51 protein-coding genes (2 of these 51 only partly in view) are annotated in these 57,671 nt (G+C 39.0%); 23 read left to right on the top strand and 28 right to left on the bottom strand.

Features of this window, described 5'->3' with window-relative positions; all coding sequences use genetic code 11:
- From yegD to H5087_RS01010, 6 genes are all read right to left on the bottom strand, one after another.
- On the bottom strand, positions 1-194 hold the 5' portion of the coding sequence (yegD, locus tag H5087_RS01035; protein WP_182670870.1) for a molecular chaperone. Its footprint begins 1,171 nt before the window's first position; the window shows 194 of its 1,365 coding nt (coding positions 1-194); its start codon is at positions 192-194; the stop codon falls past the left edge of the window.
- Positions 195-256: 62 nt separating this feature from the next.
- The gene (locus H5087_RS01030; RefSeq protein ID WP_182670869.1) at positions 257-1,099 is read right to left on the bottom strand and encodes a DNA ligase; all 843 of its coding nucleotides are present in this window, start codon (positions 1,097-1,099) and stop codon (positions 257-259) included.
- A gap of 33 nt (positions 1,100-1,132) precedes the next feature.
- Complete coding sequence (locus tag H5087_RS01025) at positions 1,133-1,789, bottom strand: HAD family phosphatase (protein ID WP_182670868.1); 657 nt, start codon at positions 1,787-1,789, stop codon at positions 1,133-1,135.
- A 75-nt stretch (positions 1,790-1,864) separates the two neighbouring features.
- A complete protein-coding gene (locus tag H5087_RS01020) occupies positions 1,865-2,164 on the bottom strand; it encodes a hypothetical protein (RefSeq protein ID WP_002958185.1) in 300 nt (99 codons plus the stop codon).
- A 105-nt stretch (positions 2,165-2,269) separates the two neighbouring features.
- Positions 2,270-4,555, bottom strand: a complete 2,286-nt coding sequence (locus H5087_RS01015) for a TonB-dependent receptor (protein ID WP_182670867.1) — start codon at positions 4,553-4,555, stop codon at positions 2,270-2,272.
- 414 nt (positions 4,556-4,969) lie between these two features.
- Positions 4,970-5,830, bottom strand: a complete 861-nt coding sequence (locus H5087_RS01010) for a mechanosensitive ion channel family protein (protein ID WP_002958183.1) — start codon at positions 5,828-5,830, stop codon at positions 4,970-4,972.
- A 198-nt stretch (positions 5,831-6,028) separates the two neighbouring features.
- On the opposite strand from H5087_RS01010, the gene H5087_RS01005 reads away from it, so the two are divergent.
- The 5 genes from H5087_RS01005 to H5087_RS00985 all read left to right on the top strand — a co-directional run bounded on the left by H5087_RS01005 (position 6,029) and on the right by H5087_RS00985 (position 11,761).
- The gene (locus H5087_RS01005; protein WP_002958182.1) at positions 6,029-6,235 is read left to right on the top strand and encodes a hypothetical protein; all 207 of its coding nucleotides are present in this window, start codon (positions 6,029-6,031) and stop codon (positions 6,233-6,235) included.
- A 213-nt stretch (positions 6,236-6,448) separates the two neighbouring features.
- On the top strand, positions 6,449-8,584 hold the full coding sequence (locus tag H5087_RS01000; RefSeq protein WP_024598247.1) for a M3 family metallopeptidase: 2,136 nt from the start codon (positions 6,449-6,451) through the stop codon (positions 8,582-8,584).
- Positions 8,585-8,698: 114 nt separating this feature from the next.
- On the top strand, positions 8,699-9,550 hold the full coding sequence (locus H5087_RS00995; RefSeq protein ID WP_182670866.1) for a carboxylate/amino acid/amine transporter: 852 nt from the start codon (positions 8,699-8,701) through the stop codon (positions 9,548-9,550).
- Between the two features lie 68 nt (positions 9,551-9,618).
- A complete protein-coding gene (locus H5087_RS00990; RefSeq protein WP_182670865.1) occupies positions 9,619-10,944 on the top strand; it encodes a glycerophosphodiester phosphodiesterase family protein in 1,326 nt (441 codons plus the stop codon).
- 82 nt (positions 10,945-11,026) lie between these two features.
- Entirely contained in the window at positions 11,027-11,761 is a 735-nt protein-coding gene (locus H5087_RS00985) for a dienelactone hydrolase family protein (protein ID WP_182670864.1), read from the top strand.
- Between the two features lie 19 nt (positions 11,762-11,780).
- On the opposite strand, the gene H5087_RS00980 is transcribed toward H5087_RS00985, so the two are convergent.
- A complete protein-coding gene (locus H5087_RS00980; RefSeq protein ID WP_182670863.1) occupies positions 11,781-12,704 on the bottom strand; it encodes a LysR family transcriptional regulator in 924 nt (307 codons plus the stop codon).
- 157 nt (positions 12,705-12,861) lie between these two features.
- Between H5087_RS00980 and H5087_RS00975 the strand changes: the two genes are divergently transcribed.
- The 5 genes from H5087_RS00975 (at position 12,862) to H5087_RS00955 (ending at position 19,126) form a co-directional block, all read left to right on the top strand.
- Complete coding sequence (locus tag H5087_RS00975; RefSeq protein WP_024597040.1) at positions 12,862-13,545, top strand: type 1 glutamine amidotransferase domain-containing protein; 684 nt, start codon at positions 12,862-12,864, stop codon at positions 13,543-13,545.
- A gap of 116 nt (positions 13,546-13,661) precedes the next feature.
- Positions 13,662-14,243, top strand: a complete 582-nt coding sequence (locus tag H5087_RS00970; protein WP_182670862.1) for a rhomboid family intramembrane serine protease — start codon at positions 13,662-13,664, stop codon at positions 14,241-14,243.
- An 87-nt stretch (positions 14,244-14,330) separates the two neighbouring features.
- Entirely contained in the window at positions 14,331-15,176 is an 846-nt protein-coding gene (yghU, locus tag H5087_RS00965) for a glutathione-dependent disulfide-bond oxidoreductase (protein WP_138489477.1), read from the top strand.
- A 259-nt stretch (positions 15,177-15,435) separates the two neighbouring features.
- Positions 15,436-17,376, top strand: coding sequence for an EAL domain-containing protein (locus H5087_RS00960; RefSeq protein ID WP_182670861.1), 1,941 nt, complete (start codon positions 15,436-15,438; stop codon positions 17,374-17,376).
- A gap of 370 nt (positions 17,377-17,746) precedes the next feature.
- Positions 17,747-19,126, top strand: a complete 1,380-nt coding sequence (locus H5087_RS00955) for a VCBS repeat-containing protein (protein ID WP_182670860.1) — start codon at positions 17,747-17,749, stop codon at positions 19,124-19,126.
- An 89-nt stretch (positions 19,127-19,215) separates the two neighbouring features.
- Here the strand turns inward: H5087_RS00955 and H5087_RS00950 are convergent, their stop codons facing one another.
- Together H5087_RS00950 and H5087_RS00945 are read right to left on the bottom strand one after the other, a co-directional pair.
- Positions 19,216-19,671 (bottom strand): hypothetical protein, encoded by a 456-nt coding sequence (locus H5087_RS00950; RefSeq protein WP_182670859.1) that lies wholly within the window; start codon positions 19,669-19,671, stop codon positions 19,216-19,218.
- Between the two features lie 12 nt (positions 19,672-19,683).
- Positions 19,684-19,959 (bottom strand): EF-hand domain-containing protein, encoded by a 276-nt coding sequence (locus H5087_RS00945; RefSeq protein ID WP_007581281.1) that lies wholly within the window; start codon positions 19,957-19,959, stop codon positions 19,684-19,686.
- A gap of 301 nt (positions 19,960-20,260) precedes the next feature.
- Here H5087_RS00945 and H5087_RS00940 point away from each other — a divergent pair, with 301 nt between their 5' ends.
- Entirely contained in the window at positions 20,261-21,118 is an 858-nt protein-coding gene (locus tag H5087_RS00940; RefSeq protein ID WP_002958167.1) for a PA4780 family RIO1-like protein kinase, read from the top strand.
- Between the two features lie 24 nt (positions 21,119-21,142).
- Here the strand turns inward: H5087_RS00940 and H5087_RS00935 are convergent, their stop codons facing one another.
- From H5087_RS00935 to fucP, 6 genes are all read right to left on the bottom strand, one after another.
- Complete coding sequence (locus H5087_RS00935) at positions 21,143-21,817, bottom strand: response regulator (protein ID WP_024597035.1); 675 nt, start codon at positions 21,815-21,817, stop codon at positions 21,143-21,145.
- 38 nt (positions 21,818-21,855) lie between these two features.
- Positions 21,856-23,301 carry an ATP-binding protein gene (locus H5087_RS00930; protein WP_182670858.1) on the bottom strand — a complete coding sequence of 482 codons (1,446 nt, stop codon included), beginning with the start codon at positions 23,299-23,301 and terminating at the stop codon, positions 21,856-21,858.
- Complete coding sequence (locus tag H5087_RS00925) at positions 23,301-23,831, bottom strand: hypothetical protein (protein ID WP_182670857.1); 531 nt, start codon at positions 23,829-23,831, stop codon at positions 23,301-23,303. Before H5087_RS00925 ends, H5087_RS00930 begins: the two co-directional genes overlap by 1 nt.
- Positions 23,832-23,839: 8 nt before the next feature.
- The gene (locus H5087_RS00920) at positions 23,840-25,495 is read right to left on the bottom strand and encodes a YHYH protein (protein WP_182670856.1); all 1,656 of its coding nucleotides are present in this window, start codon (positions 25,493-25,495) and stop codon (positions 23,840-23,842) included.
- A 33-nt stretch (positions 25,496-25,528) separates the two neighbouring features.
- Positions 25,529-26,137 (bottom strand): flavin reductase family protein, encoded by a 609-nt coding sequence (locus H5087_RS00915; RefSeq protein ID WP_182670855.1) that lies wholly within the window; start codon positions 26,135-26,137, stop codon positions 25,529-25,531.
- Positions 26,138-26,268: 131 nt separating this feature from the next.
- Positions 26,269-27,576 carry an L-fucose:H+ symporter permease gene (gene fucP, locus H5087_RS00910; RefSeq protein ID WP_029753314.1) on the bottom strand — a complete coding sequence of 436 codons (1,308 nt, stop codon included), beginning with the start codon at positions 27,574-27,576 and terminating at the stop codon, positions 26,269-26,271.
- A 226-nt stretch (positions 27,577-27,802) separates the two neighbouring features.
- On the opposite strand from fucP, the gene H5087_RS00905 reads away from it, so the two are divergent.
- From H5087_RS00905 to H5087_RS00880, 6 genes are all read left to right on the top strand, one after another.
- Positions 27,803-29,020 (top strand): ROK family transcriptional regulator, encoded by a 1,218-nt coding sequence (locus tag H5087_RS00905; protein ID WP_310736076.1) that lies wholly within the window; start codon positions 27,803-27,805, stop codon positions 29,018-29,020.
- A 234-nt stretch (positions 29,021-29,254) separates the two neighbouring features.
- Complete coding sequence (locus tag H5087_RS00900) at positions 29,255-31,843, top strand: TonB-dependent receptor (protein ID WP_182670854.1); 2,589 nt, start codon at positions 29,255-29,257, stop codon at positions 31,841-31,843.
- Positions 31,844-31,906: 63 nt separating this feature from the next.
- Positions 31,907-32,899 (top strand): carbohydrate kinase, encoded by a 993-nt coding sequence (locus H5087_RS00895; protein WP_182670853.1) that lies wholly within the window; start codon positions 31,907-31,909, stop codon positions 32,897-32,899.
- A 445-nt stretch (positions 32,900-33,344) separates the two neighbouring features.
- The gene (locus H5087_RS00890; protein ID WP_182670852.1) at positions 33,345-34,874 is read left to right on the top strand and encodes a cryptochrome/deoxyribodipyrimidine photo-lyase family protein; all 1,530 of its coding nucleotides are present in this window, start codon (positions 33,345-33,347) and stop codon (positions 34,872-34,874) included.
- Positions 34,875-34,876: 2 nt separating this feature from the next.
- The gene (locus H5087_RS00885) at positions 34,877-35,017 is read left to right on the top strand and encodes a DUF2256 domain-containing protein (protein WP_007376862.1); all 141 of its coding nucleotides are present in this window, start codon (positions 34,877-34,879) and stop codon (positions 35,015-35,017) included.
- Positions 35,018-35,141: 124 nt separating this feature from the next.
- Positions 35,142-35,579, top strand: coding sequence for an OsmC family protein (locus H5087_RS00880; RefSeq protein WP_182670907.1), 438 nt, complete (start codon positions 35,142-35,144; stop codon positions 35,577-35,579).
- A gap of 76 nt (positions 35,580-35,655) precedes the next feature.
- On the opposite strand, the gene H5087_RS00875 is transcribed toward H5087_RS00880, so the two are convergent.
- Positions 35,656-35,838, bottom strand: a complete 183-nt coding sequence (locus tag H5087_RS00875) for a 2TM domain-containing protein (protein ID WP_002958152.1) — start codon at positions 35,836-35,838, stop codon at positions 35,656-35,658.
- Positions 35,839-36,055: 217 nt separating this feature from the next.
- On the opposite strand from H5087_RS00875, the gene H5087_RS00870 reads away from it, so the two are divergent.
- Positions 36,056-36,832, top strand: coding sequence for an EAL domain-containing protein (locus H5087_RS00870; RefSeq protein WP_002958151.1), 777 nt, complete (start codon positions 36,056-36,058; stop codon positions 36,830-36,832).
- Between the two features lie 41 nt (positions 36,833-36,873).
- On the opposite strand, the gene H5087_RS00865 is transcribed toward H5087_RS00870, so the two are convergent.
- A complete protein-coding gene (locus H5087_RS00865) occupies positions 36,874-38,361 on the bottom strand; it encodes a dipeptidase (protein WP_182670851.1) in 1,488 nt (495 codons plus the stop codon).
- Positions 38,362-38,610: 249 nt separating this feature from the next.
- Here H5087_RS00865 and H5087_RS00860 point away from each other — a divergent pair, with 249 nt between their 5' ends.
- Entirely contained in the window at positions 38,611-38,802 is a 192-nt protein-coding gene (locus tag H5087_RS00860) for a DUF2986 domain-containing protein (protein WP_039487197.1), read from the top strand.
- Positions 38,803-38,804: 2 nt separating this feature from the next.
- Here H5087_RS00860 and H5087_RS00855 read toward each other — a convergent pair whose 3' ends face one another.
- The 3 genes from H5087_RS00855 to H5087_RS00845 form a co-directional block, all read right to left on the bottom strand.
- Positions 38,805-39,722 (bottom strand): TDT family transporter, encoded by a 918-nt coding sequence (locus H5087_RS00855; protein ID WP_259397715.1) that lies wholly within the window; start codon positions 39,720-39,722, stop codon positions 38,805-38,807.
- A 256-nt stretch (positions 39,723-39,978) separates the two neighbouring features.
- Positions 39,979-42,144: a TonB-dependent receptor gene (locus H5087_RS00850; protein ID WP_182670849.1), complete on the bottom strand. Its 2,166-nt coding sequence runs from the start codon at positions 42,142-42,144 to the stop codon at positions 39,979-39,981.
- A 133-nt stretch (positions 42,145-42,277) separates the two neighbouring features.
- Positions 42,278-43,576 carry a PAS domain-containing methyl-accepting chemotaxis protein gene (locus tag H5087_RS00845; RefSeq protein WP_182670848.1) on the bottom strand — a complete coding sequence of 433 codons (1,299 nt, stop codon included), beginning with the start codon at positions 43,574-43,576 and terminating at the stop codon, positions 42,278-42,280.
- A 360-nt stretch (positions 43,577-43,936) separates the two neighbouring features.
- On the opposite strand from H5087_RS00845, the gene H5087_RS00840 reads away from it, so the two are divergent.
- Positions 43,937-45,142, top strand: a complete 1,206-nt coding sequence (locus H5087_RS00840) for an MFS transporter (protein ID WP_024598262.1) — start codon at positions 43,937-43,939, stop codon at positions 45,140-45,142.
- A 75-nt stretch (positions 45,143-45,217) separates the two neighbouring features.
- Here H5087_RS00840 and H5087_RS00835 read toward each other — a convergent pair whose 3' ends face one another.
- From H5087_RS00835 to H5087_RS00820, 4 genes are all read right to left on the bottom strand, one after another.
- On the bottom strand, positions 45,218-46,264 hold the full coding sequence (locus H5087_RS00835; RefSeq protein WP_182670847.1) for an NAD(P)-dependent alcohol dehydrogenase: 1,047 nt from the start codon (positions 46,262-46,264) through the stop codon (positions 45,218-45,220).
- A gap of 143 nt (positions 46,265-46,407) precedes the next feature.
- Positions 46,408-47,121, bottom strand: coding sequence for a DUF1499 domain-containing protein (locus tag H5087_RS00830; RefSeq protein ID WP_182670846.1), 714 nt, complete (start codon positions 47,119-47,121; stop codon positions 46,408-46,410).
- A gap of 106 nt (positions 47,122-47,227) precedes the next feature.
- Positions 47,228-48,568 (bottom strand): DUF1501 domain-containing protein, encoded by a 1,341-nt coding sequence (locus tag H5087_RS00825; RefSeq protein WP_182670845.1) that lies wholly within the window; start codon positions 48,566-48,568, stop codon positions 47,228-47,230.
- 9 nt (positions 48,569-48,577) lie between these two features.
- Positions 48,578-50,485 (bottom strand): DUF1800 family protein, encoded by a 1,908-nt coding sequence (locus H5087_RS00820; RefSeq protein ID WP_182670844.1) that lies wholly within the window; start codon positions 50,483-50,485, stop codon positions 48,578-48,580.
- A gap of 170 nt (positions 50,486-50,655) precedes the next feature.
- Between H5087_RS00820 and H5087_RS00815 the strand changes: the two genes are divergently transcribed.
- The gene (locus H5087_RS00815; protein WP_002958138.1) at positions 50,656-50,871 is read left to right on the top strand and encodes a hypothetical protein; all 216 of its coding nucleotides are present in this window, start codon (positions 50,656-50,658) and stop codon (positions 50,869-50,871) included.
- Positions 50,872-50,920: 49 nt separating this feature from the next.
- Here H5087_RS00815 and H5087_RS00810 read toward each other — a convergent pair whose 3' ends face one another.
- The 4 genes from H5087_RS00810 to hrpB all read right to left on the bottom strand — a co-directional run bounded on the left by H5087_RS00810 (position 50,921) and on the right by hrpB (position 56,223).
- A complete protein-coding gene (locus H5087_RS00810) occupies positions 50,921-52,315 on the bottom strand; it encodes a diguanylate cyclase domain-containing protein (protein WP_310736458.1) in 1,395 nt (464 codons plus the stop codon).
- A gap of 565 nt (positions 52,316-52,880) precedes the next feature.
- Entirely contained in the window at positions 52,881-53,225 is a 345-nt protein-coding gene (locus tag H5087_RS00805; RefSeq protein ID WP_165744382.1) for a hypothetical protein, read from the bottom strand.
- Between the two features lie 15 nt (positions 53,226-53,240).
- On the bottom strand, positions 53,241-53,705 hold the full coding sequence (locus tag H5087_RS00800) for a nuclear transport factor 2 family protein (RefSeq protein WP_182670843.1): 465 nt from the start codon (positions 53,703-53,705) through the stop codon (positions 53,241-53,243).
- A gap of 91 nt (positions 53,706-53,796) precedes the next feature.
- Positions 53,797-56,223 (bottom strand): ATP-dependent helicase HrpB, encoded by a 2,427-nt coding sequence (hrpB, locus tag H5087_RS00795; protein ID WP_182670842.1) that lies wholly within the window; start codon positions 56,221-56,223, stop codon positions 53,797-53,799.
- Between the two features lie 272 nt (positions 56,224-56,495).
- Here hrpB and H5087_RS00790 point away from each other — a divergent pair, with 272 nt between their 5' ends.
- On the top strand, positions 56,496-56,693 hold the full coding sequence (locus H5087_RS00790; RefSeq protein ID WP_002958133.1) for a CsbD family protein: 198 nt from the start codon (positions 56,496-56,498) through the stop codon (positions 56,691-56,693).
- 270 nt (positions 56,694-56,963) lie between these two features.
- Positions 56,964-57,671, top strand: the 5' portion of a protein-coding gene (locus H5087_RS00785; protein WP_182670841.1) for a M15 family metallopeptidase. Its footprint extends 192 nt past the window's final position; only the first 708 of its 900 coding nucleotides appear in the window; the start codon lies at positions 56,964-56,966; the stop codon falls past the right edge of the window.

The following is a 57,671-nucleotide window of genomic DNA, read 5'->3' as shown; positions in this document are numbered from 1 at the left end:
GTTAAAAAGTCATGCTCATGGGCTGTGCCATGTAAATGCTTAGCAACAAAATCAACAACTAACGCGCTGTGATGAGTGTAAAGTGTAGACGGTAAGTAATGTTTTCCTTGCTCTAGCGGTACTAATTGAACATTACCCTCGCTCATTACACCCATAGCACAATTAGAACTACCGTAATCAAAACCTACAAACATACTTCACCACACATTACCAAAAAGGCCGCGCAATTTAGCACACTTTGTAAAATTTATAAATGTTATAAACTATCTCTGACCCTTAAAAAACTGGCAAAACGCGGTAACCCATTTTTTGTTAAGCCATGAAATCGGTACGTTACAGTACTACCAATCTCCGGTGGGATGGAGCGCTGTGCATCATTAAACCCAGTACCAATAGAAAATACCTGCCCCTGCGCTGTTTTTACCCTTAATGCCCCTAACATACCTTGATATTTACCTTTGCCTGGTAAGTGCGCAATTACAACCGCTTCTGCATCTAAATAAGGTTTTAATTTTAGTAATGCATTACTTCTTCCATTGCTGTGCTTCGCGCTGGCCAAATGAAGCATTACTCCCTCGCCGCCCTGCTTAGTTATGTTCTCAAAATACTCTGTAAGCTGCTCATTATTTGTAAAGCTATATTGAACTACAGCACTAATGTGCGGCGAGTTTAGGCTAGTAATAAGCTCATTATAGTTTTTATAGCGAGTGCTAAAAGGCAGATTTTTATCTGGCATATCAAATACTTTATAAGTAATAGTTTGCCAATCGTGATTATTAGGTTTTTTAGTTCTGACTATGCCACTAAGCGCTGAAAAGTGCTCACGTTTAGTCCACAGCTCACCATCAAGCCATACATTTGGCAGTGGCGATATAAACCAACTTGGCGCATTGATAATATTACCCTTACGAGTAACAAACTGCGTGCCGGTCCAAATAGCTCTTACGCCATCATATTTTTCACTGACTAAATATTTACTTACATCATAATGCTTCGTTTCGTCATATACTTTAGCTAGTAAAACAGACGGTTGTGCTGCACTTATGCATTGCGTAAAAAGTACAATAACAATTAAAAGCAGGTGTTTAATAGTAAACATTGGCGCATCCAAGCATGTAAAAGTTGGCTTAAACTATAGTTGAGATTGCGCCCATTGCCAAAACTCATCTAAGTTGCTCATTTGATAGGTAGCTTGGCTAAAGTCGTGATCTTTAGTATGGCTATTGGCAATGGCTACAACACGTAACAAAGCATTGTTGGCCGCCGTAACGCCGGTAAATGTATCCTCAACAGCAATTGCATTGCCTGCCTGTATATTTATCTGCTCAAGTGCCAGTAAATATGGATCTCCTGCAGGTTTAGGATTAGTTACGTCGTCTTTTGTAACAACTGTGTCAAACAACTCATAAAATCCTAAACCTTTAAGTATTGGCATGGCTTCACTTTTAGCACTGCCCGTTACTAGCGCCATTTTTAAGCCACTCGCTTTTACAGCTTTCAACGTTTGCTCAGTAAACGGCATTAGTGGTGGTAAATGTGTTATTACATATTCGCCAAATAAACGGTATTTTTCATCCGCTAAAAACTGTGCGCTTACTGATAAGTTATGCTCTTGCTTAATTTCGATTGCAGCTTCTAAAGTGGGTCGTCCCGAAAAACGCTGACAAAAATCATTTTCTAAATAACTAACACCGTAGGGTTTAAGTAATTTACTCCAGCATACAAAGTGCATGCTTTCTGAATCAACTAATGTGCCATCCATATCAAATAATATTGCTTTTAAAGTCATCCTCATTCCTTATTTAACTTGTGCTAAATTTAGACAATAAAAAAGGCGCCTTAAGCACCTTTTATATAAATACAGTTATTGCGTTAAGCCTGCTGGCGGCTCACCCGTTGCTTCCTCACCCGTTTCAACATCAACAAGCTCGTAGCCACGCGTTTTACGTACAACTTTAAGTACTGGCTTATCAAATGCTGTTTTTAAGCGCTCCGAGTCATCTTTTAACTCATCTAAGGTTGTTCCAAAAGGGGCTGCGCCAGTTTCTGACCAGTTAGTTACTTTACCATTTAGGTTATACTCTACTTCATGTATTTGATATTGCGCTGCTTCGTCTTTCGTTGCTTCACAAAAAATTACACGGTAATTCCAAAATCCAGCCATTTTTTTATCTCTTTAAATTAATTAACGCTACTTTACCAGCTTTATAAAAACATAAAAGCCTGCACAAGGCAGGCTTTTAAAAATTAATATAATTTAAGGTTATCTCTAGAAGAAGTTAACTTTAAATTCAGCACCTACATAACGCTCTTCGTTAACAATACCTGTATTGTTATTGAAATCTACAGCGCCAATAACTTGTTGCTCGTCAAATAAGTTACGAACAAATGCAGCAACTTCGTATTCGTAATCGCCTTCAGACCATGTGTAACCTGTACGAAGACCTGTTTCAATAAGCTCTTTACCTTCAAACTCTACTGATTCGTAAAGGAACATGTTGATTTTACTGCGATAAGAAATATCACCGCTTGCGAAGAAGTTACCATCGGCAAGTTCTTTAGTGTAGCGAAGCGTAAAGTTAGAGATCCACTCAGGAGCATGCGGTAAGCTATTACCATCAAGTATTGCACGATCTTCAGGACCAAACGCACCTGCTACTTGGAAAGTCGGGTCTGTTACCGTACATTGTGCACAAACAGCCACAGCTAAATCGTTATCTTTAATTTCTGTTTTATTGTAGCTTAAGTTAAACGTTGCATTAAACTCATCGCTTAATACCCACTGCGTATCTAACTCAAAACCATAGCCAGTTGTTTTATCAGCATTAACTAAACGGTTAAAGTTAGCACCACCGCCTACAGCAGTAAGCTGTTGGTCGTCCATCGTATAATAAAACACAGTTGCATTTACACGACCTTGGCCGTCTAGCACGTCTGATTTAATACCCGTTTCGTACGATGTTACCGTTTCTGATTCAGCTGTTGTTACGTCATCACCAAATAAAATACGACCTTGTAAACTAGGTGCGCGGAAGCTATTTGCTACACGGCCGTACCAGTTAACATCATCGTTTACTTTATAATTAGCAGATAAATCCCAGCTAACATGGTCGTCACTAACATCACGCTCTACAAGTAATGCACCGCCGCCAATTGGGCTAAGTGTACGATCAGCTACAAAATCCTTATCATCATCAGAGTAACGAAGGCCCGCTGTTACTTTTAAATCATCTGAAAAAGTATAATCTACAGAACCAAATACAGCCCATGCAGTTGTGTCTTGTTGTTGGCGAACATAACCATTTAAAACACCATTATTTGAAGTGTCATAACTAAAGTTTTCAATCGTTAGTTCTTCATCAAAGTAAAATACACCTACTTGATAATTTAAGTCACCATCAAAGTTACTAGATAAACGTAGTTCTTGCGTCAACTGGTTGTGATCTGGAATGCCATCAGCACTTTCTGAAGAGAAAGGAATAAAACCAGGTCCCATAGCAACTGGAACGTCATCGATTGAGAAGCCGCCGTAACCGCCGTCAATATCAGCGCGCGAATATATTTCAGCACTTTCCCATGCAGAAATAGAAGTGATTGTGTGGTTTTTAAGTTCCCACTCAAGCTTTAAGCTTGCACCTTCCGATTCTACTTGTTGAGTAGAGCGAGATGCCGCATCTTGATAAACAACATCATTTTCGTAGTTATCTACTAGCTCATTAGTACCCGCTTTAATTACATTTGCACGAAATGCAATTGGTGAGCCATCTAAGTCACGTGTGTGATAGTTTAATAAAGCAGTAAAATCATCGCCTTCATATAAAAACTGAACGCGTGCCGCTTTTTCAGTGTAACCACCTTGCTCATCTTTAGCTTCAAAGCCTGGAGCTTGGTTATCAATGTAATCGTCTTTGTCTTGCCATAATAATGAAACACGAGCAGATAAACGGTCAGTTAAAGCACCACCTACAGCACCACTTGTATCTACAGCACCACGGCTACCGTATGAAACAGAGCCATAACCATCAAATTCTTGGCTTGGTTTAACAGTATCAAACTTAACAAGGCCAGCTGGCGTGTTACGGCCAAATAGCGTTCCTTGAGGACCACGTAATACTTCTACGCGTTCAACATCAAATACTGGGAAACCTTTTAAAATTGCATTTTCTTGAACTACTTCATCAACAACAAGTGATACTGGCTGTGATGCATTCAAATCGAAATCGGTATTACCTAAACCACGAACGTAAAAGCGTGGGAATGAACGACCAAATGAAGACTCAATAGATAAACTTGGAATTTTCGCATTTAAAAAGCGAATATCCATACCTGCAGAGCTATATGCATCAAGGTTATCACCTTGTAATGCAGATACAGCTACAGGTACTTCTTGTGCATTTTCTACGCGTTTACGGGCGGTAACTTGAATAACTTCTAGTTGATTGCTTTTTTTAGCCGTTTCTTCTTCAGCGGCGAATGCTGAAATAGATGTGCCAGCAGCAGATAGTAGTGCAGCGTTAATAATTGTCGCTATTGCAGATTTCTTTAATGATTTCATGTCGGGTATTAACCTTTAGTATGCACTCTTGTTCAACGGTTTTTTGTGTTGCGCAATGTATTCATTGCGGGCTCGTACAATTTTTCGCGACTTGCTATATGGCGCGCGGACCTCATCACCGAGAGTACAAAACGGAGTAACAAGGCTGAACGAACGATTAAGATTATACCATTGTGTAATAATTTTACTGCATAAATATGAACATAAATGGAAACTTTTTTGCAACATTTAACTACAAGATTACGTGTTTTTATCAATATTTAGATGCAAAAACCTAATAATGAGGACATATGTCCTTTATTGAAGATCGCGAAGTAAAGTAAGAAAAATGGATTACCTTCCATATTAACCCAAAATAGAAACGTTGTGATTACTCATAAAAAAAGTCACCCGCAAGCGACTTTTTTATTAAAACTACGACCTTTTAAAAGCAATTTCACCATCTATATGAATATCGCGCTGTGGAAACGCAATCACGACATCATGCTCTTCAAATACAGCATAAATACTAAAACGAATATCACTGCGCACTTTTCTAAGCATGGTTTCAGACTCGGCGCATACCCAAAAAATAGCATTAAATACAAGCGAGCTATCTGCAAAGTCATCAAATAACACTGATGACTTTGGATTAACCAATATTGCATCATGATCATCAAGCACTTGCTGGATAAGCTTTTTAACCAGTATAACGTCTGAACCATACGCAACGCCGACACTGACCGATGAGCGTGCATTACCATCTATCAGCGTCCAGTTTGTTACTGTATTTTCGAGCAATTGAGAATTAGGTATAAGCATATGTACGCCGTCATTTCGGCGAATACGTGTAGAACGCGTATTAATAGTTTCAACTACGCCCTTTGCGTTACCTACCTCTAAAAAGTCACCAATGCGAATTGGGCGCTCCCACATCAATATCCAACCGCTGATAAAGTTATTAATAATATTTTGTGCACCAAAACCTACACCAATGGCTATTGCACCGGATACAAAAGCAAATGCCGTAAGCGGGATGCTGAGCACTTCAAGCGATGTAAAAATTAAAATTGCGATACTTAAAATAAAGTAAATTCGAGTAAACAAATGCACTGCATCTTGGCTTATTTTTTTAGCGAGTAATGTTTTTTTAATAAGCTTGCCAATACGTGTGACTACAAACCACATAGCAAACAATATAAGTGGCACTTGAATTACTTTTGCTACCGTAATATTCACATCGTTATAAGTGAATATTACAAAGGCTAAGTATTGATTTATTTGTTCGAGGGTCATAAGTGTTCCCAATATCTTTTTTTTGATTATTATTTGTTCACTAAAAATAAGTGTGGTTCAGTTTTCGCTAAGCTTAGCACGTCATAATATAACTAAAACGCCAAGTTAATAAGTTCAATATGAATTTTATAAACAATTTATTAACTCTTTATTGCACCGAGTGCTATATAAATAGTGTACAAGCACTGGAGATCACATATGACACAACTTACTCTAAATCAAAGACTCGCTACTTTGCAGCCGCAGGTAGATTTAAAATTGTTTGAAAGCAGCCTAGATTACCGAAATAAAGTTTTGTGCTTGCTGGCCGAACAAGAGCAAACTCTAGCAACTATTAATAAAGAGTTTGGGCAGCAATCTAATAGCTTTGGCTCAGAGAAAAAATTTGTTTTAGGTTATAACTAACCCCCTCTCAAGCACACAATCGTATAATTAAGTAGCTTTAACGTTTAATTTTAGAGCTACTTTTACCCACCTTAATACTAATTATTAGCTAATTTGCGTTCAAATCCCCCTTAATACCGATAAACTTTATTGTATAAACCCACAAATTTGATAAGTTAACTAGGTTTTTCGACTCGCAAAGCCTATTTCGGCTAATCTTTTTATGGAGTTATTATGCGTAAAACCCTGATCGCCACTACTATTGCTAGTGCCCTAATTCTATCGGCTTGTTCTTCTAACGAACCTCAAGACATGGCAAAAGAGAGCGCAGCACAAGTGCAAGACATGAACGCAAACAATGTTTTATTCAAACCAAGTCCATTACAATACATGGCACCTGAGTTTGATAAGTTTGGTACAAAAGACTACGAAGCCGGCTTTGATGCTGGTATTGCTCAGCATACTGCGCAAATACAAGCTATTGCTAACAACCCAGCTCCTGCAACTTTTAAAAATACATTAGTTGAAATGGAAATGTCTGGCGAGCTACTAAATCGTGTATCAGCTGCTTTTTATAACCTTTCAGGTTTGATTTCTGATGACGAATACCAACGTATAAGTAAAAAAATGGCGCCGGTATTATCTGCTCACTCTGACGACATTTACTTAAATGGTGCATTATTCAAGCGCGTACAAACTATTTACGACAACAAAGACTCGCTTAATGCTGAAGATCAACGCCTTGTGGATTTTTACTATAAGCAATTTGTAAAAGCAGGCGCTAAATTAAATGACGCTGAAAAAGCAAAAATGCGTGAAATCAACTCACAACTTGCAGAGCTTTCTACTGCGTTTTCTCAAAACATTTTAAAATCGTTTAAAGAAGATGTCATTGTAGTTACCGATAAATCTAAACTTGCTGGCCTTTCTGAAGGTGAAATTGCAGGCCTTGCGGCCGCTGCTAAAAAAGCAGGTAAAGACGGCTACATGATCACGCTAGTAAATACGACTCAACAGCCAATTTTATCAAGCCTTGAAAACCGCGACCTACGTGAGCAAATTTTTAAAGCCTCTGCTAACCGTGCAGCAAAAACTAACGGCCCAATTATTATTGAAGAAACAAACCTACGCGCTCAAAAAGCAGAGCTACTAGGGTTTAAAGATTGGGCATCGTATGTAATGACTTCGCGTATGGCACAAACAACTGACAACGTGTACGGCATTTTGGACGACTTAGCACCAAAAGCAGTTGAAAAAGCTAAAATTGAAGCAGCTGCTATTCAAAAAGTAATTAACGATTCAGGTGAAAGCTTTGAGCTTAAACCATGGGATTGGGCTTTTTACGCAGAAAAAGTACGTGCTGAAAAGTACGACTTAGATCCTGCCCTTGTTAAGCCTTACTTTGAAATGGATTCTGTAATTCACGATGGTTTATTCTTTGCAATGAACAAGCTATACGGTATTACATTTAAAGAGCGTAAAGATTTACCGGTTTATCATGAAGATGTTACAGCCTACGAAGTATTCAACGCTGACGGCAGCGCCATCGGTTTATTTTACCTAGACCCATACGCACGTGAAGGTAAGCGTGGCGGTGCATGGATGAGCGCTTACGTAAGTCAAAGCGGCTTAAAAGGCACTAAACCTGTAATTTACAATGCCCAAAACATTCCAAAACCTGCTGCAGGCGAGCCAACGTTAATGACGTTTGACGAAGTGTCAACTATGTTCCATGAGTTTGGTCATGCGGCGCACGGTTTATTCTCTGACGTTAAATACCCAAGCTTAGCAGGTACTGCTACAGCGCGTGACTTTGTTGAGTTTCCGTCGCAAGCGAATGAAGATTGGATGATTGAACCTACGGTACTTGCTAACTACGCTAAGCATTACAAAACAGGTGAGCCAATTCCACAAGCTTTACTTGATAAAGTACTTGCATCGCAAAAATTCAACCAAGGTTTTGGTACCACTGAATATTTAGCAGCTGCTTTACTTGATATGGAATGGCACTCGTTTGGCTCAGATAAAAAAATTACTGATGTTCAAAAGTTTGAAAGCGATGCGCTAAAAGCACACGGTATTGATTACTACCCTGTACCACCGCGTTATAAATCAAACTACTTTAGCCATACATTTGCCGGTGGTTACTCTGCGGGTTACTACGCATACCTTTGGACTGAAGTATTTGCAGCCGATGCCTTTGCACACATGGAAAACAACGGCGGCTTAACACGTAAAAATGGTGATAAATTCCGTAAAGAAATCCTATCTAAAGGTAACAGCCGCGACTTAATGCAAAGCTACATTGAGTTTAGAGGTCAAAAACCAACTACAGACGCATTACTTAAGCGCCGTGGTTTAGTTGAGTAAATAACTTAATTTATTAAGCTCACTTTTATAAAAGCCCGCTTGCGGGCTTTTATTGTTTATACCCTCACATATAACAGATAAACTTAGCTCAATATTTATTAAAAGATGATGGTTATGCAGTACTTATTTGCAGTCACTTTGCTTTGGGCGTTTTCGTTTAGTTTAATTGGTGTGTATTTAGCAGGCCAAGTTGACGCTTGGTTTAGCGTATTAATACGCATAGCACTGGCAACACTGATTTTTTTACCTTTTTTAAAGCACAAACAAACGCCTAAACCTTTAGCCTTAAAGCTTATGCTGATTGGCGCTATACAACTTGGTGTTATGTATAGCTTTTACTACCACTCATTTTTATTTTTAACCGTTCCCGAAGTGCTACTATTTACTGTAATGACTCCTTTGTACATTACCCTGCTAAATGATGTATTGAACAGACGCTTTAACCCACGCTTTTTTATAGTCGCACTAATTGCTGTAATCGGTGCAATTACTATTCGTTACGAAAACCTAAATAGCGATTTCATAATCGGCTTATTAATCGTTCAAGGGGCGAATATAAGTTTTGCTGTAGGCCAAGTTACCTACAAACGCTTAATGAATAACAATCAGCTTGATGACAAAGCCGTATTTGGATGGTTTTTTATAGGCGCACTTATTATTGCCACAATTTGCTATGCATTATTTGGTAACTCAAACAAATTACCAACCACTTTCACACAGTGGGGCATACTAATTTATTTAGGGTTGGTTGCATCAGGACTTGGTTACTTTATGTGGAATAAAGGCGCAACCCTTGTCAACGTAGGTGCTTTGGCAGTTATGAATAACTTGCTTATTCCAGCTGGAATTATAATTAACGTGCTGATCTGGAACCGAGATGCCGATATAGTTCGGTTAAGTATTGGGGCTGCTATAATGTTAGGTGCATTATTGGTCAATCAAATGCTTAATAAAAAAGTAAATTAATAAGCTTGTAGCAAAATTGTCACTAATAATCATTAAGGTAGTACAAATTTTACTTTTAAGGATAAACAATGAAACGTATTACCCTACTGACAAGCTGTATATTGTTAGGCACACTTGCTGGCTGCGATGACGATGTAGAAATAGTAGAAAAAGAAGTGGTTGTTACCAACACCGAAGTGGAAATTGTTGAAGTACCTACGCCCATTGTTGTAGAGGTTGCTGAAGGAGTAAATATTCAGCTAGGGACTCGCCCTGACTATTTAATTAACGATATGGCGCAAAGCACACTAAAAACAAAATTAGAGTCATGCAGCGAAGGTCCTTTTTACCGCACCGATTTTTCTATTGGTCATCGCGGTGCATCAATGCAATACCCAGAACACACTAAAGAAGCCTACATTGCGGCAGCGAGAATGGGCGCTGGCATTGTTGAATGCGATGTTACATTTACAAACGACAAAGAGCTTGTTTGTCGCCACTCTCAATGCGATTTACATACCACAACTAATATTTTAGCCATTCCTGAACTTGCAGCTAAATGCAGTGTGCCATTTACACCAGCCGACCCTGCTAATGGCATTGCCGCTTCTGCAAAATGTTGTACCAGCGATATAAGCTTAGCGGAGTTTTTAACCCTTGAAGGTAAAATGGATGGTGCAAACACTAATGCAACGACCGTTGCCGATTACATGGATGGCACACCAAGTTGGCGCACTGATTTATATGCCACCAACGGCACATTGATGACCCATAAACAAAGCATTGCACTGTTTAATGAGCTAGGTGTAAAAATGACACCAGAGCTAAAATCGCCACAAGTAAGTATGCCATTTGATGGAATGACACAAGAACAATATGCGCAAAAAATGCTAGACGAGTACACGCAAATGGGTGTGCCAGCCTCAAAAGTTTATCCGCAATCATTTAACCTTGAAGACGTAAAATACTGGATTAACAATAACCCTGACTTTGCAGATAAAAGCGTTTACCTAGATGGTCGCGACAGTGAAGCCGGATTCGATCCAAGTAACCCACAAACATGGCAACCGGGTATGGATGAACTTGTTGCTGATGGGGTGAAAATTTTAGCTCCTCCAATTTGGATGATGCTAACAATAGATAACGAAAGCAATATTGTGCCATCGCAATACGCTATTGACGCAAAAGCAGCAGGTTTAAAGCTTATTGCATGGAGCCTTGAGCGCTCGGGCCCGCTTAATAAAGGTGGAGGTTATTACTATCAATCAATTGCTGATGTTATAGATAACGATGGCGACATGATGACAGTAGTCGACGTACTCGCAAAGGACGTGGGGGTAATGGGTATTTTTTCAGATTGGCCGGCTACGGTAAGTTATTACGCCAGCTGTAATAAAATGCCTGCAAGTATTTAAAAACTGACTACAAAAGTCGTTTATTTTATCGCGCTCAGTTACCATATCAGCATACATAATTTTATTTTACTGAGCGCTTTTTATGATAATCCAACAACATAATGCTGACTTGCCAACACCGACAGGTTTAATGCGAACAACTGTATATCGCCCTCAAGCGCAAGGACAGTTTCCTGCTATCATTTTTTATTCTGAAATATTTCAACAAACTGCACCTATTGCACGCAGCGCAGCTATTTTAGCAAGCCATGGCTTTGTAGTGTTAGTGCCTGAAGTGTTTCATGAGTTAAACCCTATAGGCACTGTGCTTGCTTATGATGATACAGGTAAAGACAAAGGCAATGCCGACAAGTGGGCAAAGCCACTTGAGCACCACGACAGTGACACACAAACTATGATCGACTTCATTAGATTACAAAGCTATTGCACAGGCACCGTCGGCGCAATGGGCGTATGTATTGGCGGTCACTTAGCTTACAGAGCGGCACTAAATCCTGAAATTAATGCGGCTTTTTGTTTATACGCAACTGATATTCACAGCAATACATTACCTGCGCAACCTGGAAATAACTCATTCGAGCGTATGGCTGATATACAAGGCGAAATTCACTTTATATGGGGTAAACAAGACCCGCATGTGCCAAAAGAAGGCCGCGCTAAAATATACCAGCAATGCGTAAGCACAGGCATCAATTACCAGTGGCAGGAAGTTAACGCACAGCATGCCTTTATGCGTGATGAAGGTGAGCGATACGATGCAGCACTTGCGATAAATATGTATCAACAAGCGGTGGCATTATTTAGCCGAACTTTATAAATGCTGTAAAAACTACTCATTAAGTACTTTTCAGCATACCTAAAGCGGTATGCTGTTTTACAAAGTATGCTTTTAAGTAATCAATAAACAATCGTAGCTTTTTAGAGCCCGCAGCCCCTGGCGGAAATACCCCGTAAAGCTCAATATCTTTGCTTTTATAATCATCTAATATTATTTCAAGCAGTCCAGCTTGCACTTTTGGCCACGCATCGTAAAGCGGAATACGCCCAATACCATGCCCTGCTTCAACAAAAGCAGTACGAGCAGCGGCATTATTGGTGCTTAAGCCGCCTTGCATTGTAATATCGTGTTTTTTGCCATCTTTTTGAATTGTTAATGTTTTACTGCCCAATTGATAAACCACCCATTGGTGCTCTGCTAACTCTAAAGGCGTTTTAGGCTTACCAAAATGTGCAAAGTATTCCGGCGCGCCACAAATACAAGTGCTCATTGTAGTCAGCTTGGTTGCCTGCAAGTTGGAGTCACTCAGTGCCACGCCCCTAATTGCAAAATCGAACCCATTTTTAATAATATCAACCACATCGTCAGTAAGCTGTAAGTCTATTTGAATTTTAGGATATTGGCGCTTAAACGTATTTATTGCAGGCACAATTAACTGCATTCCCACATTTACTGGGCAACTAATTTTAAGTAAACCTTGTGGCTCGCTCTTTATATTTTCTATTTGCTGATTAGCCGCATTAGCTTGTTCGGTAATTATTCTACAACGCTCATAATAAGCAATGCCCGCTTCAGTGAGCGCCATGGTACGGGTTGAGCGATTTAGTAAAGTAACTTCAAGCTGCGTTTCTAATTTTTTTAAATGATAGCTTGCAACTGCTCGCGTAAGCCCTAGCTGTTTGGCAGCAGCGGTTAAGCTGCCCTGCTCTACAATTTGTGCAAATACAACCATGCTCTTTAACTGCTCAAACGACACTTTCATAAATGCTCCGTAGTGTGTTTCAAATTCAACCTTTTTATTGTATCAATAATTAAATCAATAAAGTTAAATTTATCATCGTTGTTTAAAGCAGTGTTAGTGCATATAGTAATTGGTAAGCAAGATAAACTAATTCAAATCATCAGAAGGAATATATTCAATGTCTAAAAAAGTACTTATGGTTCTTACATCTCACGCAGAACTTGGTAACACTGGCGAAAAAACAGGTTTTTGGGTAGAAGAATTTGCAGCCCCTTATTACGCCTTCGTTGATGCAGGCGTTGAAGTAACATTAGCGTCTCCAGCTGGCGGCCAACCACCCATTGATCCGACAAGTACACTTGCCGATTTTCAAACAGATGCAACAAAACGTTACGACGCAGACAGCGCGGCGCAAACATTAATGGCAAACACTAAAGTGTTGAGTGAAGTAAAATCTAGCGATTTTGACGCTGTATTTTACCCAGGCGGCCACGGCCCATTATGGGACTTGGTTGACAACACAGATTCAATCTCTCTTATCGAAAGCTTTGTAAAAGAGCAAAAACCTGTTGCTGCGGTATGTCATGCAAGTGCTGCATTTTTAAATGTTAAAGATGCCGATGGCAATGCACTAGTAGCGGGTAAAAAAGTAACTGGTTTTACTAACTCTGAAGAAGCTGCAGTGCAACTTACCGATATCGTGCCATTTTTAGTTGAAGACGAGCTAATCAAAAAAGGTGGCGATTATCAAAAAACTGACGACTGGGGTGTATTAGCACTAGAAGACGGTTTAGTAATTACCGGCCAAAACCCAGCAAGCTCTGAACTAGCTGCAAAAAAACTATTAACTAAATTAGGTTAATAGTGAGTAATAATTAAAATTAAGCACAGCATTTTATGCTGTGCTTTTTTAATTGCTTTTCATTAGCAAATACAATTCCTATACTGGCAACTCTTAAAGTCAATTAGGGCGATTATATGGCAACCAAGCCAACCACACTGTCATTACTAACTAGTACCCGTTTCGCAATATTTAGTATTGTTGTTATTTGCTTTGTACTACAAGTGATCAATAGTCTACCTGGCATAAACCTTAATGGTTTAGGCATATATCCACGCAGTATCCAAGGATTAATTGGCATACTATGCGCCCCTTTTTTACATGGTAGCTGGTGGCACTTTGCCAGTAACATGATCCCATTTGTAGTATTAAGTTGGCTAATTTGCCAGTACAGCGTAAAACGTTTTTATAACGTATTTATTTTTACCGCTCTAGTCGGTGGACTTTTAGTTTGGGCATTTGGGCGCAGTAACATACATGTTGGTTTAAGCGGTGTTATATATGGTTTATGGGGCTTTATTCTATGCTACGGCTTAGTAAGACGCTCATTAAAATCAATTATAATTGCAGTTGTAGTGGCTATACTTTATAGCGGTTTTATATGGGGTGTTTTACCTCAGCGCTATCAAGTATCGTTTGAAAGCCATTTATTTGGAGCGCTAAGCGGGTTGTTTTTAGGTTATAGATTAGCAAAAGCCGATAAATTAAAAGGTCGGTAAATTAAATATTTAGGGCCTTTAATTAATTTTTTATGGCCACATTTATGAGTAAGTATTAAACATTTCCATTTAACATTGAGGTTATTTATGAGTGATCAAAACGAATACACGCCACCAAAAGTATGGACGTGGGAAAGTGAAAGTGGCGGTAAATTTGCCAGCATTAACCGCCCAATTGCAGGCGCGACTCATGACAAAACTCTACCTATTGGCGAGCACGCATTTCAGCTTTATTCTCTTGCTACGCCAAATGGCCAAAAAGCTACAATCATGTTTGAAGAGCTTTTACAGCTTGGTTGCACCGATGCAGACTATGACGCATATTTAATAAACATAGGTGATGGCGATCAGTTTGGATCTGACTTTGTTGATATTAATCCAAACTCAAAAATCCCAGCGCTAATGGATCATTCAACCACTCCACCTACTCGCATCTTTGAATCAGGTTCTATTTTACAGTATTTGGCTGAAAAATTTGATGTACTCATCCCTAAAGATTTAAAAGCTAAAACAGAGTGTCGTAACTGGCTATTTTGGCAAATGGGTTCAGCGCCATACTTAGGTGGTGGTTTTGGTCACTTTTATAGCTACGCCCCAAGTAAAATGCAATACCCTATTGATCGTTTTACCATGGAAACTAAACGCCAACTTGACGTGTTAAATCGTCATTTAAGCGAAAATGAATACATGGCCGGTGATGAATACTCAATCGCCGATATTGCAATTTGGCCTTGGTATGGCTCGCTTGTTTTAGGCGACTTATACGATGCAGCTGAATTTTTAGATGTTGCCTCATACACTCATGTTGTTCGTTGGGCAAAACAAGTTGCTGATCGCCCTGCTGTAAAGCGCGGTCGTCGCGTAAATCGCACATGGGGCCCTGAAGAAGATCAAATGGCAGAGCGCCATAACGATAGTGATTTCGAAGGCTAAATCTACTAAACAGCAAGTAAAGTCGTTAACACTTTAACCTGCTTAATAATTTTAAGGCTCATAATAATTATTTATTATGAGCCTTTTTACTGTGCTAGCTTTTTTTTTTGCTTTCATAAACTATATTTATTCTTATACTCAGGATTAGAGCCTAACTAATCGATGTTTAATACGCTTTTGTTCATCTGAAATATTTGCTGTATTTCTTGAACGTTTCTCCATCGCTAGTTGGAGTGACTTTTGTATAAGGTTTTACTTAGTGCCATATAAAAATCTAAATAGTGAAGAACGCAGAGAAACCGTTAAAATTTTATACTCTAATGCCATCTCTGGCATTGCCATTTCGACTGTAGTCAGTTTTATATTAGTGTTTGCTTTTGATTTAAATAACCAGAAAATATCCTACGAAAAAAGTATTTGGCTAAGCATTATGGTTGTCTTATTAGCAGCTCGCGCTATTGATGTAATATGGTTTTATAAAACCAAAAAAGATAGCCCGCTATTTAATGCTGACACATACTCAAAAAGATTTTCAACAGGGTGTATTTTAACTGCGCTATCGTGGTGTGGGTATGCACTTTGGTTTCATAGCACCTCATCAGCAATAGAGACGACAACCACGATTGCTATTTTATCTGCCTTTGCAGGAGGCTCTGCAAATCTGCTTTCAGGAAGTCGAGTAACCGCTGTACTCTATAGCATTATTTTACTGGCGCCCTACTCTTTTTTATTAACCTTTTCTAACGAAAACTACAACTCTGTCCTCGGTATTTTAGGCCTAGCATTTACTGCTATTATGGTGGCTTCATCGTACAAATCAGCCACATTTACACACAGCGCAATCAAGCTCAAAAACCAAAACAGAGAGCTGCTTAATGAAATGGAAAACAAGGTTGAGCAACGCACAGAAGAAATTTACCGTTTATCGAATACCGATCCACTTACAAATCTATTAAACCGAACCGCATTTTTAAAAAATGCAAACAGACAACTAGCAGACAACCCTCAAGAACCCTTTGCTTTATTATTCGTAGATTTAGATGGGTTTAAACAAATAAATGATTCGTTGGGTCATAAAGTAGGCGATAAAGTATTAAAAGAAATAGCACGAAGAATTAGTAATGTATGCAATCAACAGCTATTTAAATGCCGATGGGGCGGGGATGAGTTTTTAATTTTAGCAACGTATCAAAAACAAGCTGAGCTTATCGAGTTTGCAGATAAAGTACTTCAAAGCATTGGTGCCGAGCATGAAACATATAAATATCAAAAATGGGTATCTGCAACTATTGGTATTGCCATGTATCCTGAGCACGGGAGTGATTTTAATACTTTAATTCGCTCTGCTGATACTGCAATGTATCACCAAAAACGCATCGCGAAAGGTAATATCAATATTTATAACGATTCACTCAAATTAATACAAGAAAGGGAGTATCTTTTGAGTCAACGCCTAGCCAGTGCCATAGAAGAAAATAGTTTAAGGCTAGTATTTCAACCAATTGTTGATAGCAAAACCTCAAAAGTAACCTCTTTTGAATCATTATTACGCTGGCAACTAGATGGTGAAAATATTTTCCCTGATGAATTTATAGCTATTGCCGAGCAATACGGTTTAATAACCGAGTTAGGTATTTGGGTCATAGAACAGGCATGTATACAAGCAACAAAATTAAGTCACTTACAACCACAAATTGCTATAAGCGTAAACGTATCGGTTATTCAGCTACAAGATCCTGATTTTGTATCTAAGGTATTAAAAATAGTAAATCGCCACCGGGTAGAACCTAAAAACCTACACATAGAAATTACTGAGTCAGTATTTGCCGAGGATAAACTCACATTTTTGACAGCCGTTAAAGCACTACAAAAACAAGGCTTTTGTATTTCAATTGATGATTTTGGTACAGGCTACTCATCACTATCAAGCATGCTTGATATTGGTGTAGATATAGTAAAAATAGACAGAAGCTTTATTCAAAATATGGATAAAAGAGGGTTAAGTATTATTCATGCAATTGTACAAATGGCCTCTACTTTAGATTTTACTGTTGTTGCAGAAGGCGTTGAAACTATTGAGCAAGCAAACACGCTTACTAATATTGGTGTATCTCACCTACAAGGTTATTACTTTTCAAAACCGATGGAAGTAGATTCTGTAGACGCTTATCTGCACGGGCAAAATAAGCTGTGTAGTTAACCCCCTCCCTCTAAAAGCGCTTAGCTACCATACTAGTTTTGCGCTACCTTTTTTATTAGGGCTTGCTTATCTTTGCAGGTGATTGACTCTTTGTTACTAGGTTACAAACCTCGCGCCGCGATTAAATCGTCCTTCGGTTAAACAAATTTCGACCATCAAAGGTCAACAGACTCTCCCTAAAACATAATCTTACAATTGCTTACACCCAGTAAATAGTAATTAGCGTAGGCTAAATATAATCCAACTTACATATATATATTACGTTTAAACGAAAAAGCCCCAGCGCTGGATAGTAGGCAAAATTATGCGCTGACGCTGCTTAAATAATAAAAACTTTAACGATACAACTAAATATAAAAAAGGAATTTGCATGATAAAACCACTTTGCTATTCACTCATCACTTTACTTACCCCCATAAGCGTTATAGCTCAAACAATGGCAATAAAAACAACGGATGAATTAGTATCAACCGATTCAGAGATTTTATTTGCATATAATAAAGAATCAAAACAATTAGAAGCCATCAATTTACTTACATCACTTAGTAGTGAACTTGCTTTACCAAAAAACGCCATCGGGTTTGATGTGGCAACACTTGCTAACATCACCGATAAACAAGCACTCGTACTAACAAGTGATGGCGTATATAAAGCCCAAGCAGGTAAACCAACATTGTTGTTTAATTATGAGTCGGTTCTTAATCAATTAAAAATAGATAAATTTGAAAAAGTAGACTTTGTCTTCGATGCTAACAACGATGGTCTAAGCGATATTTTCATTCCAGGGTTAGCAAGCAGTACTTTATACATTCAAAATAAAGATGGCAGCTTTAAGCCTAACCAATTTAAGCAAACGCCTAAGTATGAAGGCCGCTTTTCAGGAAAAGGGCTTTCTTTAGAAGTTAATATTAACAATAAACCTGTCGTTATCGATTTTAACCACGACGGATTAAACGACCTGGTTTTTTCAAATGACTTTGGAGCAAATGTACTACTTGCTAATTCAGAGGGCTTTGAGCAAAAGCTTACCTCAATTGATTTTAGCATTGAGCTAGGCGAGCTAAGCAATGGCGAGACTCGCAAAATAAAGCAAATTATTGATATTAATAACGACGGATTTCTAGATTTTACAACCAGACAGTTTAAGCCTACGCAAGGTATGGACTCGTTAGATATAAAAATAGCACATACTTTGTACCTAGGGAGTGCTAAAGGTTTTACTAATACGCCCATTACCTTATTTGAAACACAGGGCCCTAGTGAGTTATTGCTCAAAACTGACTTTAATAATGATGGCTTAATTGATTTACAAAAAATGGACTTAGATATTGGCTTAGGTACAATCGCCTCTATGGCATTAGGCGGTGGCAGTACTGATGTAGATGTAGAAATGAATCTTTATAAGCAGCAACCCGACGGCTCATTTGCCAATAAATCGAGTATTGAACTTGATTTAGAAATGGAAGTGGGGATGAATGGCGATGAATCAGAACCGGCTCTCTATTTAGGTGATATTAACGGCGATAGCTATATTGATGCGGTATACAAATACAGTAAAAAAACGCTGTATATTTATTATGGAGAGCAAGACTCACTGCTAAATGATAAACGCAAAAAATTAAAGCTAACGCTGCCTAAAAATAATAAAGATATTCTTCTAGTAGATATAAACCAAGACGGTAAAAAAGATTTTGTATTTAAATTTACCGAAGAAGATGGCACCAGTAAAATAGAAACACGGTTAAATTAAGCCAATAAAAAAAGCCCAACAGAATTAACCGTTGGGCTTTGGACTTAAGACTTTCGAGTAACAGTCAGCTTTACTCTAAGTAATAATACCTAAGCAGTTACATTTAGCAGTGAATCGCCTTCACTTAAGCCAAATTTCTCTTGCACTGATGCAAGGATTGATTCTTTATCTTCATCAGACAACTGGTTTGAATACTCAGTTAAGAGCTCATCTAAGTAGCTCACTACCTCGTCTGTATCGACTGATTCTAATGAGTTTTGTGACGGTGGCGGCGGTCTTTGACCCTCTGCTCTTCCTGCATCACCAATGCTTTTAGCATCAAACTCGAGTTCGCCCATTAAATCAGCAAGCTCTTTTGTTGGTTCAATACCTTGTTCTTTAAATGCCGCTTGAATACTTTGCGCATCGTCGCTAGTTAAGTTTTCTGCATCAAACTGTGCAAGCGTTTCTTTAACAAAATCGCTTTGCTCTGTTGTTAATTTTGCAGCTTGGCTACTTTGTTGCGGCATAAAATTCGCAGAGCTGCTGCCAATATTATTAATCATTTTAGTATCCTTTCAACGTTCACGACGAGGTGGTTTATGATCGCTAAGCTCTTGTTCACTAATTTCGCCATTACCATCGGCATCTATAGAATCAAAAATTGTTTGTGCATCACCGTGCGGCGGTTTTTTAGCACTAAACTCTTCAAAGCTAATTACGCCATCACCATCAGTATCAATAGTTGAAAAATCAGGTTTTTCAGGAGGATTGTCACCGCCTCGAGCAGCTACATTAGCTGAAAAAGCAATAGATAATATTGCCACAGTGGCAAGAGTTGAAAAATGCTTCATAGTAATAACCTCGTATTTAAGAATTAAACTAAGCTTACGCTTTAAAAACGCAAACAATGTGCAAATAATGAGGAAGTAATAAACTATTTTTAATAAAAACTGATGATTCAAAAAAGTTCTGGTTGATTGCTTTGCAATCAATATATAAGCTAATAAAATAATACGATTAATTACTCTCTGGCAGTAGTGTTACTGCCCTTAATTCTCAAAGCTGATATACTGCTTGAGCCAATTAAACAAACAAATACAGAGCACTTTCATAAATAATGATTAATAACCAACCCTACTTAGCAGGCAATCTGTGAAAATACCTAAACGCCTACAACCTCTTGTTGATGATGGCCTTATTGACGAAGTAATAAGCCGACTAATGAGCGGTAAAGAAGCCGATGTATTTATTGTGCGTTGTGGTGAACATATTCGCTGTGCGAAAGTGTATAAAGATGCGGTTAAACGTAGTTTTAAAAAGGCGGCACAATATCAAGAAGGCCGAAAAGTACGTGGTGGACGCCAAGCGCGTGCTATGGGTAAACGCTCTAGCTATGGCCGCCAATTAGAAGAAGAAATTTGGCAAAATGCTGAAGTTGATGCGTTATCTCGTTTAGCAGGCGTGGGGGTACGTGTTCCTGATACTTATTTTTGTATTGATGGCGTGCTGCTTATGGAACTCGTCTCTGATGAGGATGGTAACGTAGCCCCTCAACTAGGACATGTCGTTTTTAGTGAAGAGCAAGCGATTGAGCAGTATAAACTCATGATACATTACATTAAGCTAATGCTTTGCGCTGGTATAATACACGGTGATTTATCTGAGTTTAATGTACTTGTAGATAATAACGGCCCTGTAATTATAGATTTACCGCAAGCCGTTAACGCTTCAGCAAATAACAGTGCACAAGCTATGTTTGCACGCGATGTAAATAACATACGCCGCTATTATGGTGAGTTTGCGCCAAGTATACTAAAAACTCAATACGCTAAAGAAATGTGGGCACTATTTGAAGAGGCCAATTTAACGCCTAATTCAACGCTTACAGGTGAGTTTGAAGACAGCGACGAACTTGCTGATGTAGATTCTATTCTTGATGAAATTCAAGCTGCCGAATACGAAGAGTTTGACCGTTTAGAGCGAATTAAAAATGCTGACGATGATGAATAACTCATCGTCATAGCTCATTCCACCTTACTGTGGATGCACAAATCGGTAACCAACCCCATAAACAGACTGGATAACACTTTCAGTTTGTGTCACTTCATCTAGTTTTTTACGCAACTTTTTAATATGGCTATCAATAGTGCGGTGGCTCACAATACGCTGATCGGCGTACATAGTGTCCATTAAGCTATCGCGCGAATAAATACGATTTGGGTTGTTAAACAAAGGTTTAAATAGCTGAAATTCAAAGTTCGTTAATTCTATACTGTTTGATTTATATTTTACGCTGTAGCTGCTTTCGTCAAGCTTCATTGTTGACTCTGTAACGTCACTTGCGTTATTTAATCGCCTTAAAATAGCTTTTACTCGTGCCACCAGCTCAGCATAACTAAACGGCTTACAAATATAATCATCTGCACCTAATTCCAGCCCAAGCAGCCTATCTATTTCTTCTACTTTTGCCGATACCATAATAATAGGCACGTTTGAAAAGCGCCTGATTGCTTTACACAGTTCAATACCACTTTGACCTGGTAACATTATGTCTAGCAAGATTACACTCGGCCTGTTAATTTCAAGCCAAGGTAATACTTCATTCCCGTGATGTATTTGATGAGTAATAAAGTGATGGCTGCTTAAAAAGTCACTCATTAAGTTAGCTAGCTTTACTTCATCTTCCACAATTAGTATTTGTTCACTCATAGGCATCTCTGTAAGTAACCTTAACTTTATTTTATAAGCTAAATAGTTGGCAATCTAATAATAATAGCAAGGCCGCCTAAGCTGGCTTTTTCTGCAGCTATTTCACCTTTATGACCTTTAACTATATGCTGGCAAATAGATAAACCTAAGCCCGAACCGCCCTCTTGGCGATTACGCGAACTATCTACTCGATATAAATACTCAAACAAATGCGATAAATGCGACTGCTCTACACCTACACCATTATCTCCAATTATAAGCTCTAAATAAGTTTGCCCTTTAATACTTATATTTTTAGCTGTTAATGAAATAGTTGTACATTGTGCATAGTGTACGGCGTTCATTAAAATATTATCGAGTAGCTGCAAAAGGCGTGTTTTATCTGCTTGTACAGTTATGTATTTAGCGCTATTTAGCAGGTATATTTTTATATTATGTTGTTCAAGCAAAACCTGATATTTTTGCTCAATAGTATTTAATAATAACGCCATATCAGTAGGTTGCATTGTGTAGTGCATACCTCCTAACTCTGCGCTATTGAGCATATGCAAGTCGTCTATTAAGCGTTTTAAATGCAGGGCTTCATCGTTAGCCGAGCTTATATTTTTTGCGTTCGGTTCTCGTATACCAAGTAGCATAGCTTCAAGTTCACCGAGTAAAATACTCATTGGCGTCCTAAGCTCATGAGAAATATTAGCAAGCCAACGCTTACGTACTTGCTCATCTTTAGCGAGTGTAAATGCAAGCGTATTAAAATCTTCGCTCAACTGTCCTAGCTCGTCTTTTCGCTCAAGCGTGAGTTTGGTCTCGTAATTACCTTGCGTTAAGCGATGCATACCATTAGCAATTTGCTTTACAGGGCTTACTAGGTGACGAGACAATAAAAAAGTAACCATTAATGTTAGCAATACCGCAGCTAAAGCAATAAACCATAAGTAGTTAGTTTGCTGCTGTAAAAAATCAAGCTCATAGCCATCAACCAAGCTATCTCTTTTAGAAACTGCTAAGTAACCCACTATTTTATCGTTAACAATAATTGGGGTTGTTATATATTTTAAATCGCTGAGGTATCTACCCACTACTCGCTGCTTATTTTCGTCAAGCAAAGCGTAGTGAGCAATATTTTCTGGCGGTGGGCGGCGATCTTCCTCTAAACGAATATGATCTGGCGGCGGTCGTCGCATCATTCGCCCACGCGGACCTGGGCCTTCTTGTGGCCTAGGCAAAAACTGGCTATTTTCTAATTGCGATTCAACACGTTTTCTAAAGTTTTCGCCATTGCCGACAACACGCTCCCATGAGGGTGTTTGTTCGTATTGCTTTGCAAATTGCACAACAAGTGGTTCAAGCGCTTTCACCTCTTTTGCATTAACAAAATCAATTACGCCCTGCCCTATGCTCCACTGTATAAGAACCACCAGCCCTGCAATAACACTAAAGGTAAAACTAAATAGTATTAAAAAAAGTTTATTATGAATTTTCATTAATGCGTGTTTTCAACCTTGCTAGGAAAGCTTTCAAATCGGTATGTTATAAACTCTTTGGTTTGGTCGTTAACATACAGCGTAGCAACTATTTTTTTACCTTGAGCGGTCCAATACATATGACCATGATTATTTAAAGTAACCGATACGGTATTTATACCTCTTTTAAATAAGTTAGCAGGTAAATGCAATGCATGTCCGTAAATTCGCTGTATTTTAACCCCATTAATGTATAAATGAGCATGACCTTGTAAAAAACCGGTGTCTTGGTTTGTTGTCACGCCCATCATTTGTTGCATGTTCATCGTGCCCTCTGGCGGCACAGACAAATCATAACGCTGTGTATCTAAAATTAAGTTATAACCCGACATACTATCTTTTAATAACTTAAGGCTTAATGCCGGGACTGACATATCATTTGGCACTGCTATGGGCATATGGCTATGATCCATCATTTCCTGCTGCGCAAAGAGCTTAAAGCTCAATAGCGCAGCAGTAGTTAGGATCAATGCGTATTTAAAATAACGCATAGTTACTCCTACATTCCCGGTGGTGGACCCATTGTTTCGCCCGTATCACAGCGACCAATTGAATTATCGGCTAATTGACCTTTAAAACGAGGCCCTATTTGATAAGGAAAAGAAGGCTGTAATTTACCATCGCTGTCTAACGTTAGTGTTATATGGTAGTGATAACCCTTGCCATCGTTAGTATCGTGGCCGTTATGCTCATCTAATTGAGCACCGGTTACTGTTTTTTGTGCGTAGTAATAATCTTCAAAGTAGTAACCATCGTCGGCATTTAATGTATTACCAGAGAGCGTCGTTACTTGTGCACCGATAGCAGGGCCAGCATCACTTGTGTGTGTACCTTGGCTAACATCGTATTGATCAACTAAGGTACAGCTTCGCTCACCCTCAGTACCACAACCCCCTTCACTTGTAGGTGCACCGTAATCTCGCATTTCCCAGCCGCTTAATGCTAGTTGTCCGTTACTTTCATAAGGACCGTAAAGCGGATAGCCATCAGCTGCAAACCCATAAATAGGTGAATGCGCATCACCATCATCTTCAAGTAAATCAGCTAAGCAACTAGTATAAAAATGGTGATGATATTCACCGTTAGCAGCATGTCCGCCGCACACATCAACATCGTATTGCTCAGCAATGGGCGCTAATGTATACCAAATATTATTACCGTAGCTCATACCATCGCCCCAGTTAAATATACTGGTGCCATTAACCATTAAGCCAACTGTACCTAAACCTGTTTCGCAAGTTTCAGTGTCAGATAAATCGGTAGGTGTTAGCGGAAAATACGCTTCAACCGCTTGTTCTGTTGGACAACCCGGTCCTGGAGGCCAATAACCTGCACCGCCTGTGTCATCGCAGTTTTCAGTGCTGCTGTTATAGCCAATATCTTCACCAAAAGAAATGGTTTGCCCTACTGCTGCAGAAGTTACACCGTTATAAAAATCGGTAGCTGCACGCGGGCGATTATTTAACGCGTCTACTTGGTCTTGTGTAAGCGTTACATCATATTTAGGAATGTCAGTAGTTTGCACGTACATGTATTCAACGTCAGCATTTTCCTCAGTAACGCTAACAACCTCAACCGATTGAACATCTTCAACCACTGCACCATTATTTTGTATGTATGTAGAAGTTGTATCGTTGTTAATTAACCAGCTGGTAAGTTTTGCACTATTATCAACTGTATCTGAGTCTGATGAAGCAATAACATTAACTATAACGGTATCTACAACGACATCGTTTGTGCCGTCATCTGCACTAATTTCAAACACAAGTGCTTCATCGGTTAAAACTTCAGGTGCAACAAACTCAGTAGACGCCGCAGTACTTGAAGATAAGCTAACGGTAGTGCCTGATGTTTGCGACCAACTAACCGATACTTCACCGTCATCTTCAACCGCTGAACTTAAATAAACGGTATCGCCCGCATTAACAGTTTGGTCAATACCAGCATCAACCGTTGGAGCACTATTACTGACTGTATCGCCGTCTGTTGCAGTACTTGTTGAATCGCTATTACATGCACTTAAAGCGATGCAAAGCGCGCTTAACGCAAATAACTTAGTGGCATTAACGGCTTTTGTTTTAAGAAGTGTTTTCAATGCTTGAACCTTTACTTTAACGTTTAATAAAAAAAAGTTAACAAGTAAAAGTGCAAACAATGTGCACAAACAAAGGAAGAATCTATATTAAAATTACAACTGTGGCCTTTTAAGCAAAAACTTATCTTTGGTTGTACTAAAGTAATCGCCGCCCATTTTGCCCACTGCATTTAATAATTCAGGGTCAATATAGCCACCACTCATCACTTCATCGTCTATACAAATACCCACTACATCCAGCAACATCATTTTTCCACCGCCAGGCTCATTTGAAATACTAATAACTTCGCGTAACTTACATTCAAACCGTACTTTTGAATCGGCAACGCTTGGCGCGTTAACTAACTTACTTGGAGCTTGGGCAATGTTAGCTGCATCAAACTCGCTTATATCACTAGGATAACTTGCACAACTTTGGTTCATTTTTTCAATTAGCTCTTGGCTGACAATGTTAACCACACATTCTTTAGTTGCCATTAGATTACTGAGCGTATCTTTATTCGTTTTATCACTAGGGTTTACTTGCGTAACACTTAAAACAGCTGGCTTGCAACTAGCCACAGTAAAAAATGAATAAGGCGCAATATTTGCAATACCTTCGCTATTTAATGTACTTATCCATGCGATAGGCCTTGGGCTGATACTGCCTACTAAGTAAGAGTAAACATTTTGGTTGGTATTTTCGGTGAGATCTAAAAACATATTTTTTCAACTAAATAAGAATATCAACATGCCTAATATCTTAATCCGATGAAGGTTGGGGTTAAAGAAGATTTACAAATGAGAAAAGTTAAAAAGTAAAACCGAGCCTTCAGGCTCGGTTTTCAATCCATTTAGCAAGGCGCTACATTATTGAATACTCTGACTTTTGTTTTTAAATCAAATGCAGCATAAGCTGCAACAATAATAAAACACCCCGCAGGCACAACATAAGAAAACGCGACACTGTATGTATCAATAAACACAGCTTGGAATACAGGAACTATCGCTCCACCTAAAATAGCCATTACTAAACCAGCAGCACCTAGTTTTGCATCATCGCCTAACCCATGTAGTGAAATCGCGTAAATAGTTGGAAACATTAATGATAAGCAAGCCGATATACTTACCAGCGCCCATACGCCACTTATATTTGGCATTTTCACCATATAAAAACACAGCAGCATTGCAATAATAGAGGTTGCCATTAACAGTTTGGCAGGACGAATAAATCCCATAAGCCAGGTCATTACAAATCGAGAAACTAAAAAGGTGATCATACTGTATTGTAAAATACTTCCCCCGGTAACTTCATTTGTATCGAGTGCCTCCATTACGTACTGGATGGTAAATGTCCATACACAAGTTTGCGCCGCAACATTAAAAAACTGGGCGATAACACCAAAGCGGTAATGGGTATTTTTAAACAAGCGCTTAAACGTTGCACTAAATTCTACATGCTTAGAGACTTTTTTTTGCTTACAAAAATTAGGTGTTTTAGTAAACGCAATTGCCAACCAAATAAAAACCAACACACAAGCCATACCAACATAAGGCACCATAACTGCATCAAGTTCTGCGCTTATAATGCTAGTTAATTGCTCACTATTCATATTTGTGCGCTCACCAGAGGTTGCAGTATTGAGCTTTGGTAAAATAAGGGTAGCGGCTAAAAAAACACCAATGTTAGTACCGACAGGGTTAAATGATTGCGCCAAATTCAACCTGCGAGTTGCACCTTGTTGGGTGCCCATTCCCATTACATAAGGGTTTGCTGATGTCTCTAAAATAGATAAGCCTCCAGCTAACACAAACAAAGCCACTAAAAAAAAACCATAAGTCATTGCTTGGCTGGCGGGATAAAACAAAAATGCTCCGATTGCAGCCATCCCTAAACCGGTTAACACACCTGTTTTATACGAAAAGCGTTTATTGATATATGCCGCCGGAATAGCTAAGCAAAAGTAAGCTCCATAGTAGCTAAATTGTACCAATGCAGACTGCACTGACGACATAGTAAAAATTTTACTAAACACTTTTACTAGCGGATCAGTCATGTTTGCCGCAGCTCCCCATGCAGCAAAGCACAGAACAAGTAAAATAAAGGGAACCACCATCTCCTTGGAGACAAGAGGTGTTTGTGTGTGTGTGTGTGTGGTCATTGCCGTGTCTCAGTTGTTAATGTTAAGTAAAGCATTTAACCAGTTAAATATCATTCCGTCAATAAATCAACTATAGTTATTTATTAACCTCCTGTGACTTATTTATACTCTGTCGTAAATTTAATAATAAGAAATGAACCCGGCAATAAAGCTAATATAGTCGCCAATTACACACACTCGGTGTACAATTAATCAGGTTATTCAAGATAATAACAACTAGGTAGGAATAATTATCAAATCTAAAAACCCTCGACTCTCTTTACAAGAAGGCCGAAGCCAATCTGGCCTGCGTGCTCATAATGAACGCCGAATTATGTCATTAATTCGCCAACACGGTAGTGCTCCAAAAGCTGAAATAGCACAAAAAACAGGGCTTTCAGCACAGGCCGTCACAGTAATTATCAATAGTTTAGAAGCCGAATCGTTATTAATACGGAAAGACCCTCAGCGTGGCAAGGTTGGCCAACCAACCATCCCATTTGCGTTAAATCCAGATGGTGCATTTGGAATTGGCTTAAAAGTAGGTCGTCGCAGTTTTGATTTAACCTTGATTGACTTAGTAGGAAATATACGCGCAACTTTGCACGAAAACTGCGCTTACCCCACAGTACAGAGCTTGCTAACCTTTTTAGAGAAAGGGATCAGCGTACTTAAAATGAGCTTAAGTGACGAATTAGCCAAGCGTATCTTAGGTGTGGGTGTTGCAACCCCTTACGAAATTTGGAACTGGACAGAAGAAGCCGGCGCTCCAAAAGCAGTATTGAATGAATGGAAGTCTTTTGATTTTAAAGAAAAAATAAATCAAATTGTACACCTTCCCGTGTATGTATGTAATGATGATACCGCGGCTTGTTCAGCTGAATTAAGCTTTGGTAATCCTGCTCGTTTTAGCGATTTTTTATATATTTTTATTGGTACTTTTATTGGTGGTGGAGTTGTTATAAACGAAACCTTATTTACCGGTAAAAAAGGTAATGCCGGCGCTATAGGCTCATTACCTAGGCCTATGCTTAATAGTGAAGGTCAACTAACCTCCCAACAACTTATTATGCAATCATCACTGTATATTCTCGAAAAAATGCTCAAAGGTGATGGCTACAATACTGACATACTGTGGAGTTCAAAAGAGTATTGGGGAGACTTAGGCCCCGTACTCGATAAGTGGATAGACCAAGTTGCAGATGGTCTCGCCTACGCGGCATTGTGTTCTTTAGCTATTTTTGATTTTGAGGCGATTGTCATTGATGGCGCCATTCCTATCAATGTCAGAGAAAAAATAGTTTTGGCAACAAAGTTAAAATTGAGCCAGGCTGATCATCGCGGTATTAATCGCTGTGAAGTACAAAGTGGCTCTATTGGCGCCAAGGCTCAATCAGTAGGCTGCGCTAACCTTCCGTTACTTATCAACTTTTCTCAAGATCACGCAAGCCTTTCACACCACTAATATACTTTAAAGTTAAAAAGCAGCCATCGGTAACGTTGGCTGCTTATTCATTTTTTATCAGAGGTAAAAAATTCACTTAAACAATCAAAAAGCTGTACAAAAAATAATAAATAATAATAGTTGATTTATTATTTTAAGTTCTCTACATTCTATTTACAAATTTGATAACACTGACATGTTTGATTAATAAAACCGCAAATTTGTATACACACACAACAAAGAGAGAACAGAAAAATGAAAGTATCAGCAAAAATGACTCTAATTGCAGTCGCTGTAGGTCTATCCATATCCCCTAGCGTCTTGTCACAAGAGCAACAAGAAGCAAAAAGTGATTTAGGGTTTGAGCGCATCATTGTAACGGGAACATCTCGGCCAAAAGAGAAAATCGAATCAACTAATGCAATAACTACCTTTAACGAAGCAAAGTTAGAGCAATTGGCTCCGCACAGTGTTGCTGAATTAGTGCGAAGTATTCCTGGTTTTCATGCCGAAGACACCGGTGGAGAAACCGGTAACAACGTAGCCCCACGAGGCTTTCCGTTATCAACGCAAACAGAGTTTACAGCACTACTTCGTGATGGTATGACCGTGTTTTATAATCAAGATATTTTATTTACTCAAAATGATCGCTTTACCCGTTTGTCTAATTTTGTTGGCAACGTTGAAGCTATTCGTGGTGGTGCCTCGTCAATTTTTGTTGGTAGCGCGCCAGCTGGGTTTATTAATTTTATTTCTCGTGAAGGCTCCGATGATACCCAAGGTGATGTGTTTTTTGAAACCAACAGCAACAACCGCCTAGGTGGACAAGGTTGGGTTAGCGGATCAATAGACGATCAGACAACCTATGCTGTTGGCGCTTGGTATCGCAAGGATGACTCCGCACGCGATCCGGGGTATACAGCTAACCAAGGTGGTGAGCTTAATGGCAATATTAAGCACTTTTTTAAAGATGGCAGCGGCTTTACCCGCTTTGAGTTTAATAAACAAAACGATAGATCATTCTTTTTTATTCCTCAGCCATTAATAGGCTCAACCACCAATGCTAAAACAATCCCAGGCGGGATGGATATCAGAGATGGCACCACCGGTAACTCAGCAGGTGCGCGTTTATTAACTCTTAATAACACCCCAAGCGGCGACATTGATTTGGATATTGCAGATGGTAACTACGCTAATGTGACCTACTTTGGCAATACAACCGAAATTGAAATCAACGAAAACTTAGTCTTTTCAAATCAAATGCGTTATACCGATATGCTAACAACCTTTACCGGCATCATTAACGTAGGTAACGCCGAATCGTTAGCTAGTAAAGCACAAGCTATATATGCTGCAAATACTGATGTCCTTGCAGGTGCCATGGTTGATGGTAACCTAAGTTACGATATACGCGATGCAGGAAACGGCTTTGTATTGGCTGATTCAAGCAACGTAAATACCTACAACACCAATGGATACGGAATAAACGCAGGCTTTTGGCATAGACGTTTTGAAGGCGATAACTTTCAAAACGAAACCAGATTCAACTACACCTTTGATGATGTAGGCGAAGGGACTCTTTATGCTAATTTTGGCTTATTCTTCTCTAATATTAATGGCCATGTTACCGACTATCGAATTAATACACTGCAATCAGTAGAGCCCCTGCCGCAGCGCTTAGATGTTGTATTTACAGATGCACAAGGTCTTGACATTGCCAGCGGTACTTACAAAGGTATTCAGTCTGGATCACATGGTTTTGCCGATATTGTTTATAGTGAAAATACCCTGGCGCCCTTTGCTGACTTTGAATACGAGCTTGAAGATGTGTCGTTTAATCTGGGCCTAAGGTACGAAACCCTCAAAGCAGATGGGGAAGCGCAAAACCAAGCTAATTACACAATTGACAGTTTTGCCAGCGATACTGATACCGTCAATGGGAATATTACCCTGCCCTTTGGTGATGGGACTTACCGAAACTTTGATGTTGAATACAACGAAATGGCATGGACAGTTGCAGCTAACTACAAATTTAACGACGACTTAGCGGTATTCACTCGATATGCAGATGGTTTTCGTATGCCTGATGTAGATAAATACATGGCGATTACCAACCTAACTAGTCAAGAGGAAATTAATCAATTTAATAACTCTGAGAGGCGTGAAACACAACCAGCTTCAACGGTAATGGCCGAAGTGGGCATTAAATATAACGAAGGTGATGTCGCAGCATTTGTAACCGGTTACTTCGCCGCTGCGGATGATTTATTCTTTAATGTACCTACTGTTGAAATTGGTCAAGTAGTGCAACGTCAAGCCTTTAGAAACACAGAAACCTTAGGTGTAGAAGCCGAATTTAACCTGCAAATCACTCAAGACTGGCGCATTGGTGTATCTGCAACGTACCAATCACCCGAATTTGTAAACACACCAGCGGCGCAATACTTAGATGCTAATGGAAGCTCTGCCTCTATTGATATAAACGGCAACTTACCTGTACGTGTGCCTAAGCACTTTGGCCAATTAACTAGTAGCTATCAGTTTGAAGATTTTTCGTGGGGTATGGCAGCTATTCATGGTAGCTACTCTTGGAGCGGTAAACGTTATGCCGACGACGCCAACACAGCAGAACTGCCTATGTATGGCATGTTAAACCTTGGTTTATCCCTTGAAAACGAAGACGGTTATTACCTTCGTGCCGATGTTAAAAACCTAAATAACTCAGAAGGCTTATCAGAGGGAGATCCTCGCGCAGGTGAAACGGTAGCAGGTCAAGCAACTACATTTAATGCGCGCGTTGTCTTACCTCGTACCTTTAGCCTTACTATTGGTAAGCGTTTTTAATTTTACTCTAATCTAGGGTATCGTCATGCAAAGCGATACCCTCGCAATTTTTAGGAAAATATAATGGAAGTAGTTGCAATTGGTGAAGCTTTAATAGATATACTCTCACATGACTGCATGCACAATAAGGCATCAAATAGCGAACTAGACTTCACACAGTTTGCCGGAGGCGCACCTGCTAATGTTGCTGTAGCCGTAGCAAAGCTTGGTGGTTCAAGTTATTTGCTTGGTAAAGTAGGCAATGATAAATTTGGTCGCTTTTTAATAAATGCACTCAAAATGTATAATGTAAACACATCTTATGTTGGCTTTTCAAAAAAAGGGAAGACGGCACTCGCGTTCGTATCGTTGGATGAAAACGGTGAACGTACATTTGAATTTTACGAAAAAGATGCTGCACATTACGATTTACAAATAACCGATTTAGAGCCCTCTTTATTTTCAACACCTAAAATTGTGAGTTTTTGTTCAGGCTCTTTTGCAAAACCTTTAGTATTAAATACAACCTTACATGCGCTAAAACACTTTAAAGAATCAGGCTCGGTTACATGCTTTGACATTAACTTTCGTTCAGCCTTCTGGGATGAACCACTCACAGCTAAATCTGTTATTGAGGATGTTGCTAAAACAGTTGATGTTATTAAAGCGAGTAAAGATGAGCTGATCTCGCTTTATGGAATAGAGCATATTGATACCACCATTAGAAGTTGGGTAGATAGTGGCGTAGCTTTAGTTTTAATGACCGATGGTGGCGAGCCTATTACTTTTTCATCTAGCTCATTTAGTGGTACTTATCCTTGCCCTCAGGCATATGTTGTGGATACCACAGCTGCAGGCGATGCGTTTGTAGGTGGTTTTTTATATCAAATATCTTCGCTAGTGAGTAATAAAACAGAATTTACTGACTGGGCAAGTAACTTTACTAACGTTTCAAAGGCTATCGACTTTGCTACTAAGTGCGGAGCCAAAACAGTAGCAACGTTTGGAGCCTTTGATGCCCTACCTACATTCCATGATATCTCGGCGAGTACCCTTAAATCTTCGTGTCGATGTTAAAAACCTAAATAACTCAGGAAACTTATCAGAGGGAAGTTTCACTCAGGTGAAACGGTAGCAGATCAATCAACTATATTTAATGCGCGCGTTGTCTTATCTCGTGTCTTTAGCTTTACTATTGGTAAGCGTTTTTAATTTTACCCTAACTGAGGGTATCGTCATACAAAGCGATACCCCCGCAAGTTTTAGGAAAAGACAATGGAAGTAGTTGCAATTGGTGAAGCTTTAATAGGTGTACTCTCACATGACTGCAAGTGCCAAAATTGCTTAAGTATCACGGTAATTCTCCCTATTTATAATACTTCTTTTATTGGCGACTCATTTTAGTATCACCTTAACATGAGTTGCCTATATCAAAATCGTTTTTACACTAGTCTTCTTTTACATTTAATACGTATTGGTTTTGTCTTATTATTTATAATGCCACGGTTTTAATATTGCCAGTATGAAAGAAAAAATAAACATCGTGTGGTTTAAACGTGATTTACGTCTTAGCGATCATCAACCATTAAAAAATGCATTTAGTAATGGCTTACCGACCCTGTTACTTTATAACTTTGAGCCATTACTGCTCGAAGATGCACACTACAATGAGCGGCACTGGCGCTTTGTGTATCAATCAATAGTTGAGTTAAATAATCAGCTAGCGCGTTTTAACGCCTATGTTTATATATTTAATTTAAATATGAACGATTTACTTGAGTCGTTAAAGATGCAGTTTGAAATAGTTAATATTTTTAGCCATCAAGAAATCGGCTTAAACAACACCTTTGAGCGCGATAAGGCAATAAAAGCATGGTGCCAGCATAACCACATTAATTGGCAAGAGTCGCAAACAGGCGCGGTAATTCGCGGCAAAAAAAATCGTAATAATTGGAACGAACGCTGGCAGCAATCAATGCAAGCACCTATTGCTGTTCCTAATTGGAAGAATATAAAAACAATTACCCTCAATAACTATCAAGCACCTGAGCTGCCAAGCGCTTACACTCAAGATCATGACAGCTTTCAAAAAGGTGGCCCACTGAATGCGCGAACTGTAATGCAGAGCTTTTTTGCCGAGCGCGGTAAAGGTTATCAAAAAGGAATATCGAGCCCAAGTTTAAGCCAAACCCACTGCTCTCGGCTTTCGCCCTACCTAGCATGGGGGAACATTAGCCTTAGGCAAGTGTATCAAATGGCCATTGATGAATATCATTCAAAACACCCTGACAAAAGAGGTTGGAAACGCCCACTAGCAGCGTTTGTATCGCGCTTGCATTGGCACTGCCACTTTATGCAAAAGTTTGAAAGCGAGTGCTCCATGGAGTTTTTAGCCCTAAATCCGGGTTATCACGTATTTCCGTATCGTGATGATGAACGTGTGAAAAACGATATTGAACGCTGGGCGCAAGGTCAAACTGGTATTCCAATTATTGACGCTTGCATGCGCTGCTTAAAAGCCACCGGTTATATAAACTTTAGAATGCGCGCCATGCTTGTAAGCTTTGTAACGCATCATTTAAATATAAGCTGGCAGCAAGCAAGCTTTCCTCTCGCTAATTACTTTTTAGATTTTGAGCCCGGAATTCACTACCCGCAAATTCAAATGCAAGCCTCGGTAACAGGCATTAACACCATTAGGCACTACAACCCAATTAAACAATCAGAAGATCAAGACCCAACAGGTTCGTTTATTAAAAAGTGGTGCCCCGAGCTTGAAAAACTCCCTATTGAATATTTACATCAGCCTTGGGAGCAAACTCCAATGGAAGCTCTCTTTAACGACTTTAAGTTAGGGGATGATTACCCTGAACCCATGCTTGATTTAACAGCCGCCTCAAAAGAAGCACGCGAGCGCTTATGGCAATACCGTGAGCGAGCCGATGTTAAACGCGCCATAGGGAGGATTCTTAAAAAACACGTTGGGGGTACTCAAAAAGTTACTCGAACAAAAAGTAAAACGGATACTAAAAATAACAGTAAGGCTAAGTAAGCATGGCGCACAAAAAACTAAACTTACCTCAAAAAATGTGTCCTATTTGTAATAAACCTTTTACGTGGCGTAAAAAATGGCAGCGCGACTGGGATAACGTTATTTACTGCTCAGAGCGCTGTAAGCGAAATAAACAGGGATAACAATTAACTGGCGCCTATTTTGCAGCATCATCTGTAATTAGTGCTTTTGAGGCTTTATATAAGTTTATTTTGTAAATAACGCTTAGCTAGCCTGAAAAGCTTACACTCTAGCAAGGAGAAGATGATGACGATTAAAAAAACGGCAAGTTCAACATGGTCTGGCGACATTAAAACAGGCAAAGGTAGCATATCAACTCAAAGTGGCGCGCTTAATAAACAACCTTATGGTTTTAATACCCGCTTTGAGGATGAGGCAGGCTCAAACCCTGAAGAATTAGTAGGTGCAGCGCACAGTGCATGCTTTAGTATGGCGCTTTCACTTGCATTAGGTGATGCAGGCTTTACCGCAGATAAAATTGATACTAAAGCCACTGTAAGCCTTGATGAAGTAGATGATGGTTTTTCGGTGACGCATATTGCCCTTGAGGTAACTGCGCGTATTAATGATATTCAAAACGAGCAGTTTCAAGCCTTATGTGAGCAAACCAAAAAGAGCTGCCCTATTTCAAAACTCTTAAATACCGAAATATCACTAGATGCGACACTTCAATCAGCATTTTAAATATTTAGGTTTAGACTATTGTAAGTAGAACACATTAAACTAAAGCCAAGTAAATTATTACTTGGCTTACTAATCATCAAGATACCTTTTTAGAGCTGCTTATACCTAAGACTTCAGATAATAAAGCGATCCCCATGCCAAGCGCGGGCCAAATCACCCATAAGGTGTTTGGTGATGTAATTAAATTAATTAATCCTAAAAACACTAAAGCAACTGCATACTGTTTAAAACTTTGAAATATTGTTGTTGATGTATTCATGTTTATCCTCCTGTTAATGTATAAATCTATTTTTATATAAAAACGAAATGTAAACCCCTGCCAAATGTCATTAAATAGCATGACATTAGTCATAATATCACTCACATATAAATAATTACTTATTACGTTAAAAAAAATATAAACTAATACTTTAATCTGTTTGTGTTAGGATCTACCCTCAACTAACTTTAAAAATAAACATAAGAGGATGAACTAAGTGATCGAAAAATCAAAAGATTGTGAAAAAGTGACATGTAGTAATTGTGCTGACGCTAACGATCTCGAATTTGATTTTTCTATGGCTTTTCAACCGATTATAAACTGTAAAACTCGCCTAATTTATGGCTATGAAGCATTGGTTAGAGGTTTAAATGGCGAGTCTGCTTATTCAATTATTTCAAAAGTGAATGAAGACAACCGCTATGCATTTGATCAGCTTTGTCGTATTAAAGCCATTCAACTAGCCGCAAAGCTGGGCATAACATCAATACTAAGCATTAACTTTTTACCTAATGCTATTTATAAACCAGAGCGATGTATACGCACCACACTAGAAGCTGCAAAAAAGTATAACTTCCCAATTCAAAATATTATGTTTGAATTTACTGAAGTTGAAAAAATTGAAGACACCGCACACATTAAACGCATTGTTGATTACTATCAGTCTCTTGGATTTAAAACCGCCACTGATGACTTTGGTGCAGGTTATTCTGGTTTAAATCTATTGGCTGACTTTCAAACAGATATTATCAAGCTTGATATGGCGCTCATACGCGATATTAACAACGACAAAAAACGCCAACTAATAGTAACTCATTGCTTAAATATGTTTCGCGATTTAAACATAACCGCACTAGCTGAAGGCATTGAAACAGTAGAAGAATATAAGTGGCTTAAAAACGCAGGTGTTGAGCTTATGCAAGGGTATTTATTTGCCAAACCAAGTTTTGAAAACTTGCCTGAGGTAAATTTTAAGGACATAGGTGCTGATTAATACCCAGCACCTATTTTAAAGTTTATTGAAACTTAAGTAACTTACATATTACCCAGCTCTATCATCATCGCTGTGTACATGCGCAAATTTAGCTCTAGTTGCTCAATGGTCATAAATTCATGCTCTGAGTGACCCGTGTAGCGTTTACCTGGCATTGAAGGGCCAAACGATACCGCATTATCAAACAGCTTTGCGTTAGTGCCACCACCTATTGATACAAAGTCAGCTTTTTCGTCGCCCGTAAAATGCTTGAAAATATCAAGCAGCTTTTGCGCATGTGGCGCGCCATCAAGTAGCATAGGTGTGCCAATAATTGTTTCTATGTTAGCAAGTGTTACATTGTTAGTAGCTTGCCAATTAGCGAGTGCATCATCAATTTGCTTTTGTAATACAGCTTCATCTTTACCCATTGGACGACGTGCATTTACAGCAAGTGTTAGCGCATTACCATCGCGCTCAATAACGGTTGGTGCCACTGTCATCGGACCCATAAAGTCGTGCTTATAAGCTATCTCGCCAAACTGTTTACCGTGAATATCTAAACCAATTAACTGATTCACAAAGCCGATTAGCTCGCCGTCACTGTTATTTTCAAGCTCCACGCCTTTAAATAACTCAGCTAAATAAGCAATGGCATTTATACCCGACTCGGGCTCTGATGAATGCGCCGACATACCTTTAACACTTATTGCTAAACCATTACTTTTTTCACTAAAGTTAAATTCAACTTTATTTAATGTTTTAGCTTTTGCTTTTAATGTATTAATAAGTGCCGCGTCTGCATTGTGCAAAACTAAGCTTGCATCTTCTGGAATTTGGCTTCTAAACGCACCACCCGTTACGTTACTTACATATAAACCCGTTTGTGGTGATGTTGCATTAAAAGTAGGTGCAATTAAGCTCCAGCCTTTCTCGGCAACCACTACAGGGTATGATGCATCAATCGTTACTGCATATTTTGGTTGCTCATACGTTTTCATAAATTGAGTAAGCGGACCCCAATCAGACTCCTCAGCAAGGTAAATCATAAGCTCAATACGGTTATTAAGGGTTATGCCTTTATCTTTAATTGCTTTCATGGCGTAAAGCGCTGTTGCTATTGCACCTTTGTCGTCCTCAGTACCACGACCAACTAATTTACCCGGTTCAGATGTATCAATAATAAAAGGGCTTTGTTTCCATTTGCTTGCATTAGCAGGTTGCACGTCCCCGTGGGTTACTACCGTTACTTTTTCGCTTTGCTCGCCCATACCAATTAATACGGTGTAGCCTAAATCTTGGTAGTCAAAACCAAGCTCTGCGGCTTTCATTTTTAAAAGTGCTTTAAAGCCAATAAAATCGGGATTTTGAGGAGTGCTAATGTCGCTTTTATTAACCGTCGGAAAAGCCACTAAGTTAGTTAGTGTGTGTATTTGAGCATTTTGGTAGGTATTTACTGCGTAATCGGCAACGCTATCAATATTTTTATTTAACTGCGCATGTGCGCCAAATGCAAATAAAGCAATACTGGCTAAAGCTAACTTTTTCAAAACAATTCCCATTTAATTAATAACTAAGAGCGGTAATTATAACGCTATGAAGTGCCTACTTATAGCTCTTTACGCCAAACACACAGGTAACTTAAGGTAAATAACCGAAACTCTGGATAATAAATCTATCTCAAGCAGCTATTTTCAGCGCTAACTGCGTTGAACTTACTTGCAATAGGCCAAGTAAATCTCTTGCCCAGAGTTCATGTTAAATATTTATATAGCAGCTTTTATGAGGATGACTGTATAATGCGCGACTTAAAATTAAGAGAGTATTTAATTGTGAACCGTCGTAAAAAAATCGTCACTAAATTTCAAAAGAAAGATAAACGCACTAACGCTAAATTGCATAAAAGCAACAAACCGTCTTATGTATCAAAAGCTGAGCGCGAAAAACTAGCTGAACAAGAAAGTAATGAGCCACAGGTAATCCAAGAGTAGTTTTATGTTACCTGTTGCTTTGATAATTTAAAGTGGCAAAAGTACCGACCACTTACATAACATACCACTGCCGTGGCAACTATAAGTTCAAACGTAGCTAAGTAATTAACTGTATCTACATATGGCATTGCGAGGTTTATACTTTGCATCCAATCAGCCATTTTAAATAATGCAGTTGCCCCAATAACCATTGGAAATGTAAAAGCAGCGTAGCTCGGTGTAAAAGGTCTGCTTAATAACTTTATAAATAACACGTAAACAATCAGTGTTTTTATTATCGATAATATAAATAATGCCCCCACTATAATAAGTGACGGATTAGCTACAATATGAAAATACCCCGCTAATGTTAAACTGGCAGGCGCAGCTAAAATGGCAAGTGTTGGCTGTATTTCGTAGTCACTTTTTAATGCTAATAAAAAACGATAAAACATAATTGGCAGCATTATAGCGTACGTTGATATACCAATAACCAGCGCACTATAAGCTAACCACGCTAATGTCGGATTTCCCGAAAAAGTAACATCTGCAATAATTATCCCTACTGGTGGCACAAACCAGCTGGGCGCCATATCCTCAAAGTTAAACTTTTTTGCTCGCTGGTATAAAAAGCTCACCAAAAATGTGAGATGCAGCACAAAAGCTAAAACCCACATAGTATCACCAGCTAATGGGTTAAATTGCCCAATTGAGTTTGAAATAACAAGATTAGCCATTGCAAATGTAGGGATCACACTTCCTGCAACTGGGTGTGCTAAATCGGCTTTTAATAAATGAGGGTGTAGTAAAAACTTAGCAGCCAAAAGTAAAACTAATACGCCAGCTAATACAGCTCCCAAAAATTGCCCTTGGGAGTTTAAATTAAAAACGTTTTCCCATGTCCATCCCATACTGGCAATACCCAAAGCTAAACCGGCCATAGCTGTTGGCGCACCCATCACTTTATTTTTAAATTGCTTAAAAACTGTACTTCCTAATCATTGGGTGATGAACAAGCTACTGCTTTTTACTGCATTGCCTTAAAATAACGCTGTAAAATTAGTACAAGCGTGCTTAATAGAGCGCTTTTTGCGTACAAATATTTCATAAAAATAAGTTTACGGCTTACATATTAAAGCGTATGAAAAAAGCCATAACACAGTTATGGCTTTTACTTTATTTTAAAATTTAATTTAGTTAAAACGCGTAACTAATGCTTACATTAAATGAACGACCCTGCCCTGCAAGTTGTTCAAACCCGTTGCTGCTATCTTGTTTAAGTGCTGCAATACTTACGCCGCCTAGTGGGAGTTGGTAGTACTCATCAAACACGTTACTCACTTCTGCGCTTAGCGTTAATGAATCCCATGTGGCTTTAGAGCTTAAATTAACCAAGCTGTAGCTGTCTGTTTGGTTTTCAAAACGATTATTATCTACACGGGTTTTAGTATCTACCCACTGCCAAGTTAATGCGTTTTCAAACCGACCCATTTGCTGGCTAATACCTAGCTGGGTTTGCAGTGGTTTAATTTGATAAAGCGGCTGGTTAGTATCGTCGCGCTTGCCTCTCGTATTAGTAACATTAGCGTGTAACTGCCAGTTACCTAAATCCTTAGATTCATAAATGTTGGCTGTTAAATCTATTTTTGCACCATATAAAATGGCATCTACATTAGTAAACTGCAAAATGTTACGCGCAGTGTTGTCCAAGTCATAACTATTGAAGCTTCTTACAATATCAGCATCAATATAATCATTCACATCTGTATACCAAACATTGGTGCTTAATCGCCAACGGTCATCTTTAGCCGATTTAATATAAGTAGCACTTAAAGTATGCGCTGTTTCAACGTCTAAATCAGGGTTACCAATATAGCCATTACCATCGCCATACCAACCAATCATGGTGGTTGCCATATTACTTACGCCCCAGCTGTATCGCTCGTATAAATTAGGTGCGCGGTTTTTACGGGCAAGACCAAATTGCAGCTCATCATAATTTGTTATTTGGTAGTTAATTAATAAGTTAGCATCAACTATAGTGTCGGTTTTATGTCTGTCGCCAGCATTAAAATTCTGTGCAGCAATAGTGTTATCTGTAGACGTATCGCTCATGGTCATACTTTCCATACCCCCCATGTCGCTCATATCGCCCATATCCATCATGCTCATACCGTCGTGGTAAGGCTGAACCTCACCTACTTGGGTATTAACACTTTCAATACGTACGCCTGCATTTAACCATAACTTGGTATTTATTTGGCTCTCAAATTCAGCAAATGCCGCTATGCGCTCTCGTTTACCGTTATTTATATTTACGTAATCGTCTGGTCCCATCATGGTTGAGCCTTCAATACCTGGCCACCAATCATCAATGCTGTAATTGTAATATTCTTGAGCGAGTAAAATACTGCTGTTTTTATTAAGCGCAATACGCCATTTAAGCTGCGTACTTATATCTTGTGCATCGGTTTTCATTGGCATCATGCCTGTTTTTTCTTGGCTAAAAAAACCCATTTCGTGCTTTACGCTATGCCAGTTAACTTGCCCTTCAAGCTCGCTGTTTTCAAAGGAGCGTTTGTATTGAGCTATTGCACCGTAGCTGGTGTTATCGGTCATATCCATATACTGATTTGCAAATCCCTGATATGGGATTTTTTGATGCGTTAGCTTTATAACTAATTGCTGTTTATCATCGCGCATAGCTGCGGTTAAACTATGATTTTGTGCTCGATACAATGTATCTAATACTACATCGCCGTTACCGTCTTCATAACTATCTGCGTCACTAAACGAACCCTGATAATTAAGGCTAAGCGTGTCACTTGCTAAACGTGCACCAACGCCAAGTTTACGTCCGTTATCAACGCTACTGTACTTTGCTGACACATAACCTGAGTGCCAACCTAATTCATTGCTATCGCTATACTGTGGTGAAATAGAATTAACGTTTATTACGCCAGCAATATTATCGCCGCCCGCACTCACTGGCGACACGCCTGCAACCACATTATAAGACGTAATTTGATTAGCCGAGATATACGAAAGTGGCGGGTTCATATGATTAGCGCATGCAGCGGTTACATCTGCGCCATCAATTAACACTTTAACTCTGTCGCCCATTAAACCATTTAAAATAGGGAGGTTAGATACGCCGCCCGCAGCTGAAAAGTCGACACCTAAATCACTTAATAACGATTCTGACGAACCAAGTGCTAAATGCTTATTTTGAGCATGTCCGTGTACTTCAATTACTTCTAAAGACGTATCGTCGGCAAATGCAAAAGTAGATAGCACACAGCTAATAAAAAGTGCGACAGGGGAAAGTAAGTAAGTTTTTTGAGTTTTGCTTTTATAAACCATTGTTAATTTATGCCACTGTAATAATTGGCGTAATTATAGTGTGAACTGCAAAAGCAAAAGCGCGACATATTGTCGCACTTTATCAATTTTGAATGTTGTTAGGCGTGTTTAATCTAAAAGGTCATATAATAAATTAAGTATTTAACTCAGCGACTGTTTGAGAAACAATATCAGCCCCTCGCTCAATCTCTTTAATAACTTCAGATACATTCGCAATAAGCTCTCGGCCTTGCTCTGAAGAGTCTGAAACCGACGTAATTTGCCTTGATATATCATTAGTGAGCTCTTGGTTATTTTTAACAACGGTCGCTATTTCATTAGTTGAACTACTCGTACTGGCTGCAAGTTGCCTTACTTCGTCAGCTACTACAGCAAAACCTCGACCGTATTCACCAGCACGTGCAGCTTCAATAGCAGCATTGAGTGCAAGTAAATTAGTTTGATCAGCAATGCTGCTAATTGTAGAAACAATGGAGCCTATTACAGCTGATTGTTCATTAAGATTTTTAATTAAATCAACTGACTTAAGAACTTGGCTTACAATGGCATCTGAGTTTGCAACAGAACTTTGTAGTATCTCAGAACCTTTTTTAGCGGTTTGCGCTGTAGCTACCGCCGATTCATACGCGATTGCAGCGGCTTCAGTCACTGCATTATTATTGTGTATACGATCAGTAATATTTGATGCAAACTTAATTATTTTAATTACATTACCTTTGCTATCTAATATTGGGTTATAAGTAGCTTCTAGCCAAATTTCTGAACCGTCGGCGGCAATACGTTTAAATTTTCCTGACTTAAACTGCCCCTGCGCTAATTCATTCCAAAAGTGTGGGTTTTTCTCATAAAACACTTCAGTACAAAACATTTTATGATGTTTACCTACAATATCTTTTAAGCTGTAGCCTACTGTTGCTAAAAAGTTTTGATTTGCGCTTAAAATATTACCTTGTGGGGTAAACTCTATTGTAGCCAATGCTTTATCGAGTGCAGTAGCTATCGCTTCTTGTGCCTTTCGTTGTATATAACTAGTCGTAATATCAGAGGCTATTTTAATCACTTTAGTGACTACGCCATGCTCTTCTACAGGAAAGTAAGTTGCCTCAAGCCAAAGCTTATCGCCATTAGCTTTGTATCTTAAAAACGATCCTGATTTAGAATCTCCGGTTTTTAATGCTTGCCAAAATTGGCTATATTCGTCTGACTTTGCATATTCAGGTTCGCAAAACATGCGATGATGTTTGCCAATTATTTGCTCTTTGCTGTAGCCTACAGTAGCTAGAAATAACTGATTTGCGTCTAATATTATTCCTTCAGGTGTAAACTCTATATAAGCCACATGCTTGTTAATTGCCGACAAGATAGACTGTTTTTGAATTAATTGAAGCTCCATTTCTTCAATTTTTGCGTTTCTTTTAGAAATACCAAACATATAAAAACCTTAAGGAGTAAATTAGTAAAAACATTAGCAAATTAATGTGATATCAACATGTAACTGTACTGTAAATATAAGCTCTAAATAACCTTTCGGCGAATATTTAACACCTTATAGATGCATGCTTTATAAATAGTTTTTTTATTTTATGAATTTTAAGTAGTATTTTCTTCTAATTAACATTTTAAAAACCTAACAAAAACACTAATTTATGCATGACTCTGTACTTTTTTTAACTTAAAATAGCACTTTCACAGACTACCCTCTCACACCAAAATTTAAGCATACATATAATATTTTCTATTCAGAATTTATTGCGCTGTTTCACTTTTAAAATTAAATCTTAAGGGATCATCTATGACATCAGATGTAACGTCGGCATCTAGTCAACTTAACAGAACCGCTATTTTACTCGTATTAGCACTTGGCACATTTATTTTAGGATTATCTGAGTTTTCGATGATGCCTATGCTGCCACTAATTAGCGAAACATTTGGCTCAACGCCCTCACAAAGTGGTTACGCAATTAGTGCTTACGCCATTGGTGTTGTAGTGGGTGCGCCTATTTTAATGCTTACCACTGCTAATATGAGAAAGCGCAAAGCATTGCTCATTTTTATAAGCTTAATGTTTATCTCAAACGGGTTAAGCGCGATGGCAACGTCGCTTGAGCAGCTTGTAATATTTAGATTTTTAAGTGGCTTACCTCATGGTGCATATTTTGGTGCTGCTATTTTATTAGCATCAGATATTGCCCCAAAAGGTAAGCGTGCAAGCTTTATGTCTAAGGTGTTTATGGGTTTAACTGTGGCTACTATTGTTGGCGTGCCTATAGTTACACTTGTAGGTCAAAATTTAAGTTGGCGTTATTGTTTAGCTGGCGCTGCAGTACTGGCCTTTATTGCTTTTGTTTTTGTTTATAAAGTAGTGCCTAGTATCGATAACGCTAAGCCTTCTAACTTACTAAACGAGTTTGGCGTACTTAAAAATAAACTGGTTTGGTCCATTTTGGGTATTGTAATTATTGGCTTTGGCGGAGTGTTTTGTATTTATACTTACATTGCCGACACCATATTAGTGGTAACAAAAACAGCTCCGTATACTATTTCTATCGCAATGGTAATGTTTGGTATCGGTTGTACACTCGGTAACTATGTACTGGGTAAAGCTGCCGATAAATCAGCAATTAAAACGACTGGCCTTGCGCTTGTATGTACTATTGTATTTGCCTTTGCATATGTAACGGCAAGCCATAATATTTGGGCTCTTTACGCGGTGATCTTCTTTATTGGTTGCAGTGTGGGCTTGGCTACGCTGATTCAAACGCTTTTAATGGACGTTGCGCCCGAAGGCCACGCTATGATTGGTGCCTTAGTACAGTGCGCATTTAATACTGCCAATGCTATAGGTCCTTGGGTTGGCGGAATTGCAATAGCGCAAGGTGCTGCACCTAATCAAACAGGTTACGTAGCAGCTGCATTGTTTTTAGGTGGTTTGGGTATGTGGCTATTAAGTTACTTACAACTAAACAAACAGCAACCAACAGCGCAAGCTACTAATTAACTGAGTCCTGGTTAATTTAAAACATAAAAAGAGCCGCTAATTAGCGGCTCTTTTATTTTTAATTTACCTAGTAAATTAAGCGTTTAACGATGCCATATCAATAACAAAGCGGTATCGTACGTCAGATTTTTCCATACGCTCGTATGCCGTGTTAATTTCGTCAATGTTGATCATTTCGCACTCTGGCAGCACGTTATTCTCACCGCAAAAATCAAGCATTTGCTGCGTTTCTGCAATACCACCAATAAGTGAGCCTGCTACTTGGCGACGACCCATTAACAGCGGCACCGTGTTTAGCTCTTCTACAGGGCCAACTTGGCCAACGATGATTAGTGCGCCGTCTATGTCTAATAAAGGCGTGTAGATTGAAAGGTCATGCTTAACAGGCACTGTATCAATAATTACATCGAAAGCCGACTGCGAGTCTTTCATTTCGTCATCATTAGATGACACTAAGTAGTGCTGAGCACCTAATTTAACCGCATCATCTTTTTTAGACTCACTACGGCCAATTACCGTAACGCTTGCGCCCATTGCAACTGCATTTTTAACGGCCATATGACCAAGCCCACCTAGACCAATAACACCAACACGGCTACCTTTTTTTACGCCCCATTTATGAAGTGGCGAATACGTAGTAATACCTGCACAAAGTAGCGGTGCAACGCGTGAAAGGTCTAAATTTTCTGGTACAGAAAGTACAAATTCTTCGCGTACAACAACATGTTTAGAATACCCACCTTGGGTCATTTCACCACTAACGCGGTCTTTGCCTGCGTACGTACCAACCATGCCTTCGCGGCAAAATTGCTCTTCGTCGTTATCACATTGATCGCAACTTTGGCACGAATCAACCATACAACCCACAGCAACTGTGTCGCCTTGCTTATATTTTTTAACGTCGCTACCTACCGACATAACTTTACCAACAATTTCGTGCCCAGGTACTAGCGGGTAGTCACTGCCACCCCAATCATTTCGTACGGCGTGTAAATCTGAATGGCACACACCACAGTATAAAATTTCAATTTCTACATCGTTATTTCGTAAATCGCGGCGCTCAAAAGAAAACTCTGTCAATTCAGAACCTTGGCTTTTTGCTGCATATCCTACTGTTTTCATAATAACTCCATAGTGGTTAAAAATTTAAATCATCAACAGCATAGTACATAGCCTGTGAATAGAACCTGACAATATAAAATAGGCACAAAAAAAGCCCAAACAGTGTTTGGGCTTAATCGTTAGGACTAGGGCGCTAAATTTAATTATTTTGCAAGTAAGCTGTTTAGTTCATTAATAATTGAATGAATGCGCTCTGCATTTTTTCCTAAATCACTACGCCCTACTCGCGATTTACTACGAATATCAACAAAACGTTGGCTGCCTTCATCTTTAATACGAATTACCACATCGTCTTTAAAACCAAACCATGTGGTTGTATCAGTAGCTTCTACAATACCTGTAGCCGTATTTGCACTTACCACTGTAAAGCCAAGGTTTTTAACTGCTTGTTCGCTTGCTGCCATCAAATCGGCTTTAGATTGTGCAAAGCTTAACGTTGCCAGTTCAGGGTATGCTTTGCGTTGCTGTACTGCCGTTTCTTCACCCGCGTACTCTACTGGATTTGGTGCTTCAGCACGAAGTGGCGCAATTGCTACAAATTTTGGTGGGTTAACTAAATCTGTTGAAATATCATGAATTGCCGGTACGCTTTTAGCTTTGTTCATCATATTAAGTGGCATAGCAATAGCCACAACCGAAAACACAAGTGCAATAACACCACTGCTTAGCGTTAACGTTTTACGCATAAATAGCGCTTGTATTATAAGTAGCACCAATGCAGCGCCACCAGCGTAAACGCCAAATCTAAATCCCGTAAAAGCAACCTTTAGCTCCACAATACCATATTTATACAAAGGCCCCGGCAGTATGACGAGTAAAAAAGCGATTAGACTAACTAAGCTCACTAAAACTTTCATTTTATGATTCCTATATTGTGTGATTTTTATTATTAAAACAGATAAGCACTATCAACCGGTAGCTTATACTACTAACAAGTGCTTTTAGATTACTATTAGCGACTAATTACACAAAAAAGTCCAATGTTGTGTGATCAAAGTTACTCAAGTTTGGAAAGATATCAACAAGCTCAGAGCTTGGCACACCAAACCACTGAGCCAGTGTGGCAAAGTACTGCTCATTAGCAACACTTGGAATTAAACGCCCGCCACCGGTATCTTGTGGGCCATCCAAATGTTGGGTTAGTAGCTCACCATATATATTGCCGCCTTTTACTGCGCCGCCCATTACTATTTGGTTCCCTGCCCAACCATGATCAGTGCCATCGCCATTTGAGGTAAGCGTACGACCAAAATCAGACATAGTAAACGTCGTCACTTTATCAGCCATATCAAGCTCTTTCATCGCACTATCAAATTCACTTAACCCTTGAGCTAACGTATTTAATAAAGCAGGGTGCGTTGTTAATTGGTTGTCGTGGGTATCATACCCCCCCATAGAAACAAAAAACACTTGGCGTTGAGTACTCAACTTTGCCTGTACGCTAATTGTTTTAGCGACTGCTGCAAATTGCTCACTAAGGCTATTATCGCTAAATGGGGTAATAAGTGCAGGCGCGCTTTCTAACGCGCTGTTCATTGCTTGAGTGTTATTTATCGCACTTGTTAAGCCATTGGCATAAGCTGTACTTAACGGATGGCTCGTATTGCCTAGTAAGCGGTTCATAATAGCGGTTACGTGCTCGCTACGAGGTTGATATCCTCCAAACGCGTTAATACTACTAATGCCGCTTTTGTTAAGCGCAAATGCATTGCTAGCACTTCCCGTTTGCCATAAATTAGTACCGTCGAGTGATACATTAGCTGCAAACTCATCTTGTAACTCTAAACGCTCTAAAAGTCGTGCGCCCCACCCGCTATTAAGTGATTGTTTTTCTCGACCATACATCCACGCAGCTTGCTGATCGTTATGCGAAAACAAATGCTTAGGCAAACCTATTGTTTTATTTTTATAGTCATTCAATGTTGTGGGAGCGAGTAAAGTACCTACCCCGCCTATAAATGCTAAATTTTGAGATTCAAACACATTTTGTATAGGTTCAAGTGAGGGATGAATACCGACTCCACCGGCAAACTGGCTTTTAATACTTAACTCAAGTGGGCTCTCTACCGCTAGGTTCTGCCTACTTTGCTCGTAAACACTACGTTGCTCGCCTTCAAGCGGAACGAGCATATTTAACGAATCATTCCCCCCGTATAAATACACACACACTAATGCTTTATAATCACCTAACTCAACGGCATTAGTCGCTCCAGTTAATGCTTGTAATTGCAGGCTCGTTAACGCGGCAGCCGATACGCTGCCTTTTACACATAACGACAAAAACTCTCTTCTATTAATGCTCATTATGCGCTCCTAATACTGCACGTTAAATTCAGGTGAAATAGCAATCATATATAATAAATACGAAACCCGTTCACGGTATTGCTCTTCATTAAAGTAGGCATCTAAATCAAGTAATGCTTGGCGTGTGTCATTGCTCATTGCGCCTGCAAAATATAGCGTGTTGTACTGAGTTAATAGCGCGCTAACACCGTTTTTCTCTAAAACATTCATGTCGTCTTGAATATAAACATAAATACCATTTGAATTTAAATCACTGTGCGCTTCAGCGGTACTCCACACTAAACTTGCGTAAAGCGCGTTCATGGTGCCAATCAGTGTTGCATCGTTTGCTATTTGTAACTCTGGCGCAACAATACCTTCATTTCGCAAAGCTGCGGTTTGATAATCAGGCCTAAAAAAGTTAAATACCGAAGCCGACTGCATGGGTCCTTGCCCGTAGCTATTTATTAAATTCCATGTTTTATAGTAACCAGCCAAAGATTTAGCATCGAGATTTCGCCAAAACTGTACGGTTTTTAAAATAGGCTCTTTAATTTTACCTTGATAGTTAAGCACTGAGCCAAAATGCCGTGCTTCATCATCTAAATATATAGCCTTTACTACAGCCGCTAAATCGCCGCGTACACCGGCGCCATTATCAATAAATACATTAGCTACTCGTTCAACGTATTGGGGGGTTGGATTTGACGTAATTAATCGCTGAATAAGCTGCTTAGTAATAAATGGCGCAACATTTTGATGATTAAATAAATTATCGAGCGCTATTTGCATTGACTCTTCTGCTGCGTAACCTTGCGGTATAACCTCGCCATTTAGTAAGGTTTTTTGTTTACTAGAATGGTACTCGTCAAACGCTTCCATTGGCTTAATATAGTTACGACTTTTACGCTTAAATGTTTCACTATCGGCAAACGTCCAACCAGTAAATACGCGTGCAAAACCCTCTATTTCGACCTGTCCGTAAGTAGCAATAGTATTACCTTGTGCATCAAGCTTGGCGCTGCCATCTAGGTTTAGCTCTTCAAGGCCAATAGTAAATAACTGCATTACTTCACGTGCGTAATTTTCGTCTGGGCGAATATTAAGTGCATCGTCTGCTTTTTCGTTACCCAAATGGCTTAAGTAAGTTCCCATAATAGGCGAAAGCGTGACATCTTCGAGTAAGTCACGATAATTACCAAAGGCATGCTTTAGTAGCAAATCGTAATAAGTGATCATGCCCTCAGGTTGGCCTCTTAAGGCACTGTTTTCATCCGACACTACTAATATTTCACTTAACGCAAATGCAACACGTTGACGGAGTTGATCGTCACTTTGCATTACTGCCTTCCACCATGCGTCTATGCGGCTTATGTATTTAAAGTCGTCATCGTCATTTAACTTTACTAAATAATCACGGTGATAATTAATAGGTAGCGCTACTTGCTTATCAAGCCATTGCTGCTCGCTTAAACCTTGTGCGTTTTGTATTTCACTAAGCTTAGGTCCCATTGTTGCTTGATGTAGTAACCGTGCGGCGCTAATATCATCCATATTATTACGTGCAGTAAAGCTTAGCGTTTTTACACTGCTTGCCCCTTCGTTATCGGTTGCTGTGACCGAAAAAGCGTAATCAACAGGCTTATAACTTTGCGCATTTAGCAGTGTTACTGAAGCAGTTGTTGCCTCTAAAGTCCCACTAATTAGTTCAGGCCCTTGCGTTTGTTGCCACACAATAGATGTAATAGTGCCGTCTTTATCACTGGCTGTTGCTGTTAGCTCAATTGTTTGGCCTTTACTTAATTCACTAGGAATATCAGTGACTGACAAAATGGGGATTTTATTTCCGTTAACGGTTGGCGTATCATCGGAGCCTGAACCACCGCAAGCGCTTAGTATAAAAACCGAGCTTGCGATAAGAGCAAATTTATAATGCATGTAAAGTCGTCATCATTTGTTAATTAAAGTACGTTAGTGTGTACCGAGTTTAATGCATTTATTGAAACACAAAATTTACAATTTAACTCTTTATTTTTTGTAACCGAATCATGAACGCCCCATTAATAATGCACTAGCTGCAGGGGTAAACAGCCAGAGCTTTATTATTTATGAAAACAGAAATTCGCTATTGTTTTGAATCATCACAAGTTGCTAACAGATTTTTACACGAGCTCAAAGACTGGCCGGTTAACGATGTAAAAACACGACTTTTTAATGGCGGCGATAGTGTAAAAGTGACATACGAATACGACGAAAGTGGTTTTGATTACACTTGCGCCGAACTTGACGACCTAGCACAGAGCCATGGCGGGAAAGAGGTTTGAGCGTTTAATAATAAAAAACAGCTGATGCATCTTTAATAATTGACTTAAATTATATAGATTTGATTGATGTTTTATCTCTACCTGAGTTTTTCGCTTCGTAAAGCATTATGTCAGCTTCTTTAATTAGTGATTGAATAGACACATTATTACCACTTAAGATTTCTTTTGTAGCAAATACACACCCAGCACTAATTGTTAAATATTTACGTACAGGCGACGCTTCATGAGGTAAATTTAACTCCCGAACCGCCAAAAGCAATTGCTGAGATATATTTACAAACTCTTCATAAGAAAGCTCTTTAAAGAATAATATGAACTCTTCGCCGCCATAGCGCGCAACTGTACCTGTGTTTTGCTTTGCCATTTGTTGTAATTTACAAGCTAGGAGCTGTAAAGCATTGTCTCCGCCTTGGTGACCATAAAAATCGTTATAATTTTTAAAGTGATCTACATCAAGTAATATTACTCCAAAGGCATTTTGTTGCTGTTGAGCCTGTTCCCATTGCGCCGCTATAATTTCATCAAAGGCACGCCTGTTGTAAATTTGGGTTAATCCATCAATTTTACTTATTTTTTCGAGCTTAGAATTTTGCTCTTTTACTTGCTTAATTAACGCATTAAAACCGCTAATTAAAACGCGCATTTCTAAAAATTGATTAGTGAACCTCAAAGGCTGTAAATCGTTTTTAACCAACATTGAATTAATAGCGGACGCACCACTAATAAGCGGTTCAATAAAATAACGATTTACAATATAAAAACCTAATAATGACATTACAAAAAACATTAACAAAATAAGCTTTAAATAATGATCAAATAAAACTGGCAGTGTTTGGTGATGATGCTTAATGTTCAAAGCAAGCAATGGCTTACCATTTACATCTAGAATCACCCTCTTCCTTTGAGTGGCAATGTCCTCTTCTTGGAGGCTCCCTTTAAGCGTCGCAATATCGTTTAAAGAACTACCGTGTGCTATTTGTGTATAGCTAAGCTCCACTTGTGCAATTTCCGCTAAGGATTTGATCAACGACGGTCTTACTTTTTTTATAAAAACAATACTACCAACAGGCTCACCTGTTTTATCTGTTCGCTTTATTACATGCGATGCAAACATGATAGGGCCGCCCGCTGTTTGTAAAAAACCAGAATGACTTAAACTACGGTCGTCATTAGCAGCTTTTGGATTAGGAATAATTGCGCGGTTTAATTTATTAACCTGTAAATCTAAATCAGGCGCATCAAACTCCCTATGCTTCATATAATCATACGCTTGTCCGTAAACCATATTAAAGTTTACATCGTAGATAAACACACCATCAATTTTGAGAGAATAGAAGGTATCCCCTACAAAGTTTGAATCTACATATTCTGCGTCAAAATCAGCCATATAATCATAGGTGTCATCCCATACGGCATAGTCATAATTAAGTGTTTCTAAAAATATAAACTCTCTATCAAGCGCAATTTTAAGACTCAGTAATTCACGATTTTGATAATCTTCAATACTAGTATTTATAGTCGGCAGCTAAAAAAATAGCGGTACCCAACTAATAAACTTGTTACAAAGCACATTAAAATCAAAGTACCTATTATTACAAAAAATCTTAATGTCATAGTCTCTATCTAATCGTGTAGAATTAAGTCAAAGTAGCTTACGTTTTATGTTTTAGACTTCTGCATCTAAATTATAAATAATTAGCTTCTTACTAAAGCGTAGTATAAATTCATGAGCAGGTATAAACAAAGCTTACTATTAAGTTTTATAGCGTTAAAACTTTAGCACTTTCAATAATATATTTAATATAGACATAAAATTATACCAATTCGCTTAATTAAGTGGTCTATTGTGAGGGCGGAAAAACGTGTTGATAGCTAGGCAAAAAATTAGCTACTTAGTTGTTCTAAATGAGCATTTTTTAACGCAGGTAGCGACACGTTTAGCCTCGCAAAATGATTAAGTATTATTGCGAATTGGTATTACACATTTAATGTAATACAAAAAGCTCAAACTATTTCGCTACCGAAACTTCCACTTTCGATGAAGATGAACTCGCAAGATCCAGTACTTCATAATAATTTAAGCCATCAATTTTTTTACCAATAATAAAATAATTCATTTCATTCATCATGGTTGGGTCGCCTAAAACATCTTCTGCGCTTTGCACATCAGAAAATTGAATTGCAATTAAGGCGCCTATAAAGCGCATTACATCTTGAGATTTTAATGTCTTTAAAACTTTATGAACTCCGGCCTGAGTTGACTCAGGTGTAGAACCATCAAATCTAAAATCACTTTTTGTACTAGCGCATGCACTAAGCATTAATATTGATAGTGCGATAAGTAAATGTTTCATATATATCCTTATTTGTTATTCGTGATACTTGCGGATCATCGCCACTTTACCATTTTCAACTTCAATCACTTCCATCATTGTGGAGGTGTATTCTATTGGCTGCTTACTTTGCGGGTGAATGCCCTTTGCATGACTCTTATAACGAATAGCAAAGCCTGTATTGTTAAACACAAATGTATTAAGCAGTGCGCTTTCAAACAACGTGTGCGCACCTAAGTAAAAACTCATACCTTTGCGCATCTGCTCTTTGCCATCAGGAGTACGTGAGTCATCCGGTTGATATGGAATATGCTGATTACCAATATCATCGGTTAACAATGCAAGATAAGCCTCAAGCTCTTTAGCACCTGCGTTAGGTGCTTGTGTTGCGGTCATTGTTTTATAGTATTGCTGCGCAAATGCATTTAAGTCGAGTGGCTTTTCAGCATAAGCCGAAAAAGCAGTTACTAGAGCCAAACCTAACGTTAAAAGTAACCTCATTGACTATTCCCTGTAGTTAAAAATATTTTATAGGTACATTACCTTGGTAAGTTCAATAATCAAACAAAATCAGTTTTAAGTAAATTAACACCTACATTTTGCTCTTTACTCTGTTGGTTGCAACGCTGTTGGCAGGGTCGTCTGGCCAAAAGTGTTTAGGGTAACGACCTTTCATTTCCTTTTGCACATCGCGGTAACTGCTAGCCCAAAAATGGGCTAAATCTTGAGTAAGTTGCAATGAACGTTTACCTGGCGATAGCAGCTCCATAAGCAATGGCAATTTACCGTTGGCAAGCATAGGCGTACTGGTCAAGCCGTAAACTTCTTGCATACGCACGCTTATCTTTGCGGGGCCATCAAGTTGGTATTCTATTTTTATATTTGAGCCACTTGGCACCGTTAAGCGCAAAGGTAACAAAGCTTTTAACGTGGTTTGTTGTTGCCAATCAAAGCAGTTTTGTAATGCTTCAAAGTAGTTAAACTTTTTAAGCTGCGTGAGCGTTTTAATATCTTCTAAAAACACGCCTAGCCACTGCGCTGCATTTTGAATAAGTTGTTGCTCGTTTATTTGCGGGAATTTATCGGGCATCAAATTACTTGCTAGGCTCATACGTATCAGCAATTGTTGCGCATCAGGTTGCTCGTTAAATAATGCAAAACCGTGTTTAGTAAATAAGCTAAGCCACGCTTTAGCACGCTCGCTCTTATCTAGTTTTTGTTTACTAGGCTGGCTGCTGAGCGTTATAGCCCCGAGCTTTACTTCATCTTGATGAATAAAGCGCGCTGATTTTTCATCAAACTCACAACGAGTAAGTTCACTAAATAAATGCGGTAAAAATTCTTGTAACTCAAATGGGTTAAGTGCGGTGGCTGCAAATATACGCCCACCTTTGTGCCCGCCCATGGTTGCTATGGCTAAGTAATCGTCGTTGTGCCAGTAATCGACATTTAACTCAGCCCCAGCACCATTGGCAAGTAAATAACCATTACCACGTTTTTTAGCGATGCGATCGGGGTATGCCAATGCCACCAGCAAACTTATATAATGCGTATTTAATTCGCTGTTTTCGTCTTTTACTTTTAAGCGGCTTTGCCAATATTTTAACTGTTGCTTAAATACCGGATGCGGACGTTGCTGTTGGCTATGCAGCGCTAAACTCAACTCGTTTGCACTATTTACTCGGCTCTCAAGTAATGCTACTAAATAAATAGCAAGGCGATAAGTACCAGGGAGTTGGTCATCAAGTATTTGTGCTTTTAATAGCATATGCGCCAAACGAATATCAGCACCAAAACCTAACATTTTACTGCCAAGCGGTGTGAGCTTACCTTTGCTATCAATAGCTTCTAGCATGTTAAGCAGGTTACTTGCTTGCTCGCATTGTTGCTCAGTGGGCTTATCGAGCAAGGTTAGCTCATCAATACTGGCTCCCCATTGCTTTGCCTCAAGCATAAGTTGGCTTATGTCTGATGTGAGTATTTCGGGATTGTCGTGGCTATTACGTCGCTCAAAGGTTTGCTTTGAGCCAATTCGATAAACAATGCCCGGCTCTATTCGCCCTGCACGTCCTGCTCGCTGCACAGCAGAGGAGCGCGATATACTTTGTGTTGTGAGCTCTGTGACCCCTGTTTTTAAATTAAAGGTCGCTGCACGGCGCTTGCCGCTGTCAATTACAATGCGTATGCCTTCAATAGTTAAACTGGTTTCGGCTACATTGGTGGTAAGCACCACTTTGCGCATACCGTTTGGTGCAGGAGCAATAGCAGCTTGCTGATTGGCTTTATCTTGCTCGCCAAATAGCGTTGCAACTTGGCAGTTACTGGGTAAATCGTTCAGTGCTTGTTGCACGCGTAATATCTCAAACTGCCCAGGTAAAAACACCAACGCGCTGCCTGTTTGATCATTAAGTGCTTGTTTTATTATGTTAGGAATTGCATCAAGCCAGCGACTTTCATCTTTTATAGGTATGTATACTTCGTCTATTGGATAGCTGCGACCGCTTGATTGAATTACAGGGCAGTCAAAAAAGGCTGTATAGCGCTCTGTATCTAGCGTTGCCGACATAAGCATAATAGTTAAATCTTCACGCAGTGCACTTTGGGTCTCGAGCGCAAAGGCAAGTGAGGTATCGGCTGCAATTGAACGCTCATGAAATTCATCAAATATCAGTAAATCAATATCGCTTAATTCGGGGTCGTTTTGCAACATGCGCGTTAACATACCTTCGGTAACTATTTCGAGGCGCGTATTAGCGCTTACTTTACTCTCGCCTCTAATCCGCAAACCCACACTTTGCCCAACACTTTCGTTTTGGCACTTTGCTAAATAACTGGCAATATTACGAGCAGCTAAACGGCGAGGCTCTAGCATTACAATACGTTTAAAATGCCCGTCACGCATGAGTTGCAGCGGCAACCACGTCGATTTACCTGCACCAGGTGGTGCTTGTAATAACGTTATAGGATTACTTTGTAATGTAGTTACAAGTTGTTGATATATGTTTTGAACCGGCAGCACTGCTATTTACCCAAAATTGCTTTGTATGCATTGTAACAAAAACCAAAAATAAACGCGCCGCTAAAGCTAGTGAGTTTACGCGTATTTATAATCAGCAATAATTACAGGCTGCTCTGTACATTTTTTAAGGACGTACTTATTGAAATATAGATAACGCCCCTCTTAAAAATATAAGCTGCTGACTATAAACATAAAATAAAAGTTTAACTGGTTGGTACACGCCTTGCTTCTTTTATAGTGAACGTTAAATAAATCTAAGTAAGGAGAAACTTATGAACAGCGATCGTATGAAAGGTAATTGGAACGAACTTAAAGGTAAGGCGCAACAAAAATGGGGCGATCTTACTGACGACGATTTAGACAAAATTGAAGGTAGCCGTACAGAGCTAGTGGGGAAAATCCAGCAGCAGTATGGTAAATCTAAAGAAGAAGCAGAGCGTGAAGTAGATGAGTTTGAAAAAACTCACTAATCGCTAACTTCTAAAAAAACCGCCATTTGGCGGTTTTTTTGTTTAATAGAAACCTCTAAATTCAATTGAATAAAGCTTTCCTTAATAATTTAAAATTATTTGTTTAAATTACGCCTTTGGCACTATCTATTTTACAATTTTACGTTGTATTCATAATGACTTAACGAAAAATATTCTTCCTATTTCTTATCTTTAGTTATATTCTTTTATCGCTAATATAACGATCGCGATGGAATAAGTGCGGTTAACTATAAATTTAAAGGAACTTATATGAACAACAATGCTGTAGTGTCAGCTTTAACTGGTGTAACGGATTTATTTGGTGGGTTTTCTCTTCAAAGAGGAGACAATGACAAAAAGCAAATCTGGGAAGGAAAAAGTCACATTGCTAATCACTCTTTTGTATCCGAATTGCAAATACTACTCAATAAATTAGGAACATATAAATCAAAAATTGATGGAGATTTTGGGTTAAAAACTACACACGCATTAAAGTTATTCCAATGGAACGCAAAATCGGCACCATATCGATTAAAAAATTTAAGGGTTACTAATCAACTGCCCACTTTTAAAGGAAGTACCTCTGGGCAAACTGACAAAGCTACTCGTCGAGAGCTAAATATCTGGGCCGCTAGCAATTTTCGATGTACAGGGGACTTGCTAAGGTTAAGAGAAGCAACTTTTACTAATATAGAGCTCAATCCCAACTTCAAATTAATTGCAAACCAAAATGTATTGAAAGGTGAGTTTGTAGTTTCAGCGACCTTAATTACTGAGATAAAAGCAATGAACATTGAAGCAAAAAAACTAGGCCTAAAATTGGTTTTAAACCAGACAATAAGACAGCTTGGAGTTTCTCCAAGTGGCGCTGTAGTAACGCCAGCAAAACGCAGCCAACATTATATTGGGCATGCTTTAGATTTAAATATTGTTGATGGCTCTAATTGGAACAACTCAACCGCCTTTAAAACTAAGAGT

This window comes from Pseudoalteromonas sp. SR43-7 (genome assembly GCF_014163785.1).
In the GTDB taxonomy this organism is placed as follows: domain Bacteria; phylum Pseudomonadota; class Gammaproteobacteria; order Enterobacterales; family Alteromonadaceae; genus Pseudoalteromonas; species Pseudoalteromonas distincta.
This window is presented reverse-complemented; position numbering and strand designations above follow the sequence as displayed.

Bases quoted from the DNA above. Each gene is read 5' to 3' on its own strand.
- H5087_RS01030 (WP_182670869.1), bottom strand. From the start codon at position 1,099: ATGTTTACTATTAAACACCTGCTTTTAATTGTTATTGTACTTTTTACG.
- H5087_RS01025 (WP_182670868.1), bottom strand. From the start codon at position 1,789: ATGACTTTAAAAGCAATATTATTTGATATGGATGGCACATTAGTTGAT.
- H5087_RS01020 (WP_002958185.1), bottom strand. From the start codon at position 2,164: ATGGCTGGATTTTGGAATTACCGTGTAATTTTTTGTGAAGCAACGAAA.
- H5087_RS01015 (WP_182670867.1), bottom strand. From the start codon at position 4,555: ATGAAATCATTAAAGAAATCTGCAATAGCGACAATTATTAACGCTGCA.
- H5087_RS01010 (WP_002958183.1), bottom strand. From the start codon at position 5,830: ATGACCCTCGAACAAATAAATCAATACTTAGCCTTTGTAATATTCACT.
- H5087_RS01005 (WP_002958182.1), top strand. From the start codon at position 6,029: ATGACACAACTTACTCTAAATCAAAGACTCGCTACTTTGCAGCCGCAG.
- H5087_RS01000 (WP_024598247.1), top strand. From the start codon at position 6,449: ATGCGTAAAACCCTGATCGCCACTACTATTGCTAGTGCCCTAATTCTA.
- H5087_RS00995 (WP_182670866.1), top strand. From the start codon at position 8,699: ATGCAGTACTTATTTGCAGTCACTTTGCTTTGGGCGTTTTCGTTTAGT.
- H5087_RS00990 (WP_182670865.1), top strand. From the start codon at position 9,619: ATGAAACGTATTACCCTACTGACAAGCTGTATATTGTTAGGCACACTT.
- H5087_RS00985 (WP_182670864.1), top strand. From the start codon at position 11,027: ATGATAATCCAACAACATAATGCTGACTTGCCAACACCGACAGGTTTA.
- H5087_RS00980 (WP_182670863.1), bottom strand. From the start codon at position 12,704: ATGAAAGTGTCGTTTGAGCAGTTAAAGAGCATGGTTGTATTTGCACAA.
- H5087_RS00975 (WP_024597040.1), top strand. From the start codon at position 12,862: ATGTCTAAAAAAGTACTTATGGTTCTTACATCTCACGCAGAACTTGGT.
- H5087_RS00970 (WP_182670862.1), top strand. From the start codon at position 13,662: ATGGCAACCAAGCCAACCACACTGTCATTACTAACTAGTACCCGTTTC.
- yghU (WP_138489477.1), top strand. From the start codon at position 14,331: ATGAGTGATCAAAACGAATACACGCCACCAAAAGTATGGACGTGGGAA.
- H5087_RS00955 (WP_182670860.1), top strand. From the start codon at position 17,747: ATGATAAAACCACTTTGCTATTCACTCATCACTTTACTTACCCCCATA.
- H5087_RS00950 (WP_182670859.1), bottom strand. From the start codon at position 19,671: ATGATTAATAATATTGGCAGCAGCTCTGCGAATTTTATGCCGCAACAA.
- H5087_RS00945 (WP_007581281.1), bottom strand. From the start codon at position 19,959: ATGAAGCATTTTTCAACTCTTGCCACTGTGGCAATATTATCTATTGCT.
- H5087_RS00935 (WP_024597035.1), bottom strand. From the start codon at position 21,817: ATGAGTGAACAAATACTAATTGTGGAAGATGAAGTAAAGCTAGCTAAC.
- H5087_RS00930 (WP_182670858.1), bottom strand. From the start codon at position 23,301: ATGAAAATTCATAATAAACTTTTTTTAATACTATTTAGTTTTACCTTT.
- H5087_RS00925 (WP_182670857.1), bottom strand. From the start codon at position 23,831: ATGCGTTATTTTAAATACGCATTGATCCTAACTACTGCTGCGCTATTG.
- H5087_RS00915 (WP_182670855.1), bottom strand. From the start codon at position 26,137: ATGTTTTTAGATCTCACCGAAAATACCAACCAAAATGTTTACTCTTAC.
- fucP (WP_029753314.1), bottom strand. From the start codon at position 27,576: ATGACCACACACACACACACACAAACACCTCTTGTCTCCAAGGAGATG.
- H5087_RS00900 (WP_182670854.1), top strand. From the start codon at position 29,255: ATGAAAGTATCAGCAAAAATGACTCTAATTGCAGTCGCTGTAGGTCTA.
- H5087_RS00895 (WP_182670853.1), top strand. From the start codon at position 31,907: ATGGAAGTAGTTGCAATTGGTGAAGCTTTAATAGATATACTCTCACAT.
- H5087_RS00890 (WP_182670852.1), top strand. From the start codon at position 33,345: ATGAAAGAAAAAATAAACATCGTGTGGTTTAAACGTGATTTACGTCTT.
- H5087_RS00885 (WP_007376862.1), top strand. From the start codon at position 34,877: ATGGCGCACAAAAAACTAAACTTACCTCAAAAAATGTGTCCTATTTGT.
- H5087_RS00880 (WP_182670907.1), top strand. From the start codon at position 35,142: ATGACGATTAAAAAAACGGCAAGTTCAACATGGTCTGGCGACATTAAA.
- H5087_RS00875 (WP_002958152.1), bottom strand. From the start codon at position 35,838: ATGAATACATCAACAACAATATTTCAAAGTTTTAAACAGTATGCAGTT.
- H5087_RS00860 (WP_039487197.1), top strand. From the start codon at position 38,611: ATGCGCGACTTAAAATTAAGAGAGTATTTAATTGTGAACCGTCGTAAA.
- H5087_RS00855 (WP_259397715.1), bottom strand. From the start codon at position 39,722: ATGGCCGGTTTAGCTTTGGGTATTGCCAGTATGGGATGGACATGGGAA.
- H5087_RS00850 (WP_182670849.1), bottom strand. From the start codon at position 42,144: ATGGTTTATAAAAGCAAAACTCAAAAAACTTACTTACTTTCCCCTGTC.
- H5087_RS00845 (WP_182670848.1), bottom strand. From the start codon at position 43,576: ATGTTTGGTATTTCTAAAAGAAACGCAAAAATTGAAGAAATGGAGCTT.
- H5087_RS00840 (WP_024598262.1), top strand. From the start codon at position 43,937: ATGACATCAGATGTAACGTCGGCATCTAGTCAACTTAACAGAACCGCT.
- H5087_RS00835 (WP_182670847.1), bottom strand. From the start codon at position 46,264: ATGAAAACAGTAGGATATGCAGCAAAAAGCCAAGGTTCTGAATTGACA.
- H5087_RS00830 (WP_182670846.1), bottom strand. From the start codon at position 47,121: ATGAAAGTTTTAGTGAGCTTAGTTAGTCTAATCGCTTTTTTACTCGTC.
- H5087_RS00825 (WP_182670845.1), bottom strand. From the start codon at position 48,568: ATGAGCATTAATAGAAGAGAGTTTTTGTCGTTATGTGTAAAAGGCAGC.
- H5087_RS00820 (WP_182670844.1), bottom strand. From the start codon at position 50,485: ATGCATTATAAATTTGCTCTTATCGCAAGCTCGGTTTTTATACTAAGC.
- H5087_RS00815 (WP_002958138.1), top strand. From the start codon at position 50,656: ATGAAAACAGAAATTCGCTATTGTTTTGAATCATCACAAGTTGCTAAC.
- H5087_RS00805 (WP_165744382.1), bottom strand. From the start codon at position 53,225: ATGAAACATTTACTTATCGCACTATCAATATTAATGCTTAGTGCATGC.
- H5087_RS00800 (WP_182670843.1), bottom strand. From the start codon at position 53,705: ATGAGGTTACTTTTAACGTTAGGTTTGGCTCTAGTAACTGCTTTTTCG.
- H5087_RS00790 (WP_002958133.1), top strand. From the start codon at position 56,496: ATGAACAGCGATCGTATGAAAGGTAATTGGAACGAACTTAAAGGTAAG.